The sequence below is a fragment of the Bifidobacterium callitrichos genome (genome assembly GCF_008698085.1).
Lineage (GTDB): Bacteria > Actinomycetota > Actinomycetes > Actinomycetales > Bifidobacteriaceae > Bifidobacterium > Bifidobacterium callitrichos.
This window is the reverse complement of the sequence record NZ_RZJP01000001.1, coordinates 115,343-171,837: the sequence shown is the minus strand read 5'-3', so window position 1 is coordinate 171,837 and position 56,495 is coordinate 115,343. Positions and strand designations below refer to the sequence as shown.

The window sequence follows — 56,495 nt, the reverse complement described above, 5'->3', positions numbered from 1 at the left end:
GCTACGATGACGTTCTTACGACGGTGGGTCTTGCGCCGCTTGCGCATCTCCTTGCGCGACTTCGGCGGACGTGGAGGCTCCGCTGCGGGAACCGCCGTATTGCCCGACACCCACTGTGTGTTCTCCTCGAAGAAATCGTTGAAGCTCTCGGCCATTACCTCTCCCCTAGTGCTCACTGCGATCCAACGCGGACTGCAATATCACGACCGCGGACTGCTGGTCGACTACAGGCCTGTGCTTCCTGCCTGCGATATTCGCGTCATGCAACTGACGATGCGCGCTGACCGTGGTCAGCCGTTCGTCCACCAATTCTATCTCAGGTACGGTTTCCAGTTCGATCTGTCCGTCCTCCATCAGCCGTTCGATGCGATTGACGAGGTTCGAAGCCCACCTGCGCGCCTTTTTTGCGCTCTTTCCTTCGGTGCCGTCCAGCAGCAACGGCAGCCCGACGATGACACGGTCGATGTGCTCGTCTTCGATGGTATCGATAACATCATCAAGCGCACGGAATGAGTCGCCGTACACCTGGATGTTGCCGATGGGATGTGCCAAGGTGAGCTCCGGGTCGGACAATGCCAGTCCGACCCGGGCGTCACCCAAATCAATGCCAAGCCAGGTCAAACGGCTCAGCCCTTCAGTGCCTCGCGTTCGAGGGCGGAGACCGCCTCGTCGAGCTTCGACGCGTCAGCGCCGCCGCCCTGGGCGAAGTCCGGCTTGCCGCCGCCACCGCCGCCGAGGACCTTGGATGCGCCGCGAACGAGGTCGCCGGCCTTGATGCCGAGCTTGCGCGCCGCCTCATTGGTGGCGACGGCGACCATCGGCTTGTCGTCGGCGCTGACGCCGGCCAGAGCCACGACCACCGGGGACTCCTCGCCGAGACGGGAGCGCACGTCGAGCACGGTCTTGCGAAGCGCGTCGAACGAGCCGAAGTGGCCGACGTTCTTCGCGGCGACCTTCACCGCAGCCGTGGAGGCCTCGGCGTTCTTGACGAGCTCCGGGATGGCGGCGGCTAGCTGACCCTCGTACATGGCGGCGAGCCTGCGGTCCGATTCCTTGAGCTTGGCGAGCAGCGCGTTGACACGCTCGGCCAACTCGTCCGGGCGGGCGTTGAGCTTGTCGCTCAGCTGGGAGACCAGCGCGTGCTCGCGGGCGTTGAACTCGTAGGCGCCGGCGCCCACCACGGCGTCGACGCGGCGCACGCCGGAGCCGATGGAGGATTCGGACATGATGTTGATCGCGCCGATCTTGCCGACGTGGTCGACGTGGGTGCCGCCGCACAGCTCGCGGCTCCAGCCGTCCTCGCCGATGGACACGACGCGCACGATGTCGCCGTACTTCTCGCCGAACAGGTGCATGGCGCCGAGCGCGATGGCGTCGTCGAACTTCATCTCCTTGGTGGTGACCGCGAGGTTGTCGCGCAGACGGTCGTTGACGCGCTCCTCGACGGCGCTCATGACCTGCTTGGTCGGGGCGCTGGACCACTGGAAGTCGAAGCGCAGACGGTTCGGGGCGTCCTCGGAGCCGCGCTGCGTGGCCTGCGGGCCGAGCTCCTCGCGCAGCGCCTTGTGCACCATGTGCGTGGCGGTGTGCGAGCGGGCGATGGCGCCGCGGCGGGCCAGATCGATGCTGGCGTTGACCTGCGTGCCGACGACCAGCGTGCCCTCGGTCAGACGGCACTGGTGGACGATGAGGTCCTTGATGGGCTTCTGCACGTCGTCGACCTCAAGCACGGCGCCGTCGTCGGACAGGATCTCGCCCTGATCGGCGAGCTGGCCGCCGGCCTCCGCGTAGAACGGGGTACGGTCGAGGATGACCTCGATGTTGGCCGGACCGGTGACGGCCGGCACGGAGCCCTTGCCCTCCTGCATGATGCCGAGCACGGTGGCGCGCGCGGACATGTCGGTGTAGCCGAGGAAGTCGATCGGCTTGGCGAGGGTCTTCTTGAAGTCGTCGTAGACGGACAGGTCCACGTTATGACGCTTCTTGAGCGCATCGGCGCGGGCGCGGTTCTTCTGCTCGGCCATCAGCTCGCGGAACTTGGCCTCGTCGACCTTCACGCCCTGATCGGCGGCCATCTCGAGGGTCAGCTCGATCGGGAAACCGTAGGTGTCGTGCAGCTTGAACGCGTCGTCGCCGGAGACGACGGCGTTCGCGCCGGACTCCTGCTTGGCCTTGTTCACGGCCACGTCGAGGATGTCGATGCCGGCGGACAGGGTGCGGCGGAACGCGTCCTCCTCGCCGTACGCGGACTCGGACACCTCGTGGAAGGTGTCGTTGAGCTCCGGGTAGCTGGGCTCCATCGCGGCCTTGGAGGTCGGGAAGAGGGTCGGCAGGACCGCATCCTCGACGCCGAGCACGCGCATGGCCTCGATGGTGCGGCGCAGCAGACGGCGCAGCACGTAGCCGCGGCCGTTGTTGGACGGACGCACGCCGTCGGACATGATCATCAGGGCGGAGCGCACGTGGTCGGCCACGACGCGGAACTTGACGTCCATCGCCTCGTCCTCGCCGTACTTGCGGCCCGAGAGCTTCTCCGCGGCCTCGATGACCGGGTAGACCTCGTCGGTCTCGTAGATGTTGCCCTTGCCCTGCATCAGGTAGGCGAGGCGCTCGAGGCCCGCACCGGTATCGATGTTCTTGTGCTCGAGCTCGCCGACGATGTGCAGGTCCGTCTTGGACTTGACGTTGTCGACCTCGTAGTTCTCGAAGACCAGATCCCAGATCTCGATGTAGCGGTTCTCGTCGGCGATCGGGCCGCCCTCCTTGCCGAAGGCCGGGCCGCGGTCGACGTAGATCTCGGAGCACGGGCCGCCGGGGCCGGGGCCGCCGGTGGTCCAGAAGTTGTCCTCCATGCCCATGATCTGGATGTGCTCGGGGTCGACACCCTCGTTCTTCCACATCGAGCGAGCTTCCTCGTCATCGGTGAAGGTGGTCATCCACAGCTTCTCCGGGTCGAAGCCGTAGCCGCCCTTATCCTGCGGGGTGGTCAGCAGCTCGTAGGCGTAGTGGATGGCCTCCTCCTTGAAGTAGTCGCCGAAGGAGAAGTTGCCGAGCATCTGGAAGAAGGTGCCGTGACGGGTGGTCTTGCCGACCTCGTCGATGTCGAGCGTGCGCACGCACTTCTGGTTGGAGGCCATACGGTGCTTCGGCGGGGTCTGCTCGCCCATCAGGTACGGGATGAACGGCACCATGCCGGCGATGGTGAACAGCGTGGTCGGGTTCGGCGAAATCAGCGACGCCGACGGGACGACCAGATGGTCGTGCGCGGCGAAGTAGTCGAGATAGCGCTTCGCGATTTCTGAGGTGCGCATAAGCGGTTGGAACTCCTTGTGTGTGTTTGCGGGCATGGTGAAGCCCTGGAAAGACTGTGATATGCGATTATCGATGGACGTCGGCGACCGGACGATCATTTCCCGGCCGATCCGTCACCGCGGTACATGGGGTCGGATCGGCCGGCTCCGTGCTCGTGCGTCCGACCCGCCCCCGTTTAGTGGACGGTCTTCGAATACCGCTCGTTGAGCTCATGCTCACGGGCCTTGCGCGCGGTATTAAATTCATCGAACAGGCCGGCCAGCGTCCTGACGGCGACATTGTCCTGATCGGGGCCGAGCAGGAACTGGCGTGCGGCGTCGGGGGTGTTGGCCTTGACGTATGCCTGGGCCTTGGAGACGGCGATCACGCCGAGACCGAAGCCGAGACCGACCCAGAAGATGCGCTTGAACATCACTTCTCCTCCTGCTTCGCCGCGGACTTGCCCTCGGCGAGGAAGGAAGCGGCGGTGGACTTCACGGCGTACACGGCCGATGCGATCTTGATCACCGGCTTGCCGAGGAACGAACCGTACAGGTCGGTCAGTGCGCCGACGTTGTTGGCGGTGGTCGACGCGGCCGCCGAGATCTTGTTGACGTCCTCGAGCGACTTGTTGACCTGCTTGACGGTGGTGACTCCCTCATCGAGCGCGGGGATGGCGTGGTCACCGGATTCCTTGACGGTTGCGGCGATCTGGTCGAACAGCTTGCCCAGACGGATCAGCGGATAGATCATGAACCCGGCGAGCACGGCGAACGCGATGGCGGCCACCAGTCCGGCGATCTCTCCAACTCCCATAAAGCCTCCTATGTCACAGTTACTCGCAATAGGGTATCACTTGCCGTACGACACGATGGTGATCGCCTCGGCAAACGGCTTGGACGTATCGAAGTCGATGTCGGTGACGGAGCCGTTCTTCGGTCTCTCGCTCAGATCGAGATCGCTGCCGCCGAAGCGGTGTCCGAGACTCAGGAGCGTGTTGCCGTGCGAGATCTGGAGGACGTCGTCGCCGTCCCTGAGATCCGGATTGGATGCGATGAGCGCGAACGCGCCCTCGACGCGGGTCCAGTATTCCTCGTCCGATTCCGCATCGTGGAACGGGTCGGCCTCCTTGAGGAAGTCTCGGGTGGCGGCGAGACCGAACTTCTCGACGATCTCGTTGTAGTTCCTCGCGCCGTGGGGGCCGCCGGCGGCGGTCCACGCCAGGGACATGTCCTGCCCCTCGAAGTAGCCGTAGCACTGCTCGCGGAAGTGCATGTCGGAGACGAGCTCGGGGCGGGCGTGGCCTGCGGCCTCGTTGATGTCGAGGATGCGGGCGGCGGTGATCTGGGCGCGAGAGGTGTCCGAGCAGTACGCGGCGGCGAAGTCGTAGCCGGACAGGCGGTGTCCGGCCTTGTCGGCGTCGGCGAGACCGGATTCGGTCAGCGGGGCGTTGCACCATCCCTGAAGACGGTTGTAGCGGTTGAACGTGGTCTGCCCGTGGCGGACCAGATGCAGGTGGAGAATCATGGGTCCACTCTACCGCCGTGGCAGCGGCCGCGCGAGTCCGCACTCACTTCCCTATAACGCGGGAACCCCGCGTCCCAGACGGGAGCGCGGGGTTCGGGCGGTATGTCCTTGACTGTAAATGGATACAGAAGTGGGCCCGGATCAGCGGGCGTAGAACTCGACCACGTACTGGATGTTGACCTGCACCGGGATCTGATCGACCTCCGGCTTGCGGGTCAGGGTGGCCTTGAGGGACGGCAGGTTCACATCGAGGTAGCCGGGGACCGCGGGCAGCACGTCACGGTGCACGCCCTCGGCGGCGATCTGGAACGGAACCATGGTCTGGCTCTTCGGCTTGACCTGGATGGTCTGGCCGGGCTTGACGCGGTAGGACGGACGGTTGACGATGTTGCCGTCCACGAGGATGTGGCGGTGGGTCACGAACTGACGGGCCTGGGCGGTGGTGCGGGCGAAGCCGGAACGCAGGACCAGGTTGTCGAGACGGACCTCGAGATCGGCCAGCATGGCGTTACCGGTCTGACCCGGAACGTGGGTGGCCTGCTCGTAGGCGCGGCGCAGCTGCTTCTCGGACACACCGTACTGGGCGCGCAGACGCTGCTTCTCGCGCAGACGCACGGCGTAATCGGACTCGGTGCGACGGCGGGTGCGGCCGTGCTCACCCGGGGCGTACGGGCGCTTCTCGAAGATGCGCTGGGCCTTCGGGGTCAGGGCAATGCCGAGGGCGCGGGAAAGGCGCACCTGACGGCGGGAACGCTGAACGTTCGTCATGATTATTCCTTTATCTTTCTGTCGTTATCTGAACGGAACGTGGCATGGCCTTGTTGGCCTTCCACGCTGAGTCGGGCCTCTCCAACGCTTCGTCGTGATCGCTCACGAGCGGCCTGTTTCCCTTGGGGAATTCCCAAGCGGCAAGCCGCCGACCCGTTGATGGGCTAAGACTCCAGATGTATCCGCCTTGCGGCAGACACAAACGACAAATATACACCTATGCCCGGGACAGCACCCCGGCATCCATTCGATATACCGTGTCGGCGTAGCTGACCGCGTCCGGATCGTGCGTGACCATGAGCACTCCCGCGCCGGTATCCGCCCGTTGGCGCAGCAATCGCATGACCATGGTGGTGCTGTCCATGTCGAGATCACCGGTCGGTTCGTCCGCGATGATGAGTCTCGGCGAGCCGATGAGCGCGCGGGCGATCGACACCCGCCGCATCTCCCCTCCGGACAGCTCTCGCGGATAGCATCCGGCGAGGTCCTCGACGCCGAGCTCGCGCAGCAGGCCGAGCGCCCGGTCCATGAGGTCCTCCCCCGGACCGTCCGGGAAGAACGTGGCGGGCAGGATCACGTTGTCGAGCACGGGCAGGTTGCCAAGCAGCGTCTGCTCCTGCGTGACGAATCCGATCGTGCGGTTGCGCATCCGGGACAGCTCGCGGTCCGTCATATCGGCTACGCGGCGCCCCTCCACCTCGACGAAGCCGCCGGAGGGGCGCACGAGACCGGCGATCATGTTGATCAGGGTGCTTTTGCCGTTGCCGGAGCGTCCGACGATGGCGATGAAGTCGCCGGACGCGAGGTCGAGATCCACATGACTCACCGCGTCGAACGGCTCTCCGCGCCGCACGAAGCTGCGCGTCAGATCCTCGATGTGCAGCAGGTGCGTGGCACCCGCATCGGGAACATGCCGGACCGTCATGTCGTCACTCACGTCAGCGCCCCTCCTTCAGGATGATGTCGGCATCGGCACGGGACACCCGCCCCATGACGACGAGTGAGGAGCACATGCCGACCGCCGTGGAGCAGACCAGGGCAAGTGCCGCCATAGCAAGCACCGCCAATGGGCCAGACTGCAGATACGGCAGCTGCAGCTGCCGTCCGATGAGCGAACTGAACGGCAGTATGCCGAGTGCGCTGGCGCCGACGCCGACCAGGCCGCCGAACAAACCTATGATCGCCGATTCCTTGAGAATGACCCTGTTGACCATGCCGCGGGTGGCGCCCATGATGCGCAGCGACGCGAACTCGCGTTTGCGTTCGTTCGCGCTGGAGGCGAACACGGCGATCAGCACGATGACGCCCATTACCCACAACGCCGCGACGAATATGGTCACATATCCGACCAGCGAGCCCAGCGCGGTCTTCGTGGCGGTCGTCACACCGCCCGGATAGACGTAGCCGAGACTCGCAAACCTCGAGTCGAGCTTGGCGATGTTACGCGCGACGGCCTTGGGCTCATAGCCGTCCCTCACCTTGATCAGCACCGAGGAGACGGCCTTGCCCGCGTAGTCGGCCGGCATGACGCGCCTGGAGACCGCGGCCGACGCCTCGACCATGTCAGGCACGGTCTCCTGCCGGATGAATACGGAGTTGTCGAGGCTGGTGCCGGTGTTCGCCAGCTGCGCGACGACCGGCCACCTGCGCCCGTACAGTTCGATGGTGCCGTCCGCAGAGACGTTGACGTTCCCTCCCGCGATCATCTCCCCCTCGCCGAGTTCGCCGTGGAACTGGGAGGACACCCACGGTCCGATGACGAAGTCGGTGGACGGGTCGTAGCCGATGATCTGGAGCTTCTCCTCGCAGCATGCGGCGGCGAGCGAGGCGATGTAGGTCTGCTCGGTGGCCTGTTCGATGCCGTCGGCCTGTTCGATGCCGTCCGCGATATCCTTCGTGAAGTAGAAGGTGCCGGGATCGCCATCGGTGAGCAGCGCCTCGGCCTGCGTCGAGGTGTTCTGAGGCACAACCATGAGATCAGCTCCGAGTCGGCGTTCCATGCTATCCATGCCGTTGCCGAGGTTCATGCCGAGCATGGATCCTCCGAAGAAGGCGGCCGCGAGCACGCCGACCACGGTGAGCAGGGCCGCCGTGCGCAACGGCCTGCGTCTGAGATTGGCAAGCGGAAGGTCGGTGAGCCTCACGTATTTCGCACCCGTGTCCTCAGGCACGCACGCGACACCGTCCGCGCTTTTGCTGCCCATTCGGTCAGTCGTCCCCGACATCAGCGCCTCGGAGCGCGCGAGTCGAACCAGACCGCGATGGAGGCGAAGACGATCTCGAGCACGCCGAGCACGATGAGCGTCGGCAGCATCACCATGCGGCAGTGCATCATCTGCCCCGGGCAGATGCCGATGAGAATCGTGGGAACGGCGAGCATCAGCAGCGCATCGATGATCACGGCGATGTTGAGACCGACGCGGATCCTCCTCTCGACGAACAGCGAAACGATACCGAGGGCAAGGATCGCAACACCGATGCCGGTGGCGGCCTGCTGCGAGTAGTGGCAGGCTCCGAACGTGTCATGCCCCTGGCATGCGTGGGCGAAGGTCTGCGGCGCGATGGCGGTCAGAGCTCCGAGGACGATGGGCGGCACGGACGCGATGAGCTTGTTCTTCATACTTCTCTTTCTGGGTTCTCTCGTACATGTGATGTATGCGACAAAACGCAATGTCCCGCATTATGTGGGGAAGCGAAAGAAAAAGCAAGCCTTGATTTTCGAGACGATATCTGCTAAAGGTGCTCGCTCAAGAGCCTGAACGCATTGGGCCACTCGCGACCTTGGGCAATGGAGTGGCCCAAGGTTGTCAGAGCTTCTCGATCGGCGCGTTCTTGAGCGACAGGCGCTTGACGCCATCGGAGCCGAAGTCGACGGTGATGACCGGCCTCGGGCCCGCGGCTTGGATGTCGATGATCTTGCCCATGCCGAAGCGGTCGTGGGTGATGCGGTCGCCGATCGAGAAATCGGCGACGTCAAGACCGTTGTCCCGCACGCCCTGCGAGGCCGTCGAGGCGGCTGACGCCTTCGGGGTGACGCGGCGGGTTGAGATCTTGCCGGAGCGTCCACTCGAGGAGGACGAGCCGGAGCGGGAGGACGATCCATACGACGAGGAACCATAGGCGGAGGATCCGCGTCGGCCCGAGCCTCGCGAGCCGTAGGACGAGGAACCGGAGCCGCCATAGGACGAACCGTAGGAGGATCCCCCATACGTGGAGCCGTACGAGGAGCCTCCGTACGAGGAGCCGCGCGAACCATAGGACGATGAGCCGTACGATCCCGATCCCCCGAAGGTCGGGCCGGAGGAGAAATCGTCGTCCCAGCCGCCGAACTCGTCATCGTCCCAGTTGGCGCGCATGCGCTCGACGTCGGATTCGCGGCGCTTCCAGTCGATGAGCTCGTCGGGGATCTCATCGAGGAACTGGCTGGGGAGCATCTCGGCGGCCTTGCCCCACTGGCTGCGCACGGCGGCGCGCGTGACGTAGAGGCGGCGCTTGGCGCGGGTGATGCCCACGTAGGCGAGACGACGCTCCTCGGACAGTTCGCTCGTGTCCTCGAGGGAGCGCGAATGCGGGAACGTGCCCTGCTCCATGCCGGTGAGGAACACCACCGGGTATTCGAGGCCCTTGGCGGTGTGCAGGGTCATGAGCGTGACCTTGCCGGAGTCCTCGCCCTCGCCGGGAAGCTGGTCGGAGTCCGCCACGAGCGCCGTGGTCTCGAGGAAGCCGGCCAACGTGGCGTCGGGGGTCTTCTGTTCGAACTCGGCCGCGGTGGACTGCAGCTGGGAGAGGTTCTCGATGCGCGATTCGTCCTGCGGGTCGGCGGACTTGCGCAGCTCGTCGAGCAGCCCGGACTTGTCGAGTACCTCGGCGACGACGTCGCTGGGATGCGCGTCATTGGCGCGCGCGAACGCGGACAGGCCGGCCATGAGATCGCGGAAGGCGTGCAGCTGGTTCAGCGTACGGGTGGGCATGCCCTCGATCTCGTCCATGTGCATGAGACCGTAGAAGAAGCTGCCGCCGTTGGCGCGCGCATAGTCGAGGATGATGCCTTCGGCGCGGGCGCCGAGTCCTCGCTTGGGCACGTTGAGGATGCGGCGCAGGTTCACGTCGTCATCCGGGTTGACGATGGCCTGCAGGTAGGCCATCGCGTCCTTGATCTCGCGACGCTCGTAGAATCTGGTGCCGCCGACCAGCTGGTATGGCATTCCGGCGTTGATGAGCGCCTCCTCCAGCGAGCGGGACTGCGCGTTGGCACGATACATGACCGCCATGTCCGAGTAGGCGATGGACTCCTCGCTGTGGAGCCTGGCGATCTCGCCGGCGACCCACTGGGCCTCCTGCTGGGCGTTGTCGGCCGCATAGCCGACGATCGGCTCCCCCTTGCCGATGGCGGTCCACAGCTTCTTGGGCTTGCGTCCCTCATTGTTCGAGATCACCGCATTGGCGGCGTCGAGGATGGTCTGCGTGGAACGGTAGTTCTGCTCGAGCATGATGGTCTTCGCATCCGGGAAGTCCTTTTCGAAGTCCTGGATGTTGCGGATGTCGGCGCCGCGGAACGCGTAGATCGACTGGTCGGAATCACCCACCACGGTGATCCACGCCGGATCCTGACCGTCGTGCGAGTCGACGCCGGCGAGCTCGCGCACGAGCACGTACTGCGCGTGGTTGGTGTCCTGATACTCGTCGACGAGGATGTATCGGAACTTGTGGCGGTAGTATTCGGCGGCCTGAGGATGATCGCGCAGCAGTTCGACGGTGCGCACGATGAGATCGTCGAAGTCCACGGCGTTGGCGAGGGCGAGGCGGTGCTCGTACTCGGCGTAGACGATCGCGTACAGCTCCTCGACGTTGTCGAAGCTGCTGATCCGGTAGCCGCGCTGGCCGGGCTTGAAGTCGGGCGCGTAGGCGGCCAGCTGCGTCGAGACGGAGATGAGCTGGTTCTTGTAGTCGGAGATGCGTCCGAGGATCGAGCGTGGCGTATAGCGCTTGACGTCGATGTTGAACTCGGTGGCGATGATCTTGACGAGGCGCTCGGAGTCGGCGGAGTCGTAGATCGAGAAGCCGCTCTTGAGCCCGATCTCCTTGCCGTCGCGCCTGAGGATCCTTACGCACGCCGAGTGGAAGGTCGACACCCACATGCGCTGGGCCACCGGGCCGATCAGCGTCTGGAGGCGCTCACGCATCTCGGCGGCGGCCTTGTTGGTGAACGTGATGGCGAGGATCTGGCTGGGCCATGCGCCGAACTGGCTCAGGATCCACGCGATGCGACGGGTCAGCACGCGGGTCTTGCCGGAGCCGGCGCCCGCGCCGATCAGCAGCGCCGGCCCACGATACTGCACCGCCTGGGACTGCTGCGGGTTGAGATCCCCCACGAGCTCCTCGGCGCTTCTTGCGATGACATCCGGATCCTGTTGCACGCTGCTCCCCTGTCGTGTGAACTGAACTGTGAACGTATTGGCGAACCGTTCTGCCGTGTAAATTTTCGGCCATATATGTCTACCACACGGCCTCGTCGGCCGGACGATGCGGGATGATTGCGTGAGGACGACGTGAGACGGATCGCGCGGCTCCCCGTGGCGGTCACCGACGCGACGTACACTGACAGTTCAACCATTCGTTACCCGCCATTCGTCAAAAAGGGGTTGTTTTGAAGGAACTTGAGGAACGCATCCGCAAGGAGGGCACGGTCAAGCCTGGCAATGTGTTGAAGGTGGACGCCTTTCTGAACCACCAGTGCGATGTGACGCTGTTCGATCACATGGGCGCGGCCTGGGCCGAGCACTTCGCCGGCAGGACCATCACGAAGATCCTCACCATCGAGGCCTCCGGCATCGGCATCGCATGCATCGCGGCGCGCCACTTCGACGGCGTTCCGGTGGTGTTCGCGAAGAAGGCGCAGTCGATCAACCTCGACGGCGAGCAGTACACCACCACCGTCTACTCCTTCACCAAGCAGAAGGAGTTCCCGGTGATCGTCGCGAAGAAGTACCTCAGCGCCGGCGACCATGTCCTGCTCATCGACGACTTCCTCGCCAACGGCAAGGCGCTGCACGGTCTCATCGATCTGTGCAAGGAGGCCGGAGCCGTGGTCGAGGGCATCGGCATCGCCGTGGAGAAGGGCTTCCAGGGCGGCGGCGACACGCTGCGCGCCGAGGGCTTTGACGTCGATTCGCTCGCCATCGTCGAGTCGATGGACGCCGAGACCGGCGAGATCACGTTCCGCGACTGACGCCCGCGAGGACGCATCCGCATGCATTCCAAGGCTCCCCGTCGGGGAGCCGTTTTCATGATGTTGTCGTATCCAATCAACATGTTGTTCGATTTGAAGATCGGTACTTCGACAACAATGAACAACATGTTGATTTTATATTGAGAGGAACCAATGGAAGAACAGGAAGAGCAGAAGAACGCCGGCGCGAACGCCGCCGGTAAGGTCGACAAGGTAGGCAAGGCCGGCATCTCGATGGAGGCGCTGACCTCCCTCGACGCACCGGTGTCGTTCGTCAAGGGCATCCCCTTCGGCCTGCAGCACGTGATGGCGATGTTCGTCGCGAACCTCGCCCCGATCTTCATCGTCGCGTCGGCCGCGAAGATGAGCCCCGCCCAGTCGGCGGCGGTCATCCAGGCCGGTCTGCTGGTGGCGGGTCTCGGCACCTGCCTGCAGCTGTACGGTGCGTGGCGCATCGGCTCGAAGCTGCCGATGGTCACCGGCATCTCGTTCACGTACGTGGCGGCCGCGGTGGCGATCTGCGCGGACAAGGGCTACGGCGCGGTCGTCGGCGCGGTGATCGTCGGAGGCCTGCTGGAACTGGTGCTGGGTCTGACGGCGCAGTACTGGCGCCGGTTCGTGCCGCCGATCGTCTCCGCGATCGTCGTGACCTCGATCGGTTTCTCGCTGCTCAACGTGGGCGCCACCTCGTTCGGCGGCGGCTCCGGAGCCAAGGACTTCGGATCGTGGCAGAACCTCACGCTGGGTCTGATCTCGCTGGTCGCGTGTTTGGCGTTCCAGCTGCTCATGAAGGGCACGGCCAAGCAGCTGTCCGTGCTGTTCGGCCTCGTCGTCGGCTATGTGGCGGCAATCTGCATGGGCAAGGTCGACTTCTCCGGATTCCAGCATCTCGCGATCGTCTCCGTGCCGCAGTTCATGCCGTTCAAGCCCGAGTTCGACCCCGGCGCGATCATCTCGCTCGCCCTGCTCTACGTCGTCTCCTCGGTCGAGGTGCTCGGCGACACCGCCGCCCTGACGAAGGTGGGTCTCAACCGCCTGCCCACCGAGAGGGAGACCGCCGGTGCGATCGCGGGCGACGGCCTCATCTCCTCGGTGTCCGGCCTGTTCGGCTGCCTGCCGCTGACCTCATTCGCGCAGAACATCGGCCTTGTGGCGATGACCAAGGTCGTCAACCGCAAGGTCATCCTTTCCGGCGGTCTGATCCTCGTGGTGGCGAGCTTCGTGCCGGCCATCGCCGAGGTGTTCAACTCCCTGCCGCAGGCGGTGCTCGGCGGCTGCACGATCATGATGTTCGGCAACATCATCCTCTCCGGCTTCCAGATGATCGCCGAGGCCGGTTTCACGCAGCGCAACATCACGATCGCCGCGCTCTCCTTGACGATCGGCATCGGCTTCACCCAGGTGAGCGACATCTTCGCCCAGTTCCCCGCCCTGTTCCAGCAGATCTTCGCCTCGAACTGCATCGCCGTCGCATTCGTCGTCGCTGTGGTCCTGAACGCCGTCCTGCCGAGCGAGGACCACTTCCTCTCGGCGCCGAAGGAGCAGGAGGCGTAGGAAACACTTCCAACCTATTCGAATAAAGGGGACACACATGGTGTCCCCTTTTCATTACTTTGCCCCAGTCACATGGTCATCTTTCAGATCACATCATTCTATGAGCTTCACGTATTTGGTTCGCATGCGCATCGCATGAAGCAATGCAGGGCCTTTCGATGTGTCGACCACGATGACTTCCAGCGGTATCCCATCCGGCGATATGCCGAGATTGCGTGCGTACCATCATATATTCCGGATTCGTGAAGTATCATCGACGATACAATCCAAATTCGCAGCATTTGCGAGCGCCCAGCCGTCGGCGGCCGAATAGCTCGAAGGCCGAGATCGACAGGCGAATAAGAATCGACAAGAAGAGAGCGACACATGGCCACAACCACGAACAACACGGCAGCCAAGGAACGCATCTACCCCGAGGTGGGGGCGGCGCTGCTTCAGGCGCGCAAGGAGTGCGGGATGACCCAGCAGCAGCTGGCCGACGCGACCGGGGTCTCGCGCATCACGATCCAGCGCATCGAACAGGCCCACATCAACCCGTCGTTCCGTTCGCTTGAGGCCCTCGCCCATGGCATGGGCCGCAAGCTCACCATCAGCTTCGACCCTCTGGACGAGTAGAACCCCGAGCCCCTCAGGACGCTCAGGACACTCAGGACTGACGACGCATCGATCACGCTGACGGAGGCAGGTGCAACGCAGGAATCCGCAGCACGGAGTCAACGGAATCATTCGCATCACCTCCATCAGCCACCACTCGAGCGATGAGATCACGAAGATCCGTCAGATCATCATCCATCGATTTGCGCGAAGCGCGGATCATCCATGTCCCATCGATGTGCCTCCAGTCGAGAGGATGCCCGGCCTCCCGCGCAATCAGCGTCCAGAACAACCGTTGAGTACGGCCATTCCCTTCTCTGAATGGATGAATCCGGTTCACCACGGCAAAATGGATGGTCAACCTTTCGACAAACTCGTCGATCTCCAGCCCTTTAAGCATGTTGTCTTGCTCATGCAAGGTCTTCGACTCCAGTCGCATCTCATATTCGATTCTGGACGCATCAGCAAACGCATGAGTCGAATCAGCTTCCTTGCGTAGGTTGACTGTTCGAATACTGCCCGCCCACGGATAGATTCTGGAGAACAACTGACGATGGATCTCCTGCAACTGTGTTAAATCACCGGTATTCTCAGGCGGATCGGATTCCAGCACTGTTTCCATGATCGTCACCGCGCTCGCTTCCGCCTGATCCAGCTCATCCTGGGTTCGCGCATTGACCAGATTCTTCAGCAGACCCGTCTCTGGATCGAAATATGAGTTCCAAAGCAGGCGTTGTAATTCAAAGGCGACTATCGAAACCACGCTCCACAAGCTCGTCGGCTCCGATCACGCCGTCAGCGTATTCCCGAAGCAGTCCCAGCGTTCGGTCATCGGGCATGGGAAGCCCTTCCATCAGAGAATTGTGTATGGCGAAGGACACGGCACGCCGGCGCTCCGATAGCACACCACCACTAGGAATTGCCAATGACTGCGACATGGCGTTCTCCTATCCTCGACAGCAATTGAATACATCCACGATACCGCCAACGTTGTCCATCAATGCTATTGCAGGCACATTGGAAACACGGTGACGGGTTATCCGCTCACTATCTACCGCTCGATGAGCGGAATTCAAGTCGCCAGAGTTATTGACATATCGCCGGGGTTGTCCACAGGCGTCGACAGGTCTTTCCGGGGTTTGCGAAGCCTGCGGTATGTTGGGAGTCGTGGCGGGAAGAAGCCAGACACCCGCCAATCGCGCACCATCCGGCATCGCCGGATACGCGGGCACCGAACATCACCGGAGTCATCCGGGAGACATCCGGAAGTCATCCGGGCAAAGGAGCACATCGTGAGGATCTACAATTTCACCGACAACGACGATGTCGACATCGTCGCACGGCAGGGCGCATTCCAGGTCATCGAATGGAAGCGGGACCTGTCCGTCGACTACGGCGGCGCGGCGGCCGCCTACTTCGCGTCCGAGATGAACGTGCGACGCCGTCAGGTGGTGTGCACGCTCGACGGAAAGATCGGCATCACCGTGCAGGCCGGCGCCATGCAGTGGACCGCCGGGCGCATCCAGGCCACCACTGGACTGAAGGGCGTGGGTGACTTCCTCGGCAAGATGGCGCGCGGCGCGGTCACCAAGGAATCGGCGATCAAGCCCGAATACCAAGGTGTCGGCATGCTCGTGCTCGAACCGACGTACCGGCACATCCTGCTCATCGACCCGACGCAGATGGGCGGCTCGATGACCGTCAACGACGGCCTGTTCTACGCATGCGAATCGACCGTGCAACAGCGGGCCGTGATGGTCTCCCGCCCGAGCGCGATGGTCGCCGGCGGCGAGGGCCTGTTCAATCTCGCGTTGCAGGGGCAGGGCACGGTCGCGTTGGAATCACCAGTCCCGGCGTCGGAACTCGTCACCATCGATCTGGAGGACGACGAGCTGAAGGTCGACGGCAATTTCGCCATCGCGTGGACCACGGGACTCCAGTTCACGGTGGAACGCTCCGGCAAGACGCTGATCGGATCTGCCGCCAGCGGGGAGGGCCTCGTGAACGTGTACCGCGGCACCGGCCGCGTGCTGCTCGCACCGGTCGCCTCCCCCACCTTCAACCCGAACGCCGGCACCGGCACGGCATGAGACCTTGTCCCCGCACCACGGAGATGGGCGGCTCCGGTACGCTCCCCGTGGCCAACTGACGCAAGACCCCGTTCCCCGTACGCTGACGTCACCTCAGTGCACGAGGAACGGGGTCTTATCGATGCCATCCCCCGTGTTCGTACGCTACGCAGTCGCAGACGTACGAATACGGGTGGTGGGGGCCCAATAGCCACCGGCGACGTACGCTCACGGAACCTCAGCGTACGGGAATCGGGAGATGGACGCGCAAGGCCACGAAGAACGCACGCCGCCGTGGCCGATGAGCCGGAACCTTTCCTCCTACTTGTGATAGAGGCTCACGCGTTCGTACTTGGGCTCGCAGGAGACGTTGATGCCGAGCTTGCGGTAGAGTGCCTCGTCGGCCGCCGAGATGATGACCGAGAAGAACGCGTCGCAGCCGCGCAGGCGCTCAAGGCCTGCGATCACGCGGGCCGCGGTCTCGTCCGTCGAACTCGTGATGGACAGTGCGATCAGCGTCTCATCGGAATGCAGACGGCGGTTCACGCTGTTGAGGTGTTCGGTCTTCAGACGGCAGATCGGTTCGATCGCCTTGTCGTCGATCACCAGCAGATCGTCGTCCACGCCGGTGACAGCCTTGAGCGCGTTCATCAGCAGTGCGCTCGCCGCGCCGAGCAGCGTGCCGGTCCTGCCGGTGACGACCCGGCCGTCGGGCAGCACCATGGCGCCGGCCGGGGCGCCGGTCTCCTGCTCGCGGCGCAATGCCGCAGCCCGCGCCGGGGAGAGATCCTCGTCGACGCCGGCCTTCTTCATGATCGAACGCAGGCGCTCGACCTGATCCTCGCCCTCGCCGGTGCGCTTGAACTGCACGGCCGCGGTGAAGTAGCGGCGCACGATCTCGAGATTCGCGGCCTCGCGGCACGCCTCATCGTCGCTGATCGCATAGCCGACCATGTTGACGCCCATGTCGGTGGGGCTCTGGTAGGGGCTCTGGCCCATGATCCGCTCCATCATGGCCTTGAGCACCGGGAACGCCTCGACGTCGCGGTTGTAGTTGACGGTGGTCTCGCCGTGCGCCTCCAGCTGGAACGGGTCGATGATATTCGCGTCGTCCAGGTCGACCGTGGCCGCCTCGTAGGCGATGTTCACCGGATGGTTGAGCGGCAGGTTCCACACCGGGAACGTCTCGTACTTCGCGTACCCGGCCTTCACGCCGCGACGGTGCTCGTGGTAGAGCTGCGACAGACACGTGGCGAGCTTGCCGGAGCCCGGCCCCGGAGCGGTGACGACGACGAGCGGACGGCTCGTCTCGATGTAGTCGTTGCGTCCGTATCCCTCGTCCGAGACGATGCGTTCAATGTCATGCGGATATCCGGCGATCGGATAGTGCAGATAGCAGGTGACGCCCAGCTGGGCGAGACGACGGCGATACGCCTCGGCGGCCGGCTGACCCGCATACTGGGTGAGCACCACCGAGCCGACATGGAAGCCGCGCGAACGGAAGACGTCGATCAGACGCAGCACGTCCTCGTCGTAGGTGATGCCGAGATCGCCTCGCGTCTTGGCCTTCTCGATGTGGTTCGCGTTGACCGCGATGACGATCTCCACGTCGTCGACGAGGCTGGAGAGCATGCGGAACTTGACGTCCGGCTCGAATCCGGGCAGCACGCGCGCCGCGTGATGGTCATCGAACAGCTTGCCGCCGAACTCCAGATAGAGCTTGCCGCCGAAGCGGTCGATCCGCTCGCGGATCCTCGCGGCCTGCATCTCGATGTACTTGTCGTTGTCGAATCCCTGTCGCATGTGCTGTGGCAACCTTTCGAACGGCGCGAACTGAACGGAAGAATTATAGATGAATTCTCCATGAACCGGACGTTCGGGAGGGTCGGAACGGGGTGCGAGGGCGCAGGCGTGCGGCACAATGGTGGCAAGGAGGCCCCGCCATGGTCGATGACTACACCGCGAAGATGACCGAGCTGATCGAGCTGATGCGTGCGATCGGCAACGATACGCAGCAGTGCGAGGTCAAGGAGTGCAAGCGCAAGATCTCCTCGACCATCACGGACACCCTGTCCGCGTTCTCGAACGGTTCGGGCGGCTGGATCATCCTCGGCCTATCCGAGAAGGAGGGGTTCACACCGGTCGAGGGCTTCAACGCGCGCTCCATGCAGGAGGCGCTGAGTCAGGCATGCGAGAAGATGACCCCGGTGGTCCGTCCGGTGATCGTCACCTGCCCGTTCGAGGGGACGAATCTCGTGTTCGCGCGCGTCGACGAGATGCTGCCGCGCGACAAGCCATGCTTCATCACGGCGCTGGGGCCGCACACCGGCTCCTACATCCGCACCGGCGACGGCGACCGGCGCATGACCTCCTACGAGGTCGACAGGCTCATCGAGGAGCATCTGCAGCCCACCTACGATGTGGACATCGTGTCCGGCGCCACGCCGGACGATCTCGATCCGACGCTGGTCGACGGCCTGCTCACGCGGGTGCGCGAGCAGCATCCGCATGTGTTCGCCGGACGCTCCGACACGGACATGATGCTCGATCTGGAGATACTGCGCCACGACGATTCGGCAGCGGAGACCCTCGGGGTCGGCGGCGTCCTCAGGCCCACGCTGGCCGGTCTGCTCGCATTGGGCCGCTATCCTCAGAAGTTCTATCCGCGCCTGTCCATCTCGATCGCCGTGTTTCCCGGCACGGACCGTGACGACGTGTTCCGCGGCGACGAGCGTCTCGTCTATTCGGGCAGCGTGGTCGGATCGATCCCGGTGATGATCGACGACGCGGTCGAGTCGCTGATGCGCTGGATCGGCGCTAAGAAGCCCGACTATCCGCCGACCGTCCTGCGCGAAGCGATCGCGAACGCGCTGACGCACCGCGACTACTCCCCCGACGCGCGCGGCACGCAGGTAAGGATCAACGTGTTCACGGACCGCATCGAGATCACGAACCCGGGCGGCCTGTTCGGCACGGTCACGCATGACGTGCTCGCCAACCCGCATCCGGTCACGGGCGTGCCGTTCGTCTCCACGAGGAACCAGTTCCTGTTCACGCTGCTCGAGTCGACCCCGTATCCGAACGGCGGCTACGTGAACCCGGAGGGCGGCGACGGCTACCAGAGGATCGCGGCGACCCTGCGCGAGGCGGGGATCGAACCGGCGACCACGCGCAACACGATCAACACGTTCACGATGACGATCACACGGCATCGCACCGCCAAGCGGGGGTCGACAGGCGACGTGTCGAAGGCGATCCTCGACGTGCTGGAACGCCATTCGGCGATGAGTTTAAAGGAAATCCTGCGCGAACTGCAGCTGACGCCGCTGGCGGCGACCTCCGGCATGCGCGAACTGCTCAAGGAAGGTCGGGTCATCCAGGTGAGGTTCCGGGACGACCCGACCCAGCGCTACCGGCTCAAGACCGCGTGAGCGGCCATGTGACTTCACGCCTCGGTCAGCTGCGTGGTCGTCGAGGCGAACGACGCCGGGCGCAGGCGCCTGACGCGTCCGACGGCGAGTCCGATGCAGACGAACGCCACGGCGAACAGGGCGACGATGCCGATCGACAGTCCCCAGCCGATCGCATCCACGCCGGAGGCCGACGCCGAGCCGATGCCGAGCGCGTCGTCGATCGAGGCGCAGTACCACCAACCGGGCAACATCCGGCCGATCGCGATCATCGGCGCGGGCATCAGGTCCAGAGGGAAGGTGACGCCGGAGGTGAACAGGATGACCAGTCCGAACACGTTCGCAAAGCCGTTGGCCATGATGTCGTTGAACCCGCATTCGCCGAGCAGGAAACCGCAGGCGACGGTCATCAGCGCGTACACGCAGGTCGACGTGACAGTCATCGCCACGCCGGTCGGAGCGAGCGAGCTCGGGTCCACGCCGGCCGCGGCCATCATCGCAAGGACGATGGCGAAGTAGCCGGCCACGACGACCAGTGCGAACCCGCACAGGGTGGCCATGCGCTGCAGGCTCATCGTCGAGGAACGCTGTGGCGAGGCGTACAGGCGACGGCGCGTCTCGCCGGCATTGAACACGCCCAGCACGAGGGAGGTGCAGACGGTCATGGCGAGGAACAGCGGGTAGAGCACGACCTCCATCAGACCGCCGAATCCGTCCGCGGCCCGGTCGGGCGTACGTTCGGTGGTGGAAGTGGAAGCATCGGCGGCGCTGTGGTCGACGGCGATCGCGTGGTTCTCGGCCTTGTCGCGGGCGGTGTCGACGGCGCGTTTCGTCGCCGCCTTGAGATCGTCCATCGCGAGGTTCTTGAGAGTGCCTTCCGGCAGCTGATCGGGGGTGATGCCGCCCGATTCGGCAAACTCGTCAAGATCGGAACCGTCCAACGTGAAGCTTCGCGGCATGCCGTCGGGGATGGCATTGGGCTGAGCGGAGGCTCCCGCGCCCGTCCCGCCGAACCGCGCGGCCAGCTGCGCGGGGTCGACCGTGACGTTGCCGCCGATCAGCGCGGTGCGGGTCAGGGACAGGAAGCCGCTGACGTCCATCGAAGCCATCGCGCCCAGTCCGGACGTGTAGCTGGTGACGGTCTCGACCTCGGGCGTCTTGCCGCCTTCCGAGGAGACGGAGGCAACCAGCCCGTCCGCGTACCCGTCGGGGATGATGACGATCAGGTCCACCCAGTTCGAGGCGACCGCCTGCTGCAAGGTCTCGGGATCGTCGTCGAGGTCAGTCAGATCGTTGTCGACGGCGAGGTAGGCGCGCATCGCGTCGGCCACTCCCCCGCGGTTGGCGTCCCTGTCGATGACCGCCACGTCGGCTTTGCCGGGAGTGTAGGTGTCGCCGACCGGGCGGTTCCCGGACAGTTCGGAGCCGCCGAGCGCGAGCATCATGACGCCGATGCCGATCAGATAGACGAGGATGTAGATGCGGTGCGCGATGAGCACGCGCAGCGTGGCCTTACAGGTGTTCATAGCGTTGCTCCTTGAGCATCAGGGCCCCCACGGCGAGGAACAGCACGCTCATGGCGAGGAGCACGCCGCAGGTGACGAGGAACGGACGGTAGCTGTCGAAGTAGAGGATGTCGTAGAACAGGTTCACGACCTGTTGGGTGGGGTTGACGAGGGCGAGCACGGGCAGGTTGCGGGCGATCCAGTCGCTCAGGGACATCGCGAACGCCCCGTACAGGCCGGAGAACAGCGACAGGGTGCAGGCGATGGCGTTGGTCATACCGACCTTGACCCCATGGGAGAGTTTCGGTATCGCGCCGATCATCGTGCCGAACGCGCAGGCCATGAACGAGGCGACCGCCACGGCGAGGACGGCGGCGGGTTCGCGCCCGCCGAACGGCACGTCGAGGACGTAGCGGATGTAGGCGAACGCGACGAGCAGGCAGACCGAGGCGCACAGCCAGCTGGCGAGGAACCCGGCGATGAACTGCCGCGTACGGCTCAGCGGCGCGATCGAACGGCGTATGCCCAGCGCGGACAGGTTGGCCTGCGCGGTGACGACGGCCCTGATCGAATAGGACATCGCCATGATGCAGGCCATGGCGAGCAGCGCGTAGAAGTACCGGGTGGAGATGCCGGGGGCGGAGTTGGTGAGCGTGGTCTCGCGGGTCATGCCGGTGGTGGCGCCGAGGGACGTCCAGAAGGCTCGGCTGGTCGCGGCCCAGGGGTTGTCGGCGATGAGCTTGCGGGTGAGCGTGTCGGTGCGGTTGTACAGGCTGATGGCGCCGTCGAGAGCCGAAATGGTGATGGACTTGCCCGAGACCGCCGCGCTGGAGCCGTCCATGCCGACGACGGTGCCTGAGTCGAGGGTCAGGGTGATGCGCCCCTGCTTGTCGACGGTCAGGTAGCCGTCCGCGTCGCCCTTCGAGATAAGGTCGCGGGCCTTGTCGACCGAGTCGGCGGGGGTCGCGTCGAGCAGGGGCTGGCTGATGCCGGTGGTGTCCTTGGCTTCGCCCGACAGCGCGTCGATGAATGCGGCGGCTCCTTTGGCGTTGTCCCAGTTCGTGTCCTGGACCGTGGCGAGGGGCACCGCCTTGAGTTCGTATTGCTCGCCGAGATCGGCGAACATCATGTTGAACAGGGTGGCGAGCGCCAGGGGGAAGACGATGAGCCAGAACATCGACGCTTTGTCCTGCAGGTTCGTTCTGAGGGTCATGACGAAGGTGGACCACATGGTGCGTCTCCTTTCCGTGTTTCCGTGAGATGTGTGGGGTAGGTGCGTGAGGGTGGGAATCAGTCGCGCAGGGCCGTGCCGGTCAGTTCGAGGAACACGTCGTTCAAGGTGGGCGGCCGGCTGGTGAGGTGGCCGATGCTTGCGCCTCCCGCACGCAGCACGCCGATGAGGTCGACGAGGTTGTGTTCGCCCCGCCGGCAGGTGACGTCGAGTTCGCGGCCGTCCCATGCGGCGTCGGTGACGAAGCCGAGCGCGCGTACGGCGGTGAGGGTCTCGTCGCCCAAGTCGAGGGTCTCGATGGTGATGCGTTCGCCGGTGTCGATCATGTTCTTCAGTTCGTCGGCGGTGCCGAGGGCGAGGTGCCGGCCGTGGTCCATGATGAGGATGCGGTCGCAGATCTCCTCGACCTCCTCCATGTAGTGGCTGGTGTAGATGATGGTGGCGCCGTCCCGGTTGAGCCGCCGGATGCCTTCGAGGATCGCGTTGCGGCTTTGCGGGTCGACCGCGACGGTGGGTTCGTCGAAGAAGATGAGGTCGGGCCTGTGGGCGATGCCGCAGGCGATGTTGAGCCTGCGCAGGAGTCCGCCGGAGAGTTTGCCGGGGCGATACTTGCGGAATTCCCTCAATTCGGCGAAGTCGATGGCCTGTTCGACGAGCGGGGCGCGTTCGGCCTTCTTCGGCACGTACAGGGAGCAGAAGTAGTCGATGTTCTCCTCGACGGTGAGCTCGTTGAAGACGGCGACGTTCTGGGGTACGAGTCCGATGCGGCGTTTGAGCGCGTAGCTGGTGGGCGTCATGGGCTCGCCGAAGACGCGGATGGTGCCCGCCTCGTAGGCGAGCAGGGCGAGGATGCAATTGATCGCGGTGGTCTTGCCGGAGCCGTTGGGGCCGAGCAGGCCGAAGATCTCTCCCTGGCGCACGTCGAGGTCGAAGTAGTCGAGCGCCGTCATGTCGCCGTAGTGTTTGACGAGCTTGGAGACGCTGACCGCCGGGGTCGTGGTGTTGGTCGTCATGTCCGCTCCTTTCCTGTCTGGGTTGGTTTCATCATGCCGTCCGGCGGGGTGTCGGGGCCACCGGCAAACGTCACGATCGGCCCAAGGCGCGATGACATTTGTCACGGGTTGCGATCTTCGCGAGTCTGCCCCGATCGGGCGGCTTGATGCGGGTAGGCTGGTGGTGATGGATGCGTCCCCCTCCGACGCGGGAACCGAGGCGTGACCGGAGAGGAACGGGACGCCGGGCGAGCCGAAGCGGGGTGAGGGCGTATGCGTGCGATGGCCGAGAAGGCGCTGCTGGCCGTGCTGGGCGTGGTGCTGGCCGTGGTCGCGCGCATGCCGGTGGATGCGACGCTGGTCGTGGCGCTGCTGACCGCGATGTCGGTGACGAGCGTCGTCGTGTGGATGCCGTCCACCCGGCTCGCATGGCTGTCGACCGCCATGTTCGTGATCGTTGCCGCATTCGTGCCGGTCTGGCGACTGTTCCTGCCGTTGGCCGCGTATGACGAGGCGCATATGACGCTGCCGGATGTGCGACCGGCACGTTCCGGTGCGTGGCGGGACGCCGTCGTGTTTCGTGCGATTCCGCTGCTGCGGTGTCTGTGGCTGCTGCCGATGATCCCCTTGGTCGCGCCCCTCGTCACGGCCGGCGGGCCGGGGCGGGCCGGCGCGGAATCGTCCGGTCTTGTCGATTCGGCCGGTCTGGCAGGCATGTCCGCCCCGGCCTTCGTCGGGCTGCTCGTCATCGTCTCATGCGTGGGATGCGCGCTGGGGTTCGAGTCGCGCGCCGTCTCTTCGCTGCACGGCGAGACGCGGCGGTTGCGGGACGACGCGCGCGAACGCTCCCGCGCGACCCGCATCCGGCTGGCCGACGTGATCGAGGAGCGCGCGCAGTCGGTGCGCATGGCCACACTCGGCGAACGCACGCGCATCGCCCGCGAGATCCATGACAACGTCGGCCATCTGCTCACCCGCGCGATCATGCAGGCGCAGGCGTCGCGTGCGGTGGCCGAGGCGACCGGCGACGACATGGCGGCGCAGGGGTTCGGCGCACTGTCCTCCACGTTGGACGACGCGATGACGATGGTGCGCCGGTCCGTGCACGATCTGGAGGACGACGGCACCGATTTCGCCGCGCAGATCGACGCTGCGGTCCGATCGTTCGACGGCGTCTCCCCCGGTTTCCGCGTCTCGTTGACGAACGACATCACCGATGCGCCGGCGCCGGTGGCCCGCTGCTTCGCGACGGCGATCCGCGAGGCGCTGTCCAACGTGGTGCATCACAGCGACGCGCACGAGGCGCAGGTCACGCTGCGTGACCTGCCGGCCCTGTGGCAGCTGGTCGTTCAGGATCCGGGGCCGGCGTCGGCAACGAAGCCGTCCGAGGATTCCGCCCCCGCCGTTCTTCGGGACCGTCGGGGGCTCGGTGACGGCGAGCAGGGCCGTGGCATGGGGGTCGCGGACATCGAATCGCGGGCGCGGGCCCTGGGAGGCACGGCCCTGTGCGGACCGTACGGCGGCGGGTGGCGCGTGTTCGTGTCCCTGCCGAAGGCGCGGTGGGACGCGCACGCCGGCGATCGCATCGAAAAGCACGCGAACAGGGACACCAAGGACAAGCAGGAAGGGAGCGCATCGTGAGCGTCGCGATCGTGGATGATGATCCGATCGTCTGCCAGTCGCTGCAGACCATTCTCACCGCCACCGGCGCGGCGGAGGTGCTGTGGACGGCGAACGACGGGCAGGCTGCCGTATCCCGGTATTTCGATTCCCCTTCGGACAGGCCGGACGTGCTGCTCATCGACATCCAGATGCCCGGCATGGACGGGCTGGATGCGGCGCGTGCGATCCTTGCGCGCGATCCGGCGGCGCGCATCCTGTTCCTGACGACGTTCGCCGACCGCACGTACATCGCCCAGGCCATGGCGCTCGGCGCCAGGGGGTATCTCATCAAGCAGGACGTGGCCGCGGTGGCGCCGGCGATCCAGTCGGTGATGGCCGGACAGGTGGTGATGGGATCGGACGTGCTCGGCAAGCTCACCGATGCGGTCGCCTCATCCGGCAATTCGAATGGCGCCACGGCGAGGGCGGAACAGGCCTCCGGCGCATCAGTCGGGAACTCCCCCGCGCTGGACGGACCGGTCAACGATCTTACCGATCGCGAGCGCGAGATCGCCTCTCTGGTGGCCGAAGGACTCGACAACCGGGACATCGCGCATCGGCTGTATCTGAGCGAGGGCACCGTGCGCAACCGGGTGAGCGCCCTGCTCGACAAGCTGGGCCTGTCCAACCGCACCCAGCTGGCGATCCTGTGGATCAACGCGCACCGGTAGGAGGGAATCCAGAAGGGAATCGGCCTTCGGCCGAGCCGCTCACATGAAGAGGAACCAGGAGGCGACGTCCCAGCGGATGCGCACGGGCATGTTCATGCCGTCTGCGAACTGCTTGAGGAACAGGAACAGGAACGCGAGCGCCACCGCAATCGCGAACCCGCCGAACATGAGCCGCCGCAGCGTGTCATGCGCGTCGAAGACGCTCGCCTGCGCATCCGGATCCGGCACGACGTCCGCGGCGGCGTAGGCATCACCGACGGCGTTGAGCTCGGTGTCGAGCGCGTAGAGCACCGCGAGCACCGCGATCATGATCATCCATGCGAAGTCGATCTCGTACCGGTAGTCGACGCCGGTGATGCGCGCGTTGATGAGGAAGGCGAGCAGAGCGCTCGTCAGGGCCCCGGCGACGAGCCCCGTGGCCCTGACCCGTCGTGCGAGCGGTCTCCACAGGACGATGGCGAACAGGATCAGGGCGAACGGCGCGTCGGTCATGAACCATCCGCCGAAATGCGGATGTTCGGAACGCCACGTGGTCAGCGGGATCGCATCCCATCCGACGAACGGGAAGTGTGCCGTCAGGTTCGGCGGCTGGAACAGGTAGTGGAAGACGAACGCCGGATACTGGGTGAGCGGCGCGTGGAAGTGCGTCATGTCGTATCCGGTGAGATTGTGGGTGGCGCCGAAGTTCGTCGGCGAGCCGAACCGGACCATGTTGTACGCGAACTGCGGCGCGAACACGAGCAGGTACGGCACGATGGCGCACGCCCATACCGCAGCCTCCCGTACGAGGCCGCGGCGGTCGGCGAGTCCGCCCCGCCACAGTCGCACGATGTCGTCGGCGAACAGGGGTATGGCGAATAGGGACGCGAGGATCACCTGCGGACGGCAGGCGATGGTCAGGGCCATGAGCAGCGATCCTCCGACGAGGAACCGCAGGTCGAGGCCGCGCAGTCTCGCCTCGATCCACAGGCAGATGCCCCCGGCCGCGCAGGCCACCGCCATCTCCTGCGGGATCTGGTAGAACAGACCCAGCTGGATGAGCATGGCGATGCCGTTGCCGAGCATGATCATGACCATGCCGAGCATCACGGCGCCGAGCGAGACGGGGCGCCGGCGCGCGATCAGACGGGCGATCTGAATGACGAGCAGCGCGCATGCGACGGATGCGAGCAGGGCGCTGATGGCGACACCCGCGTTGGTGGGCAGGCGCATGCCGGTGACGGCCTTGAACGGGGCGAACAGGAGCAGCGCCGGCAGGACGCCGAAGTAGCTGTAGTATTTGCCGTCGTGGAAGGCCACGTCGAAGTAGATGGGCGTCTCGGGGTGGTTCAGCGCGAGCAGCGTGCGCGAGCGCGTGTCGTACGGGTTGGCCATGTCGGCGAACGCGCTGTTGACTGGATAGTCGAGCCATGGGCGACCGTGGAGGATCGCGTCGGCGAGCCGCTGGTACTGGTCGGTGGCCTGATACGTGGCGTAGAAGTCCCAGTAGACGGGGTCAGGGCTCTCCTGCGGCGCGGCCATCGCGAACAGGGCGAGCGGCGTCAGACAGGTGAGCGCCGCGCATGCGGCGAGCGGCACGATGCAGGCGCGGCCGCGGCCGAAGGGCGTGCGGTAGAGGCGCGACGAGGGACGGAACAGCACGATGAGCGCGGCGATGATGATCTCGACCGCCAGTCGCAGCGGCTCGAATCGCAGCGGCACCCGGGGGTTGACGGTGATGGGGTTGTACGGGATGACCGTCCCCTTGTCCATCTGGTAGCGGATGCGCACGCGGGTGGCCCGTCCGCCGACCCTCGAATAGCGTGACGCCTCGGACGAGGGCGAGTATCCGACGTCGGCGTTGGCGTCGTACCAGCCTCCGTCGGTGTTCTTCGCGGTGGAGATCCGCCAGCGTACGGGATCGCCCTGATGGGGGTGTTCGGAGTTCGTATGCCCCATGTACAGGTATTCGATCCACTGGTCGGAGGAGATGTCGCGCCACGCCTGATCGGGGTCGGTGACGACGGCGATGCCTCCCTCCTCGACCACGAGTCCGGTGCCGACGCCGTCATCATGCGCCTCGACGGGATGGGCTCCAAGCGTCTGCCAGAACGGCAGGTTGAAGACGAACAGTTCGAGGATGACGACGACGATGGCCGCGATGACGGCCGCGGCGTGTCTCCTGAAGGCGCTCGTCATGGCGGCGCGAGGATCGCCCTGCGGGTTCATCGGGCGGCTCCATCGATGCCGGCGGCACCCGACGCGGCGCCATTCGTGGCGGACGACGCGACGGTCGGCATCCGCCGCACGCCGTCCTCGCCGCGCGAATGGCCAAGGCCCGAGGCGAATTGCCTGATCTGCGTGAGGTCGAGGATGCCCATGGCGACGAGCAGCGTCAGATATGCGGCGTATTCGAGCGCGTATACGAGGACGAGCACGATGAAGTTGCGGGTGGGCAGCACAGCGCCGAGCGCCGCCATGACGATCCACAGGACGACGTTGACGCCGACGGCGCGCCACGCGGTCTTCGACATGACGTCGCCGAACCTGCGACGCACCTGGACGTAGGAGACGGTCATCGTGGCGAACGTGGAGGCCATGCTCACGCCGGCCACGGCGGTGATGCCGCCGAAGCGCGCGGCGAGAACGAAAGCGACGACCACGACCGGCAGGGAGATGCCGGAGAGCACGTCGGAGAACCGCGTGTCCCTCTCGGCGTTGAGCACCATGTTGAGCATCACGGTGGCGCCCATGAAGAAGCTGGAGAGCGACAGGCACGACAGGGCGGGGGCCGCCACGGCGAACTGCTGCGAGTAGAAGGACGACAGGAGGTTCGTGCTCGTCGCCGAGATCGACACGGCCATCGGCAGGATGAACACCACCGCCAGCAGGACCAGTTCGCGTGCCTTGCCGAGCGCCTCGTCGCGAAGTCCCTGGCCGATCAGGCCGGAGACGACGGGCAGGATGATCACGGCGAACGCCTGCAGCAGATAGTAGGTGGTCTTGCCGAAGTTCATCGCGCCCGTGTAGAAGCCGGCCATCCCGTCGGGCAGGTTCGCCTTGACGACGAGCGTGTCGGCGCTGAGCACCAGGGACGCCATGATGAAGAACAGGGAGAACGACAGCGTGCCGTGCGCGGCCTGACGCCAGCCGATGCGCGGCGCGCGCGATCCGTTCCCATCCTCTCGCTTCAGACCGATCAGATGGGGGGCGAGCATGAGCATGCCGAGCACGATGACGAGGACCATCGATGCGCAGTAGCCGACCTCGACGCCGATGACCGGGCGGTCGGGGAACACGAACATGATCAGCGGGATCGTGCCGAGCTTGATCAGCGGATACAGCGTGGACAGGAGCGCGCTGTGGCCGAAGCGCCTGAGGCCGTCGTTGATGCCGAGCATCACCACGTACAATCCGTTGGCCGGCACGAGGAAGGCGGCCAGACGCATGTACAGGTCGAGGGAGCGGTCGCCCAGCACCCGGCCGAACACGGGGGCGCCGGCCACGTCGATGAGCACGAACACGGCCACGATGCCCATCTGCACGGCCAGGGTCTTGACGATCAGGTCGCGCGGGTCGTAGCGTCCCGCCGACAGGGTGCGTGACAGTGACTGGCGTGCGCCGTTGGACACGAACAGGTATTCGATGTCGAGCACGGTGATCACCGTGCCGACCACTCCATAGGCTGCGGGCGAAGCGAATCCGCCGAGGAAGAAGTGGATCGCGTAGCCGCTGATGAAGAACGCGAGGTTGCTGATGAGGTTCAGGATGAGTCCGCGATTCATCGGGCGTTTCCTTCTTTCTCTTGCTTTGGATTCGATGCGTTCGACGTGTTCGGTGCGCATGCGCACAGGGCGAGCGTGAACGGGATGACGACGAGCGCCCACAGCATGTATCGGCTCGCCGTGGGCTTGAGCGGGACGGAGATGGCGTTGGGCAGCAGGGAGAGCAGCGACCAGACCAGTGGCGCCGCGTAGACGGCCGGCAGCGCGGTGCGCATTCCCGGCGCCTTCGATCCGGTGCGCGCCCGTGGCCGCGCCAGACGGAACAGCAGGAACATGGGCGCGACGAACGTCCACAGTGCGGTGAGCGTGAGCACGTCGAGCACCGGCATCGACTGCCAGAACCCCCACAGCGCGTAGGCGCGCGCCTGTCCGTCCGGATTCGACCGGTACGGGGGCATGCGGGAGAACGGCGGGCTGATCGCGTTGGCGATCTGGAACCAGATGCGGTTGGCCGTCGCCCGCGTCGCGGCCTGCGCAAGCTCGTCGAGGCCGATCCCCCGGTCGGTGACGTTCAGCGGCGTGCGCTTCAACGCGAACCATCCCGATTCCAGAGCGGCGAACGCCTGTATGTAGGAGTCCGGATGCCGCAGACCCATCGAGGCCCATGCCCTGAGATAGTCGCCGACGCCCGTGGGGTCGCGTAGCGAGTATTGGATGATCGGATCGGCGAGATACGGGTTGTAGCGTGCGGCCATGTCCTCGAACGGCACGTGGTTGACCCGGTCGATGGCGGCGCGTTCGGCGTCGGTCACGTCGTCCGGGTGATCGAGCGCGTACCGTGCGGTCATCTGCATCGGCACGACCAGCAGCTGGTTGCGGTCCTCGGGCACCACGTGCAATGGTCCGCGCACGGCGGCGGGGAACACGATCATGGCGATGACGGCCGTCACGGCCGCGCAGGAGATGGCGCGCAGCCGGTCCGCGCGCGTCGGACCGTCATGCCGTCGCGCAGTGAGTCCGACCCGAGTCAGCGGCAGGCAGCACAGGGTCAGCACCGTCACGTACAGGCCGGTCATCGTGGTCAGGGCCGCGAGGATGGACAGGATCGTCAGGCCCATTGCGAAACGGGGCGAGCGCAACGACTTCAGACGGGTGCGCGCGGTCTCGGCGACCATCACGAGCCACGGCACGAACGCCAGCAGATGCAGGGAGTCCTTGACGATCGACATCATGAAGATCGGGAACGCGGGGAACAGCGAGAAGAACGCGAAGAGCGCGATCCCCGCGGCACGCCCCGCCCCCGGCCGGCCGACGCGCGCCACGTATCGGCATACGCCCGTCAGCTCCAGCGCCATGATCACGCATTGCGCGAGGATGTATGCGCTGATGCCGGTCTGATAGTCGCCGGCGAGCGCGTCGCCCAGCCGGGCGAGGGATCCGAAGACGATGGTGTCGAGGACGGGGTGGTGCGAGGAGATCGCACCCGCGGGCTGCCCGTATGCCTCGATGCCGTACCATTGGGCGATCTGGTCGCCGGTGTCGTACCAGATGGTGCCCGGGTACATCATGACGATGATCGGGCTCCAGCACAGGAGCATGAGGAGGGCGGGAACGACGAGACGACCCACGGGCGGCAGCGCGTGATAGCGGTCGGTGACGGCGGATGCGGCGCGGCGGAACGCGGCGGCGAGGTTCGCGAGACGGCCGACGTGGCGCTCGTCGCCGCGCCGCATGGCACGGGGGACGCCGGGTTCGGCGGGCGTCATCAGCGCCTCGCCGAGCAGGAACGCGACGAGCAGGACGACGGCGACGAGGATGGTGCTGCCGACGAAGCTAAGGTCGAACGGGCCGATGGACGCCACGGTGGCTGCCTCGTCCGCGGCCGTCACGATCGCGCCGGATACGAGGCAGATCGCCGCCTGCACCGCCGACGGCGATCTGAACCTGCCCACAATCATGATTACGACGATAGGGGACGTCTCTATCCTCAGGCGTCCAATTGGCCCATTGTTCACCGAGCGGTGTCATTGCGGTAACGCTCGGCGGGCATGTCCGCCGGCGTTTCCCTCCCGGGCGTTGGACGAGCCGTCGGACGGGCGGCCGATGCGCCGGCCTCGCATGGCGATCCGCCCGATATGAGAAAATAGACATGGTGTCAATATTCAGTGTTCGTGATGTTCCTGAAACGGGATTCTTGAATGGAGGTACCCCATGACCCATGACGGCAGGATCGATACGATGCGCATTGACGGCGCGACGGACGCTCGGACGGGATCCGAACGGACCGGATCGCTGCCCGACTGGGTGCGTCACGGAATCTTCTGGCACGTCTATCCGCTGGGATTCTGCGGATGCGACATCCGGCCCCAGGGACCGCGCGAATTCCACGGACGCGGACTCGACGCGCTGATCCCCTGGCTCGGCTACGCGCGTGACATGGGCGTCTCCGGTCTGTTGCTGGGGCCGATCTTCGAATCCGACACGCACGGCTACGACACGCTCGACCATATGCACGTCGACGTGCGTCTCGGCGGCGACCGCGCGTTCGACGCCCTGGCCGATGCCTGCCGCGACATGGGCCTGTCCATCGTCCTCGACGGCGTGTTCAACCACGTCTCGCGCAATCATCCTGCCGTCCGCGCGGCGATCGACGAGGCGTCCGGCAGCCTCTCCCCCGATGACGAGCCGTGGCGCGGACTGGTCCGGGCGAGGCTCGACGCCGCAGGAGCCCCCGTTCTGGACGTGTTCGAGGGCCACGACAGGCTGGTCGACCTCGATCACGACAGTCCCGCGACCGTCGACTACGTCACCCGCGTGATGAACCACTGGCTTGATCGGGGCGCCTCGGGATGGCGCCTTGACGCCGCGTACGCGGTGCCGACCGGCTTCTGGGAGAAGGTGCTGCCGCGCGTCAGGCAGGCGCACCCGTACACGTGGATCTTCGGCGAGGTCATCCACGGCGACTATCCGGCGATCGTGGAGCGCTCGACGATGGACGCGGTCACGCAGTACGAGCTGTGGAAGTCGATCCAGCATGCGCTCGAGACCGACAACTTCTTCGAACTTGACTGGAACCTCACACGCCACAACGCGTTCCTCGACGCGTTCGTGCCGCAGACGTTCATCGGCAACCACGACGTGACGCGCATCGCCTCGCAGATCGGCGCCGACAAGGCGGCGCTCGCCCTCGCGGTGCTGATGACGGTCGGCGGCGTGCCGAGCATCTACTACGGCGACGAACAGGGCTATGTGGGCGTCAAGCGCGAGGTGCTCGGCGGCGATGACGACATCAGGCCGAAGTTCCCCGACTCCCCCGACGAGCTGTCGAGGCTCGGCGAGCCCGTCTACCGTCTGCATCAGGCGCTGATCGCCCTGCGCAGGCGCAACCCATGGCTGCTGGACGCGCGTACCGAGAAGGTGCTGTTGGAGAACAGGCGGTTCGTCTACCGTTCGATCGCCGCGGACGGCTCCGACCGGCTCACCGTCGAGTTGGACATCGAGTCGAAGCCGTCCTTCGAGATCCAGGACGCATCCGGCATCGTTCTCTACCGGTACTGACGGCCGCGGCGACGCCCTGCAGAACCCCTGCCGGCCGTCTCGCGCTTCGCGCCGTAGCGCGCCTCCATGCGTCGTTCGTGGCGCTTGACCGCCTCGGAACGCTCATCGGTGATGATGCGGTTCTCGTCGTGGCGGTGGATGCGCTTGCCGCCGTTGGCGTTGGAGGCGGATCCGGAACGCGGCTTCGAACCGTGCGACCGACGACCTGAGACCGTATCGGCCCCCCGACGGGAATCACCGCGACGTGCCTCGGCCCGGCCGCGGTCGCGACGCCGGCGTTCCGGCCGCGTCTCCCCCGGCTCCTTCGCATCCGCTCGACCGCTATCCGCGCCGTCCGTCGACGACGTCCTGGGCATGTGCGCGAGCGCCTTGGCCCGATCGGCGCGTGCCGGTCCGGCCGACCTGACGGTCTTCGCCGCGCCGGATCTGCCGGATCTGCCGTTTCCGGCGTTTCCGCCGCCACGCGGGTCGACGGCCGGTTGCGTCTCGTCGAGGCTCCAGTCCTTGACGATCGGGGCCTTGACCCCCATGAGCTCCTTGACCTCGTCCGAGGAATGCGTGACCTTCACCGGCCTGACCGTGATTCCCGCGGCCTTGAGCAGTCGGGAGACCTCGCGGCGCTCGTAGGGCAGCACGAGCGTGACCACGTCGCCGGCGCGGCCCGCTCGCGCGGTGCGGCCGGAACGATGCGTGAACGACTTCGGGTCGGCGGGCGGGTCGACCTGGACGACGAGTTCGACGCCGGAGACGTCGATGCCGCGCGCCGCCACGTCGGTGGCGACCATCACGTTGACATCGCCCTGTTCGAACGCGGCGAGGTTGCGGTCGCGCTGGTTCTGGCTCAGGTTGCCGTGCAGCTGGGCCGCGGGCACGCCGCTGTTGGTCAGGCTCTTGGCGAGCTTCTTGGCCTGGAACTTGGTGCGGGTGAACAGGATGCGTCGGCCCGTGCCTGAGGCGAGCTGGCGGACCACCTCGAACTTGTCGGCCTTCTCCACCTCGAACACGTGCTGGGTCATGAGGTCCGGCTCGGCGTTCACGTCGTCGACGCTGTGGGTCTTGGGGTCATGCAGGAACTCGCGCACCAGCTCGTCGACGCCGTGGTCGAGCGTGGCGGAGAACAGCATGTGCTGGGCGTCGTCCGGAATGCGCTTCAGGATGCGACGCACCTGGGGCAGGAAGCCCATGTCGGCCATCTCGTCGGCCTCGTCGAGCACGACGATCCTCACGTCGGACAGGGTGAGCAGACGCTGATTGAGCAGGTCCTCGAGACGCCCCGGGCAGGCGACGACGATGTCGGCGCCCGCCATGAGGTCGCGCACCTGACGGTTCTGCTTGACGCCGCCGTACACGGTGGTGGTGGTCATGCCCGCCATCTGCGCGAGCGGCTGGATGACCTCGTTGATCTGGTTGGCGAGTTCGCGCGTCGGCGCGAGGATGAGACCGCGCGGATGCGGGTGGAAGCCGCCGGCCTCGCGTTCGGCGAGATGCTCCCGGCGGATGGCCTTGACGTTGCGGCGGTATTCGGCCATCGGCATGCCCGGCTCCCACGCGGCCTCCATGAGACGCGCGGCGAGCGGGATCGAGAATGCGAGGGTCTTGCCGGAGCCGGTGCGGCCGCGGCCGAGGATGTCACGGCCGGCCAGCGAATCGGGCAGGGTGTCGGCCTGGATGGGGAACGCCTCGCTCTTGCCGTCGGCGGCGAGCACGCGCAGCAGCGGGCCGGGTACGCCGAGATCGGCGAAGGTGGGACGGTCGTCGCCCGCTGTCTGCGCGGCGGACGGTACAGAAGAATCGGTAATGGGCACAGTGGCCTTTCATATGTAGGGAAAAATGCGCGTTCGGCGCAAACTCCCCTACATTACCCCATGCTCAATACTTTTGCCGTCACCGGTAGTTGCGTTCGATGAGGATGTCGGAGACGGTCAGGTTGGCGTCGTTGACGAGGTTGAACAGGATCACGTCGGCGAGCTCGCCGGGGTCCATGAACGTGTGCTGCTTCTCCTCGGACACGTAGTCGTGGCTGTCGCGGTAGAAGTCGGTGTCGATGCCGCCGGGGTACACGCCGACGATCTTGACGCTCGTGCCCTTGTAGGCGGCCTTGAGGCTCTGCGTGTAGCCCTTCTCGCCCCACTTGGCGGCGCAGTAGACCGATTCGTTGGCGTTGCCGCGTGTGGCGGCGGTGCTCATCACGTTCGCGATCTTGAGGTCCGTCTCGCCGTCGGCCTTCAGCGTCTCGACGCTCCACAGGATCATGCCCTTGAGGCCCTTGAGACAGCGGTCGACGTCGGCGCCCTCGTAGGCGGTGGGCGTCTTGAACGAGGGCTGTCCGGCGTTGTTGATCAGCAGGTCGATGTGGCCGAGGCCCGCGATCTCGGCGATGGACGTCTTCACGAACGTCTCGTCGGACACGTCGCCGACGCAGGCGCGGTACGAGTCGGCGGTCAGCTCGTCGGCGAGCGTGGCCTGCCGTTCGGCGTCGAAGTCGATGCCGGCCACGAACCAGCCGCGTTCCGTAAGGCGTACGGCCAGTTCGCGGCCGAGTCCCGAGGCGCTTCCCGTGACGATCGCGATGCGCTTGCCGTTCGTTGCGTGAGCCATGATGATTCCTGCCTTCCGACGTATCCGTCCGATGGTGTGATTGTCATGGTCAGCGTATCGAAGCGTTGAGACGCGCGTCTCAGACGATCTGCGAGGCGGATGCGGGGATCCACATCGCGAACCAGTTCTCCTCGTCGGGGCGGGCGATGTGGTCGGCGGTCCAGCGTCGGCATGCGGCGAAGAACCCCTGCATGAGTTCCGCGTATGCCGTCGCGAGACGGGTGAGCGGGGTTACGTTCGTGTGGATGTGTGCTGCGGTCATGGCGGTCGATGCTCCTTTGGACATTGGTGCGGATACGGCACGGCCCGTATACGGATATATGGATATGACAATCCTCCATATGAGCCGTCCGTACCGGTTGGTCTATGCACTTCTTCGCTGCAGCTGAAGCTGTTTACAGGATATGTTCCGGAAAGGCGCGCCACGGTGCGGGAAATGTCGCTTGCGGACGTCGTAATAGTAAAATCGTGCGCATCCGAGAACATATGATCAAACATATGATCATATGTGCATGGTGTGAAGGAGCGGGGCATGGGTGTGGTCGAGCCGCAGGAGACGCGACGGCTGTCGCTGCTGTCGGATCTGTCGGAGCGAGTGCCGTATGCGGTGCGGGGACTGCCGGTGTACGCCCGGTGCGATTCGCTGTCGATCTACGACTACCGGTGCGCGTGCCACTGGCACCGGGATCTGGAGTTCGTGCGCGTGGTCAGCGGCACGATGCGCTATTTCGTCAACGGCGCGGTCACGAGGCTTGCGGCTGGCGAGGGGCTGGTGGTCAATTCGAGCCGGCTGCACTACGGCTTCTCCCCCGACCGGCAGGAGGCCCGGTTCTCCTGCGCGGTGATCGGCCCGCAACTCGTCGAGGGGTTTTCGCAGGGCGTGGCCGCACGCTGCGAGCGCGCGTTCGCGCAGGACATGGATGACGCGCTGTTCCTCTCCCCCGATGTGGATTGGCAGCGTAACGTGCTCATGGATATCGACAGAATCGTCGAACAGCTGCACGGCGACCGGCGTCTGCGCCCGTCGGAGGTGGGCCGGCCGATGGACGACGCGGCCGATCTCGATCCGCTGCCGGCGGCGATGACCGCGATCGGCCTGATCGATCAGGTGCTGGACCGGTTCCGGCCGGCCGCCGCATCCGACTCCGTCATATCCGACGCCACCGTCCCCGATCCCGTCGCACCGGCGTCGGACGACCAGCGCGACCGCCTCACCGTGCTGCACATGACCGGACTGATCCAGCGCCGCTTCGCCGAACCGCTGTCGCTGGACGACATCGCGGCGGCCGGCAGCGTGGGGCGCAGCCGATGCTGCGCGCTGTTCCGGCGTTATGTGGGACGCACGCCGAACGAGTATCTCGCCGACCGGCGTCTGGAGGAGGCGAAGCGCCTGCTTGACGGCACGAACGGGTCGGTCGCGGAGATCGCGCGCGCCTGCGGCTTCGCGTCGTCGAGCTACTTCATCAGCGTCTTTCGCAGGCGCACCGGCCTGACCCCCAAGGCCTACCGGGCGAGATAACGCCGTCCGGCGCATGCGTATATTTCCCCGAAGATCCAGACATAGAGCAAAAAGACGGCCCCCTTAAAGAGGGGGCCGGATTGCGTAAGTCAGCGCATGAGGCTGACATTCATCACTGGATGTCGGGGTCGTCCTTCTCGATGGTGCCGGTGGCCTTGCCGATGGCCTTGAGGCCGTGGTAGGCGACGAGGATCGCGATCGTGCCGATGGCGATGCCGTTGAACTGGATGCCGTTGAACGCGAACTCGAACTGGCCGATGGCGATGATCATCACGATCGCGGCGACCATGATGTTGAGCGGCTTGTCGAAGTTGACCTTGTTCTCCACCCAGATGCGGATGCCCATCATGCCGATCATGCCGTAGAGCAGCGTGGTGACGCCGCCGAGCACGCCGGCGGGGATCGTGTTGATGATCGCGCCGAACTTCGGGCACAGGCTCAGCAGGAGCGCGAATCCGGCCGCGCACCAGTAGGCGGCGGTCGAATACACCTTGGTGGCGGCCATCACGCCGATGTTCTCGCCGTACGTGGTGGTGCCGGAGCCGCCGCCGAAGCCGGCGATCGCGGTGCCGAGACCATCGGCGAACAGGGCGGTGCCCATCTGGCTGTCATAATCGCGGCCGGTCATCTGCGCCACGGACTTGACGTGGCCGACGTTCTCTGCGACGAGCACGAGCACGACGGGCAGGAACATCGGCAGGATCGAGAAGTCGACCTGCGGGGTGTGGAACTGCGGCAGGCCCACCCATGCGGCCTTGCCGATGGCGGAGAAGTCGACCTGTCCGCGCACGCACGCGTACACGTAGCCGACGATCACGCCGAGCAGGATGTTGAGACGTCCCGCCAGGCCGCGGAACAGGACGGCCACGAGCAGCACGGCCACGAGCGTGACGAGCGCGGTGTCGGGGGCGACCTTGAAGTTGTTCCACACGCTGGGCGCGAGGTTGAAGCCGATGATCGCGACGATGGCGCCGTTGACGACCGGCGGCATGATGATGTCGATCCACTTCGAGCCGGCGTAGTGCACGGCCACGCCGATCAGGGCGAGCAGCAGACCGGTGACCATGATGCCGAAGCTCGCCACCGGAATGCCCTTGCCGGAGGTCGTGACCGCGACGATCGGCGCGATGAAGCCGAAGCTGGAACCCAGATAGCTCGGCAGCACGTTCCTGTTGATGAGCAGGAACAGCGCGGTCGACAGGGCGGTGAAGAACAGGGTGGTGGACGGGTCGAACTTGGTCAGGATCGGCACGAGGAACGTGGCGCCGAACATGGCGACGACGTGCTGCGCGCCGATGCCGGCGGTGCGTCCCCACGTCAGACGCTCGTCGGGTTCGACGACCTCGCCGGGGTGCAGCGTCCTGCCGTCCCCGTGCAGTTTCCATTGGAAGATGTTGCCTTTGGGCGCGGTTGTGCTCATATGAGGCTCTCCTTACCTTCTTCTCGCGCGGGCATGACCTTCAGCCCGCGGATCCGAAGCCATTGTAGCCGCCTCACGGCACGTTCCGGTTCACCTTCCGTTCACTTGCCGTAATATTCGCGCAGATGCGGGTCGACGGCCTGCACCACGTCGACCAGATCGCCGTTGGACAGGTAGGGGCGTTTGAACTCGCGCCACTCGTTGACCTTCACCTCCCACTTGCCGGTCTCCTCGTTGAGCACCGGGCGGGCGGTCTGCTCCCAGCGCACGCGCTTGGAGGTGCGTCCGGTCTCCGGATCTCGGCGCGTGTAGTGCAGGCACGTGCAGTTGGTGATCGCCCAGTCCGGCGAGTCGGCGCGGTGGAGGAACTCCTCGTCGGAGAGGTCCTCGATGGTGAGCATCATGGCGAGCATGAAGTCGCCGTGCGTGACCATGACGACGCTGCCCGCATCCGACTTGCGCGACAGGGAGGTGAGCACGTTGTGCACGCGGTCCTCGGCCACGTCGGCGATGGATTCGCCTGCCGGCGGACGCCAGTAGAGCGGGTCCGTGTTCTTGAACATCCAGTTGCGCGCGTAGTTGGTGCGGAATTCGTCCTTGGTGATCGTGTTGATCTCACCCCAGGAGCGTTCGCGGATGACGCGGTTCTCCTCCCATTTGGCCTTGGGCAGGGCCATGGTGGCGGCGGTCTCGCGCGTGCGCACGTATGGGGAGACCATGTAGCGGTCGAACAGCTGCTGCTGGCCGACGAGCCAGCGTCCGATGCAGTCGGCCTGCTTGCGGCCTACGGCGGTGAGCCTCCACGAACGGTCCGGCACGGTGACGTTGTCCTGCGTGTACAGGGAGTTGTCTCCCCTGTTGCCGGCGTTGACGATGACGTTCGCCTCGGATTCTCCATGCCGAATCACATACAAATCAAGCGGCATGCTCATACGGTCTTCCTCGTTTCGGGTTCCTTGAAGAGTTCCTTGAAATACCCGCACCAGCGTAGTCGATGCGCGACGTCGGGGTCCATGCGAGTGCGCCGGAGGCGGAAAAGTTCATCGAACGTTCAGACGCGCCGACCCCGCGGACCCGATCGCGGTCAGGCGATCAGGGTATGCGACGTATGCGACCGTCAGGCGATGGTGACCGGCGTGCCGGACGGGATCTGATCGTAGAACCACTTCGCGTCCGCGATGCTGAGCCTCACGCAGCCGTGCGAGGCGGGGCGACCCAGCTTGTCTCCCTCATCCGGAAGGTACTGCCCGGCGTTCTCGTTCGTCGGCACCGAGTGGAACAGGTACGGCCCCGTGATGCGCACCCAGTAGTCGGCGCCCATCCTCTCCTCGGGATTGTAGAAGTGGTCGCCACGCACGCCGATGGTGAACGAGCCGTGCGGCGTGGTGTCGTTCATGCCGGTGCTCACGATCATGGAGTAGATGGTCTCGCCGTTCGATTTGATGTAGACGCGCTGCCTGGCAAGGCTCACGTCGATGCTGAGGTTCCGGTAGCGCGACAGGTCCGGCTGGGCGCCGCCGGTGGGGTTCGTCCAGCGGGCGCGGGCGAGCTCCTGATTGACCGCAGGCACCTTCCCGCGGGCCAGCGCCGTCGATTTCGCTGACTTCCTCGCGGTATCGGCGGTATCGGCGTCGACCGTCCTGTCGGCCGCGGTCTCGACCTCGGCGACCGGCGCGCCTGCCACGACGCTCGCCCGATCCGCCTCGACGGTGCGCGCATGCCACATGAGGCCCGTCATGCACAGGATGACGGCAAGTACCGCGCAGATGACGATCTGTGCGATGAGAAGGAGATCCGTATGGCTACGGTGACGACCGATGTATTCCGACTCGCGATCCATCTTCCGCCCCCTTGATGTTCCGGATGGAATGGCCCCGGCGATATCCGGAGAATCCGACACCTCATGGTACCGGATTCTCCGGACCCGCAACAGGCGATCGGGCGTAGAATCACCCGTAAGAATAATCACAAATAATCACAGCCAATCACGGCAGCGATCATGGGAAAAACATGGAGTTGCATGCAACGCAAGGGAGGCGGACATGGCGTACGCGGTGGTCACCGGAGCATCGAACGGCATCGGACGGGAGCTGGCGGCCCTGCTGGCGCGCGACGGGCATGACCTGGTCATCGTGGCCCGCGGCAGGGCGGGGCTCGACCGGGTGAAGGCGGTGCTGGAGCGCGACTTCGGCGTCCATGTGGAGACGCTCGCCGCGGACCTGTCCGAGGACGGCGCGCCGGAGCGTCTGCACGAGTTCACCCGCTCGCGCGGGCTCCAAGTCGACACGCTGGTCAACAACGCCGGATTCAGCGAATGGGCGACGTACCTCGACGGCGACTGGGACCGTCAACGGCGGATGATGCGCCTGAACATGGAGGCCCTCGCCACGCTCACCCGCCTGTACGGGCGGGACATGCGCGACGCCGGATACGGCAGGATCCTCAACATCTCATCGGTCGCCTCGATGATGGCCGGCCCCTGGATGGCGATGTACTTCGCGTCGAAGGCGTTCGTACGCTCGTTGTCCGAGGCTGTCGCCTACGAGCTCAAGGGCACCGGGGTGACGGTCACGTGCGTGTGCCCCGGCCCCACGTCCACCGGGTTCGCGAAGGCCGCGCACATGTCGGGACGGAACTTCTTCACGATGACCAGGCCCGCCACGGCCCGCGGGCTCGCCCTGTACGCGTATCGCAGGATGAACGCGGGCGCCGTGCTCGCCTACCCCGGGACGTTCACGAAGGCCGGGGCGTTCGCCGAACGCGCGCTGCCGCGTGCGCTGACGCGCCGGATCGCCGCGTTCATGAACGGCGGACGTCCCAAGGACTAGAACACGAGGAACGAGACGGCGGTGAGCGTGAACAGGCTCGCCACGGTGGTGGCGAGCACCATGCCGATCGCGTATTCGGGCTGGTTGCGCTCGCGTTCGGCGAACATGACCATCGTGCTCATCGTGGGCAGGCCGGAGATGAGCGTCATCATGTGCACCATGTCCGGGTTCGCGGGTGCGAGGCCGAGCATCGGCGGCACGAACGTGAGCAGCGCGTAGAATCCGATCGGGAATACGAGCATCTTGGCCAGGATGCCGACGTACAGTTCGTATTTCCTCAAAACCCCGGTCCAGTCGCGGATCGCGAACAGTCCGCCCAGATACACCATCGACAGGGGCGAGGCGACGCCGCCGAGCTTCTGCAGCGGGGAGAGCAGCACCCCGGGCACGCGCACGTCGGCGAGGATGAGCACGACGGCGAGCACGACCGCGATCAGGGCGGGGCTCACGAGCGGGGAGAGACGGTCCAGCCAGCCATGCGCCGGACGCTCGTCGGCGACCGACTGACGGTCGTCGACCTTCTTGCACGTCCACACGCCGTACGTCCACAGCAGGAACTGGTCGACGATGCTCATGAGCGCGAAGTAGAGCGCGCCCTTGGTGGGGAACAGTGCGATGACGAGCGGCAGCCCGATGAATCCGGCGTTGCCGAACACGAAGCATCCGCGGAACATGCGGCCGCGTTCCCGCCTCAATCGCAGCACGTATGACAGTGCGGTGAACACGGCGATGAGCAGGCCGTACATGACGAGGGTCATCACGATGATCGCGTCGGATCCGATGAGATCGGCGCGCGTGGTGCCGGCCACGGCGTTGGAGAACACCAGCAGCGGGATGCCGACCTTGAGGATCAGCGAGCAGATGCCGTTCAGCGCGGCCTCGCCCAGCACTCTGGTCTTCACGCAGATGTAGCCGACCGCCATCATCACGGCCATGCCGATCATCTGTCCGAGCACGATATCGAACTGTTGCACGCGACTCCCCCCTTTTTCCTTTTTCAGAACACGAGTTTCTCAGAACACGAGCTGGACGAGCAGCATGTAGACGATCGTTCCGCCGGCGATGGAGACGAGCATGTTGCGCCGCCACAGGTGCAGGACGACGATCGCCATGCATGCGATCAGCTCGGGCAGACCGTGGTCGCCGGTGGTGATCGGCGTGTTGCGCAGGGCGTAGACGACCAGCAGACCGGTCATCGCGTAGGGCAGCACCCTGCCGAAGTATTCGATGATGCGCGGCGGCCGCTTCGACTCGGGGAACACGAGGAACGGCACGAACCTGGTGAGCATCGTGCCCGCCACCACGGCGAGGACCGTGAGGATCCCCTGCATTACGGTCATGGTCATCGCACCCGCTCCTTTCCCTCGGCGCCATTCCCATCGGTGTCATCGATGCCATCGGCGCCATCGGCCGCCGCACCCGTCGCGAGGTCGTCGAGCCATGGGCGCAGCAGGACGAACAGGACGATCATCGCCGCCATCGCCGGGATCATGAACCCGTCAGAGCCGAACAGGGCGAGGCAGGCGATCGAGACGCCGACGCCGATCAGCGCGCTGATCCTGCCGCGGCGTCCGGTGTCCGAACCCATCCACTGCTCGAGGAAGATGACCAGAAACATGGCGGTCAGCACGAACTCGAGGCCGGACGTGTCGAACGGCAGGTTCGCGCCGAGGATCCCGCCGAGCGTCGCGCCCGTCACCCAGTACGACTGGTTGAGCAGCGTGACCCACAGGTACAGCCATCCCCGGTCCACGCCCTCGGGAACATGGACGGACGAGTTGACGGCGAACGTCTCGTCGCACATGCCGAAGATCAGCAGCGGACGCTTCCAGCCGAGACCGCGGAACCGTCCCAGCATCGACAGTCCGTAGAACAGATGCCGCGCGTTGACCATCAGGGCGAGCAGGAACGCGGCCAGCGGGTTGAACGCGGACAGGAGCAGGTTCACGGTGACGAACTCCATGGATCCGGCGAAGATGAACGCGCTCATGCACATGGGCCATACGAACGAGAAGCCCTTGGTGCCCATGAGCATGCCGTACGAGCAGCCGAGGAACAGGAAGCCCAGCGCGATCGGCACGGTCAGCGGGAACGCCGCCTTCAATGCCCTGATCCGTACGCCGCGCCCCGCCATGGCTCCGCCCCTTTCGTCCTGTGTTCGACCCTTCGTGTGGTCACCCGGGGCAATATAGCACCGTTCCCGCCTGGGCGGGAACGCGATGCTCACATGGTCGGGCGTTCACGCCTGATGCCGCGCGGCGTCGTTCCAGCGCTCCCGGAGCAGGAACGCGGCGGCCTTGGGCTGACGGTCGCGGGTGAACGCGCCCTTCCTGTTGCCGTCGACGCGCATGATGCCCTCGCCGGTCTGGAAGTCGCACAGGTTCCACATCTGCTCGCCGACGACCGCCGGGTAGGCGTCGAACACCTCATGCTGCATCTTCAGGTATTCGCACTGGTATTCCTCGCTCCACTGCACGCTGGGCAGCTTGTGCACGCCGGCGGCGGTGTCCGCGCCGTATTCGGTGAACACGAACGGCTTGTCGGGTTCGATCTGCATCCACCGGTCCATCTCGGCCATGAACGCGGCCTTCGCACCGGACAGCTGGTAGCCGCCCTGCACGTACCAGCCGTAGTAGCGGTTGAGGCAGATCACGTCGGCGAATCCGTGGCACCGGTCTCGTCCGGCGGCCGCCATCATGAGGTTCGTGTAGGTCAGGGGCCTGTGCTGCGGGTCGAGCGTGCGCGCATGGTCGAAGATCGCCCGGAAGTACGGCACGGCCGCCTCGGACGCGGAGTCGGGCTCGTTCATGAGGCTCCACATGATCACGCTCGGATGGTTGCGGTCGCGCGTGAACAGTTCGTCGAGCGCGGCCTTGTGCACGTGGAGCGTGCGGGTCATGACGTCCGGATCGTCGAAGAACCCCCTGCCGCGATGCTCGTCATCGTCGTTGGCGGCGTCGAGGAAGTTCATGAGACTCTTCATGAAGCCGACCGCCGCGACCTCGTCGATGACGAGGAAGCCCTCGCGGTCCGCCAGTCGCAGCTCCTCCTCGGAGTACGGGTAGTGGGAGGTGCGGAAGGAGTTCGCGCCGCACCATTTCATGAGTTCGAAGTCGCGGGTGACGACGGCGAGGTTCTCGCCGCGCCCGTTGATCGCGCTGTCCTCGTGGCGGCCGAAGCCCCTGAGATACACGGGCCGCCCGTTGAGCAGGATCTCCCGGCCCCTGACCTCCACGGTGCGGATGCCGATCTCGTCGTGGTACTCGTCGATGACGCCGCCGTCCGCCGCGGCCACGTCACCCGTGCCGTCGAGAATCGTGAACTCGATGCGGTACAGGTGGGCGTCGCGCACGTCCCACAGCCGCGCGTACGCGACGGCGAGTTCGCCTTCGGTGCCCTGTGCGTCCGCCACGACGCTTCCCACCTCGTCGATCAGGCGCACGCGGAGCGAGTCCTCGGGGCGCAGTCCTCTGGTCTCGACCGTGTAGTGGACGACGGCGGAACCGTCCTTGTGGAGCTCGTACTCGGTGGTGTATCCGGTGACCGCCTCGGCCGGCACGGCGATGAGGCGCACCGGACGCTGCAGCCCCGCGTAGTTGAAGAAGTCGAAGTACGGTCCGGATACCTTCGTGCCGTCCGGCAGCCTGCCGGTGGTGCCCGCCGGCAGGCTCGCGTGGCTGAGCTCGTTGTTGAGGCGGACGACGAGGCGATTGGTCTCGTTCCAGCGCACCGCGTCGTTGACGCGTACGGCGAACGGCGTGAATCCGCCCTCGTGCGAGCCGACGGAGATGCCGTTGACGAACACGTCGGCGCGATGCGTGGCGGCGTCGAACCGGAGGAACAGGTCCTTGCACCGCCATTCGCCGGGGGCGACGAATTCGGTCTCGTACCAGAAGTCGCCGGTGTATTCGCGTGACGCCTTGTCGGTGAACAGGTCGTTGAAGCTTGCGGGCACGGGCACCTGCGCCGCATCGGGCAGACCCGTCTCGGGCCAGCCGTCCCGCTCCCCCTCGCTCTCGGGGTCGAAGCGGAACCGCCACATGCCGTCAAGGCTCTGCATGCGTCTGGTCGCCGTCACCTGCGGGTACAGCAACGCGCCGTCATTCGTCATCGTCATCATGATCCACGTCCCTTCTGCCGTGTCCGATTCCGCTGCACCACCTTACGCCCGTTGGCCGATGGTCGGGTTCCCTCCCCCGCTTAGGGCGACGCGACGGATGCCCTCGCGGATCGTCGCCACGTCCTGCGGGGTGCCGCCGAGCGCGCGGTGGAGGGTGATGCCCTCGATCATCGCGTCGATGAGCTGTGCGGTGGGTTCGTCGAAGAACCGTTCGAGCTGCGTGAGCGAGGCGGCCATCCACCGGTCGGTCAGGTCCCGGTAGGAGGGGTCACGGGCGGCGAGTGTATAGAACTCGAGGTTGATGGCGAGATCGCGCTGCGTGGCGAGCAGGTCGCCTTCGATATGCAGGGCGATGACCTCGCACGCCTCGTCCACGGTGCGCGCGTCGCGCATGCGTTCGGCGAACACGTCGATGCTGTGCTGCACGAACCGTTCGAACGCCTGATGCAGCAGATCGGACATGCCATCGAAATGGTAGGTCATCGATCCAAGCGGCACGTCCGCCGCGGCCGCGACCGCGCGATGGGACGTGCCGGAGACGCCGCGTGCGGCGATCACGTCGAGGCAGGCGTCGATGATGCGCTGACGGCGTTCCGGATCGAAACGCCGCTGCGTGCGAGGCTCCATCAGATCCAGTTGTCGGGTTCGACGCCCTGCGGGCCGACATACTCGCCGTTCGGCACGTAGCACGACTCCCCCTCGTCCTGAAGCACCGCGTCCGAGAACATGCGCACGTCGCGGCCGAACGTCCAGTCGCCGTTGATCGTCACCGACTTGGCGGCGGCGAGCGACGGCACACCGTACGGGAAGCGCTCGTCGAAGTCGTGGATGTTCTTGTAGTACTTCGGATCGAGGGTCACGTTCGGGAAGATGTAGTTGCCGTCCTCCATCTCGTACGTGTCGGTCAGGTGGAAACGGTCCGAGCGCATGATGAACAGGTCGTCGGTGGTCTTGACCGGCAGGAAGCGCATGCGGTCAACCTGCACGCAGATCGCGCCGTCGAACAGGCCGATGGCGGCTCCCATCGCGGTCTCCAGCTGGATGACCGGCGTGGAGTCGGGATCCGTGGGGTCGACGGTCTTGTGGTTGCGGATGACCGGCAGGGGCAGCACGCCGTCGTATTCGGCGAGCTTGGCCTTGAGCGCGTCGACGCGCACCCAAATGGAGTTCGTGTTGAAGTACGGGTGCTTCTCGATGTTCTGCGCGTCGGCCTTGTCGTCGGCGTGGACCTGGCTCATCTCGCGCAGCATGAGACGGCCGGTGTTCCTGTCGCGCACGATGTGGCCGCCCTTGCGGTCGGCGTAGGTGCGGCGGGCGACCTCGACCATGAACGGCGCCCCCGTGTTCTCGAAGTACTGGGCCAGCGTGCGCGAGGGGCGTGCGCCGAGGTTGTCCGAGTTGGAGATGAACAGGTATTCGAACCCGTTCTCCTCGAGCTTGTCAAGCAGGCCGGACTCCCAGATGGTGGAGAACAGGTCGCCGTGTCCCGGCGGGCACCATTCGAGATCCGTGTCCTCGGGGAAGGAGACCGGCGCGCCGGTGGTGGGGTCGATCTTCGGTTCGACGTGCTGGACGATCTCCATCGGGATGTTCTCCTGATGGAACTTGCGGTTGTGGTGCAGCACCTTCATCGTGTCCTTGGAGGTGCGGAACGAGTTCATCAGCGTCAGCGGCAGATCCACGCCGAGACGGGTGCGGGCCGTGAGCACCTGGCCGAGGATGATGTCGATGAATCGCATCTGCTTGGCCTTGTGGCGGCGCACCGGCAGCAGCGACTTGGCGCAGTCGAGGCCCATCGACGTGCCGAGGCCGCCGTTGAGCTTGAGGAACGCGGTCTTGGCGAACGCGTTCACAGCCTTGTCATGGTCGATGGTCTTGTAGACGTCGTGGAAGCTGGGAACGTCGACGAGCGGCTCCACGTCGGTCTCGCGGATCCAGCTGGACGCCTGCTCGTTGCGCCACACGTCGTACAGACGCCTGAACTGGTTGATGGCCATCTCGCTCATGCCATGCTCGCGCATCTTCGCTGCTGACTGGTCGAACACGTCGGACACTCTTTGCTCCTTTGATGTACTGCGTTTGTTCGCTCGTTCCAGCCGCGGGGGACGCGACTGTCGCTTTTGAAAACTGGTGTCCAGTCTAGTGGCAAAACGGGCGTTTGTGCGCAACGGGGGTAACAACGGGGGTAAAAAATTCGTGAACTACGCCGTTGGGAGCGCTCCCAGCCCTCCCCTTGCCGCTCGTGTCGGCCTGCGGACCGCCTCTCGCACGCCGGTCCACCAGACCTATGCTGTGAAACATGGAGCATACGAGGTTTCAGGGCAAGGCCCGGGCATACGCGGCGGGACGCCCCGGATATCCCGCGGCGGCGCTGCGGTATATCGACGAGATGATTCGCCGGAGTACGAATCGGGATGCGGGCGCAACGGACGATCACGAAACGACAATCGCGGACATCGGCGCCGGCACGGGCAAGCTCACGGTCGCGCTGGCGGGATTCGGGCTGCCGCTGTACGCGGTCGAACCGGATACGGACATGCGCGCGGAGCTGACGATGCACACGCGAGGACTCGGCAACGTGACGGTCGTGGACGGCACCGCCGACAACACCGGCCTGCCGGCGCACGGCGTGGACGTGGTGACCGTCGCACAGGCGCTCCACTGGTTCGAACCCGAATCCTTCGCCGCCGAATGCGGCCGCATCGCGCACGGGGGACGCTACCTGCTGGTATCGCTGTACAACGTCACGTCCTTCGATTCGGCGATGCGCCCGGACCGGCTGGATGGCCACGGCGACGTCGTCACCGGCAGCATGAGGCACTTCGAGGATACGACCGACGAGTTCTTCCGCAACCCCGCGATCCGTTCGTTCCCCAATCCGATGCACTACACACGTCAATCATGGCGCGCCTATATGGACTCGCATTCGCACAGCCCGCTGCCGGACGACGCGGATTACGCGGAGTACCGCTCATGGGTGGACGCGCTGTTCGACCGACGCGCGGTCGACGGCATACTGACCGACGACACCGTGTGCATGGTGACCAGCGAACTGCGATCCGTCTGATGACGACAATCCCGAGCGCTTCGCCGGCCATGGGATGCCATGCGCGAGCCGACCTTCAGGCGATTCGTGAGGACAGCACCGTTCGACGTGGGATAATCCCCTCTAGACATGTAGTGGACATCGGCCGTTCGAAGACGGAATGAAGGAAAGGAAACCCATACGATGCAACCGAATGTCTCCGAGATCGACGACGCCGCGAACACGACAGGCCTCCAAACGCCGCATGAAAGCCGGGAACGGCCGGCCGAGCAGGTCAGACGCATCAACGTCGTGGGGGCGGCGATCGTGCGTGATGGCAGGGTGCTGTGCGCACAGCGCGGCGAAGGCAAGTCATTGGCCGGATACTGGGAGTTTCCGGGAGGCAAGATCGAGCCCCATGAGACGCCGCGTCAGGCGTTGCATCGCGAGATCGAAGAGGAGCTGCTGTGCGAGGTCGAGGTCGCGGACGAGGTGTGCACCAGCGAATACGCCTATGACTTCGGCATCGTTCGACTCACCACGTTCATCTGCCATCTGACCGGTGGCACGCCACGTCTGACCGAGCACACGGACATCCGCTGGCAGACGCCGGCCGACATGCCGGCATTCGACTGGGCGCCGGTGGATCGCGAAGCCGTCGGCATCATCTCGGCCATGCGATTCGACACGATCACGAAGGGACGATCATGAGCGACCAAGACACCCCTGCGTTCGGTCTGGACAGCGCCGGCGAGCGCACCGTGCTCGAGGACGTCGTATACGGTCTGATCGATCCGAATACGCAGTCCTCCGGCGCCTATGCGCCTATGCTCATCACGAATGGCCCCGACGGTCGCACCATGAGTGACGCGCTTCACGAGGAGATCGCCGACAGTGATTGCTTCGACATCTCCGTGGCCTTCGTGAAGACCGAGGCGATGCGTGGTCTGTTGCAGGATTTCATGGATCATCATGACGCCTCCGATGAGACAAGTCGACTGATCACCTCCACGAAGAACTATTTCAACAGTCCGCAGGACTTCCGTGCGCTGCTGCATCTGGGGAGCCTGTCCGGCATCGACGTGCGCGTATGGGAGGGGTCGGATCGCGATGGCGATGCATCTGAATCGTCGATAGCACAGGGACAGCCTTTCCATCCCAAGGGATACGTGTTCCGTCGTCGAATGCCCGACGGCCGCCCGTATTACAACCTGTACGTCGGCAGTTCGAATCTCACCACCGCGGCATTGGGCAAGCAGCGCGAATGGAATCTGCGCCTCTCCTCTCTGGCGGATGGTGGCCTGGTGAACCAGTTCCGGCAGGAGATCGATACGCAGATCAGTGAGTCGGTGCCGCTCACCGAGGAGTGGATCAAACGGTATGAGGAGGACTTCCGGAGATACGCGCCACCACGACGTGAGCTTCTCAGTGAGTATGACAAGAGAACGATCACGCCAAATGCGATGCAGCGTGAGGCGTTGCGCAATCTCAAGGAGTTGCGTGAGCAGGGCGAGCATCGCGCGATCATCGTGTCCGCAACCGGTACCGGCAAGACGTATCTGTCGGCGTTCGATGTGCGTGAGTATCAGCCGAGACGCATGCTGTACATCGCACAACAGCAGCAGATTCTCACCAAGGCGATGCAGTCCTATCGCAAGGTGCTCGGCTGCGACGAATCGGAGCTGGGACTGTATTCCGGCACCAGCAAACAGCAGGATCGCAGATACGTGTTCGCGACCATACAGACGATGAGCCAGTCGGATGTGCTGGCGCAGTTCGCGTCGGACGAGTTCGACTACATCCTGGTCGACGAAGTGCATCATGCCGGCGCCAAAAGCTACCGTCAGCTGATCGACCATTTCAAGGATGCCGGTTTCATGCTGGGTATGACCGCAACGCCCGAACGTACCGATGGCATCAACATCTTCGAACTGTTCGGGCACAACATCGCCTATGAGATTCGCCTGCAGCGGGCGTTGGATGAGGGCATGCTCTGCCTGTTCCACTACTACGGCATCGCCGAGTATCTGGGATCGCAGGAGGATCCGGATCATGGGGACGAGCATCCTCGCATCGAGGTGTCCGATGAGACCAGCGCTGAGGACGACGCCCAGCTGCAATACGAGATCAGCCAGTTGGCGACCGAAGGGCGCGTCCGATACATCATCGACAAGCTTGAGCAGTACGGCCAGCCCGGCCTGCCGGTGACGGGTCTCATCTTCTGCAGCCGGCAGGAGGAGGCACACGAGCTGTCTCGCCTGTTCAACCGGCATATGAATCAGCAGGCCGAGCGCCCGTACCGCACCGTCGCTGTGACCAGCAAGGACGAGAATGGACGGTCGATGTCTCCGCAGGAACTCGGACGATATGTCGAACGATTGGAAAAGGGCGAGCTCGACTATCTGTTCACCGTTGACATGTTCAATGAGGGCATCGATATTCCCGCGCTCAATCAGGTCGTCATGCTGCGCAACACCAAGTCGAGCATCGTCTTCACGCAGCAGCTGGGACGTGGTCTGCGCAAGTTCCCGCACAAGGACAGCGTCACCGTCATCGACTTCATCGGCAACTACCGCAACAACTATCTGATCCCGGTCGCCCTGTACGGCAACACCGGAGACCGAGACATCGCACGCAGGAACCTGCAGCGGCGATCGATCGGACTGTCGTCGATCAGCTTCGACCCGATCGCCAAGGAGCGGATTCTCGGATCGCTGGACACCGCCGACTGGTCCGATATGAAGCAGCTCACCGAACAGTACCGGCAGATCCGATTCGAGCTCGGACGCATCCCCATGCTGGCGGACGTGTACTGCTACGATCCGTCCCTGCCGTCCACGCTGGCGTCGAAACGCGGCAACTATCTTGATTTCGTGCGGTCGCGCGAGCAGAGCCTCAGCCGCGGAGGACAGCATGACACGTCATACCTCGACCAGCTGGAACCGGTTGGCGAAACCGAAAACGCCGTGCTGAAGATGGCAACGGAACTGCTGCTGCCGGGATTGCGCCCGCATGAGCTGGTGATTCTGTCGCGGTTGTGTGGATTCGCATATGACCTCGAGCGGGAATCCTCGAGCGATGCACTACAGAAGGATGCATTACAAAAGACGGATCAGAGCGCATGGCATGCCCCTAAGCCGATGGAACGGGATGATCTGCTGGCTGCGATACGTCATGACTTCCCACAGGCCGATACGTCCGATTCGCAGTTCGACTCCGCGATCAGCGTGCTCGACTACTCGTACTTCCGCGAAGGGAACCGGAAACGATTCGGCGATCTGCCGTTGATCACGTCCGAACGTCACGCCGTCAGCGGCACGACGTATCGGCTCAGCGATCGGTTCGCGACCATGCTCACCTCGAACCGTACGTTCCACACCTTCCTCAGGGACACGCTGCAGGTCGGATTGAGCAACTGCCGAGACCTGTTCCGGGACGCCCGCGAGCATCATCGCACGTTCGATCATGCGTTCCTGTATGAACGCAAGTACTCGCTTGACGACGTGATGCGGTTGTGCGGCTGGAAGAAGGAGAACACACCGCAGAACGTTGGCGGATATTATCTGGACAAGGAGAGCGGCACCATGCCGATCTTCGTGAAATACGCCACCAGCCAATACGAAGACGAGTTCCTGAGCGCACAGGAGATGCGGTACTTCAGCAAGAACGGACGCACCCCGCAATCCCCCGAGTTCCGATGGCTGCGTGAGAACACCGGTCCCGCTTGGGACGACACGCATTTCGTACCGCTGTTCGTCATGCGCAAGGCCGAAGCCGAGACCGCGGACGGCAAGAAGCTCAAGGGCAGCAAATACTACTACGTAGGCCATGTGTCCGCCGTCGAGCATCCAGAGCTCACCACCAAACCGGACGCCTCCGGGGCCGGCACGGTGAAGGTGACGCTGTCCACGCTGCGGCTCGCCAAGCCGATCGACCCGGAACTCTACCGGCACCTGATCGGGTGAGCACATGTCGGAGCATCATATGCATATGGACGACAGCACGATCGAAAACGTCTACCGCCTGTTCGGGGCACATACGAGCATCGCGGCGCTCTGCGACGCCATCGAACTCGGTTCGGGGATGCGCGACGCCGTCATGATGCGCATCATCGACCCGTCGATCACCCTCGAGGAGTTCAGCGGCATCGCGCACTCGAACCGAATTGATCCCTCTCCTCAGTCCACGGCCCTTATCAACCGTATCCTTCTCGAAGGGCCGAGACATCCTTCGGACAACGATGGCATGCGCATCATGTCGGCCGCCGAGGGTATCTCGCACGAGGCGTGGGAACGGAACGATCCTGAGCTTCACGCCGTCGCCGCGTACCTCATGTGGCTATGCGGCGACAGAGGCACCTGCGGGCTCGAGGCCAGGGCCGCGCTCATACTTGACAGGAACACGACCATGGCGAAGCTCGTATTGGATCTGCTTGAGAGAGAACGCAGACAAATCGCCCAAGCCGAGCAGTTCTGACAGCAGACCGACCACAAGCCAAATACAAACCGACAGACATTGCGCTTCACGTGCATCATAGGCATCTTTCGAAAGGAACCACATGCGTCACACGATCGCCATCGAGGTCGCAGGCATCCGACTCATCATCCCCGACATGTTCACGCCGGTCGGCTCCCCCACGGACGGCCCGTTGCGGCTTTCGACCTACTCCGCCCAGACAGGTCAGGGATTCGCCAATCTTGAGGTCCATCCGATCGACGAGTCGGATGCGATGCCGTTCGGGAATGGTCGGAAGGTCGTCGACGACGCGCATGCGGGACTGACCGACATGCAGGGACTCATCGAGGTCGGGCTGGGTTCCACGCATGACGGGCACGATGCGATCTGGAGGATCGTCAAGACGATGGAGCCCGGCCGGCCGCTTGGCTATCGTCTGGTCATGGATGTGCGATTCGACGACACCATCCTGGAGTTCACGGTGGCCGCCGAGGAGGCGGGCATGACCGGCGTACGCGAGAAGTACGTGCGCGATCACGCGAAACGGCATCATCACATCGACAAGGACGGCAACGGCTGGGCCGCCGACCCGTACGATCCGACGATCACAAACGGCGCGCTACGCGACCTGTCCGATGACATCGCATGGGACGCACGCTTCCCCGACCACCCGCTGAGCATGATCCGCCGCACCGTGCTGACCATCATGAACCACGACTGAGCGCTATCGCACAGCTCACCGCGTACGCTCCCTGAGACGATGCAGATGATCGCGTATCTCGGCTTCGGCTCGGCATTCCACCGCGTCGTTCGGGATCAATCCGAGTTCCTTGGCTTCCGACTCCGCCATCGCCTTACGCGTTTCCTCGGTGGGAGCCAGCCGGACACCCTCGTAACGACGTGGTCTGAACGGTACGCCGTCTTCCACCAACGACTGGCGCAGGAACATGTTCACAAGCAGACGCCGCATCGTCCTCATCCTGTGGACTTCCGGATTTCAGACCCGTTTCAGTTCGACCATGGCCGCATAGTGCAGTACGTCGAACCGTTCCGGGGCGATGCGCTCGAGCATGGCCATGTGCTCGCGCTCCCATGCGGCGACGTGCTCCGGATCGAGCGACGCGCCGATGCCACGGCACGCCTTCATCCTGCCGTTCCAACTCTCCCTGGTGAACGGCACCTTCAGCTTGCGCTCCTCATGATGGACCAGCTCGAAACCGGAGGCGGCGTAACAGGCCGGAACGTCGATCGGGTGCATTCGCTCCCCTGCTCCGCTCCAATGCGGACTGTACTTGAGGACGAGTCGTTCGCTCGCACCGGCGATCTCATCCTCGAACGGCAGCCACTCCATGACGAGAATCAGGAACCGGCCACCCGGCTTGAGCAGGCGATGCAGCCTGTCGCACACGACCTCATGGTCGAAATACCAGAAGCACTGGCACGCGGTGACCACGTCGAACGAGGCGTCCGGGAAATCGAGGTCCTCAGCCGAGGATACCCGGTATTCGATGCTCCGTGTTCCCCCGTCCTCCCCGACGCCAGCCGTAAGCCGACGCGCCTGTTCGATCTGTTCTGCCGAGACGTCGGCTCCGACCCATGTGGCACCGTACCGGGCCATGTTCCTCGGCAGCACCCCGGTGCCGGTACCCAGATCGAGCACATGCTGACCGTCCCGGCACAGGCCGCGGTCGAGGATCATCCGGTAGAACTCCGGCGGGTAGATGTCACGGTACTTCGCGTAATCGGCCGACGCCCTCCCCCAGTCGAACGGCGTGCCATCGTCTATGCGCTCGTCAACGATCATCGCGAATCACCCTTTCCGAAAAAGCCTTGCCTGCCGCCCGCCTTGCGATACCTTCTGCGGTCTACGTCGTACCAGCACATAGCGTACGACGATCGACTGCCGGCGATCCTCGCGCATGTCACTCGATGAGCTTCAACCCTATGACACAAGCGACCAGTCCACCGATGAGGAGGATACGCACCAGCGACACGGTCTCCTCCCCGCTGATCATGCCGTATGCCGCGGTGATCGCCGCCCCGATGCCGACCCAGATCGCATACGAGGTGCCGATCGGTATGTGCTTCATCGCGTATGCAAGCCCACCCATGCTGACGGCAAGACCGACCGCGAATACTACCGTGGGAATGATCCGGGAGAATCCCGCGGAACGATCAAGTGCGATCGCCCATACCGATTCGCATATGCCGGAAAGAATGAGAACGAGCCAAGACACAGCCATCACGCTCCTCATGGTCATGGCAAGTCTTGTCAAACCGGGTACTTGTCCATCGTCCGGGAGCCACGTACGGCTCTGGCGTCAGAGTAGCACACGGCTCAGCCCATCTTGTCAGCGGGCGGCTGTGTGGCTGCCCCACTGCAGCACGATGATGCCGACGATCATGATCGCCATGCCCAGCCACATACGCCAGTTCAACGGATCCCGGAAGGCGAAATGCGCGATGATCGCGGTGGCGATGATGCCGACGCACGACCACACGCCATACGCCAACGCGGTCGGCATCCCGCGGTCCAGCACCTTCGCCAGCAGGAAGAAGCAGACACCGTACCCCAGCACCACGGGAATCACCCACGCGAGTTTGCTGAATCCCTCCGAGGCACGCAGCGACAGCGTGGCCGTCACCTCGCAGAAAATAGCCCCGAACAGCATCAGCCACGTCAACGCCACAGCCATTCCCTCCTTGCGATCACGCTCCGATTCGCCGAATCGGTTGAAATCAGTCGAATCGGCCACAACTTAGCATCCCGCGCTGGACATGTACGCTCCTCGCGATGCCAGCATGACGTCAGCATAACGCTGACATGATGCGAAAACTAACGTTTGCCGATACTATCGCAATGCGATAGTATCGTGGTATGAGAACCAGAACGGAGGAGCTCACGGATTTCCTGTATGGAGGCCCATATCCCAAAACCTACCCCACCGGGCTCGAACGCATCCTCATGCGCAAACTCCAGATGATCAAGGCAGCGCACGAGCTACGCGATCTGAAAATACCGCCAGGCAACCGACTCGAACCGCCCAAAGGCAACCTGAAAGGATACTGGAGCATTCGAATCAATCAGCAGTGGCGACTCGCATTCCAATGGGACGACAACAACAAGGAGGCAATCGATGTCCACTTCGACGACTACCACAACTAGCCACTATTACAGCACCCCCGGCCAGATCCTCGATGAGGAGTTCCTTCAGCCGCTCGGCATCAGCCGATACCGACTCGCCAAGGCGATCGGCGTCAGCGAAACGGCCATAGGAGAGATCGTCAACGGGAAACGCCGCATCACCACCGCGATGGCATGGCGACTCGCCAAGGCACTCGGCACCACGCCAGACTTCTGGTCGAACCTCCAGACCGACTATGATCTGCTGACCTTCGACCCAAGCGATCTGGGCGACATCCGCCCCCTCGTCACCGCCTGAAAGCCGGACACTTTACAGTCATCAGGAATCGACCGTCGACTTGCCGCCAGTCGAGATCGTATCCGGCAGAGTGACGCATGCGTGATCCCAGACACCTCGGCGAAACGCCGACCGAACGTTGCGGTCTCCCCCTTGTTAGAACATGTGTTCGACATTGTTATTCGAATATTTGTTCGACTATAGCGGTCGGGATTCGGGGCGCATCATGTTCTGGCGGATCATCACCCATACCTGCGGACACCGCGAGCGCATCAGCGCCGACGGCTCCTACGTGGTCGTCGAACAGCGCATCCGTCGGGCCGAACGCTCCATGTGCGACTCC

Annotated in this window: 54 protein-coding genes and 1 riboswitch (2 of these 55 running past the window's edge); of the genes, 18 read left to right on the top strand and 36 right to left on the bottom strand. The window is 64.7% G+C overall.

Annotated features, from left to right (window positions below):
- The 11 genes from mltG to EMB92_RS00725 form a co-directional block, all read right to left on the bottom strand.
- Positions 1–155, bottom strand: the start of a protein-coding gene (mltG, locus tag EMB92_RS00775) for an endolytic transglycosylase MltG (protein ID WP_150393451.1). It extends 1,024 nt beyond the left edge of the window; only the first 155 of its 1,179 coding nucleotides appear in the window; its start codon is at positions 153–155; its stop codon lies off the left edge, out of view.
- Positions 156–165: 10 nt separating this feature from the next.
- On the bottom strand, positions 166–621 hold the full coding sequence (gene ruvX, locus EMB92_RS00770; protein WP_150393450.1) for a Holliday junction resolvase RuvX: 456 nt from the start codon (positions 619–621) through the stop codon (positions 166–168).
- A gap of 5 nt (positions 622–626) precedes the next feature.
- Entirely contained in the window at positions 627–3,311 is a 2,685-nt protein-coding gene (alaS, locus tag EMB92_RS00765; RefSeq protein WP_150393449.1) for an alanine--tRNA ligase, read from the bottom strand.
- Between the two features lie 176 nt (positions 3,312–3,487).
- The gene (locus tag EMB92_RS00760) at positions 3,488–3,724 is read right to left on the bottom strand and encodes a hypothetical protein (protein WP_107044007.1); all 237 of its coding nucleotides are present in this window, start codon (positions 3,722–3,724) and stop codon (positions 3,488–3,490) included.
- Positions 3,724–4,107, bottom strand: a complete 384-nt coding sequence (locus tag EMB92_RS00755) for a DUF948 domain-containing protein (RefSeq protein ID WP_150393448.1) — start codon at positions 4,105–4,107, stop codon at positions 3,724–3,726. Before EMB92_RS00755 ends, EMB92_RS00760 begins: the two co-directional genes overlap by 1 nt.
- 36 nt (positions 4,108–4,143) lie before the next feature.
- Complete coding sequence (locus EMB92_RS00750) at positions 4,144–4,818, bottom strand: histidine phosphatase family protein (protein WP_107044005.1); 675 nt, start codon at positions 4,816–4,818, stop codon at positions 4,144–4,146.
- A gap of 141 nt (positions 4,819–4,959) precedes the next feature.
- Positions 4,960–5,586: a 30S ribosomal protein S4 gene (gene rpsD / locus EMB92_RS00745; protein ID WP_043164149.1), complete on the bottom strand. Its 627-nt coding sequence runs from the start codon at positions 5,584–5,586 to the stop codon at positions 4,960–4,962.
- A 217-nt stretch (positions 5,587–5,803) separates the two neighbouring features.
- Complete coding sequence (locus EMB92_RS00740; RefSeq protein ID WP_150393893.1) at positions 5,804–6,511, bottom strand: ABC transporter ATP-binding protein; 708 nt, start codon at positions 6,509–6,511, stop codon at positions 5,804–5,806.
- 13 nt (positions 6,512–6,524) lie between these two features.
- Positions 6,525–7,790 (bottom strand): ABC transporter permease, encoded by a 1,266-nt coding sequence (locus EMB92_RS00735; RefSeq protein ID WP_150393447.1) that lies wholly within the window; start codon positions 7,788–7,790, stop codon positions 6,525–6,527.
- A 20-nt stretch (positions 7,791–7,810) separates the two neighbouring features.
- Complete coding sequence (locus EMB92_RS00730; protein WP_150393446.1) at positions 7,811–8,206, bottom strand: DUF4418 family protein; 396 nt, start codon at positions 8,204–8,206, stop codon at positions 7,811–7,813.
- Between the two features lie 187 nt (positions 8,207–8,393).
- Positions 8,394–11,003: an ATP-dependent helicase gene (locus EMB92_RS00725; RefSeq protein ID WP_150393445.1), complete on the bottom strand. Its 2,610-nt coding sequence runs from the start codon at positions 11,001–11,003 to the stop codon at positions 8,394–8,396.
- A gap of 230 nt (positions 11,004–11,233) precedes the next feature.
- Here EMB92_RS00725 and EMB92_RS00720 point away from each other — a divergent pair, with 230 nt between their 5' ends.
- The 3 genes from EMB92_RS00720 to EMB92_RS00705 all read left to right on the top strand — a co-directional run bounded on the left by EMB92_RS00720 (position 11,234) and on the right by EMB92_RS00705 (position 13,984).
- Positions 11,234–11,815 carry a xanthine phosphoribosyltransferase gene (locus EMB92_RS00720; RefSeq protein WP_150393444.1) on the top strand — a complete coding sequence of 194 codons (582 nt, stop codon included), beginning with the start codon at positions 11,234–11,236 and terminating at the stop codon, positions 11,813–11,815.
- 234 nt (positions 11,816–12,049) lie between these two features.
- Positions 12,050–13,369, top strand: coding sequence for a nucleobase:cation symporter-2 family protein (locus EMB92_RS00715; protein WP_150393892.1), 1,320 nt, complete (start codon positions 12,050–12,052; stop codon positions 13,367–13,369).
- A gap of 366 nt (positions 13,370–13,735) precedes the next feature.
- On the top strand, positions 13,736–13,984 hold the full coding sequence (locus tag EMB92_RS00705; RefSeq protein ID WP_150393443.1) for a helix-turn-helix domain-containing protein: 249 nt from the start codon (positions 13,736–13,738) through the stop codon (positions 13,982–13,984).
- A gap of 52 nt (positions 13,985–14,036) precedes the next feature.
- Here the strand turns inward: EMB92_RS00705 and EMB92_RS00700 are convergent, their stop codons facing one another.
- Both EMB92_RS00700 and EMB92_RS11870 read right to left on the bottom strand, forming a co-directional pair.
- The gene (locus EMB92_RS00700; RefSeq protein WP_150393442.1) at positions 14,037–14,726 is read right to left on the bottom strand and encodes a Fic/DOC family protein; all 690 of its coding nucleotides are present in this window, start codon (positions 14,724–14,726) and stop codon (positions 14,037–14,039) included.
- Positions 14,704–14,802 (bottom strand): hypothetical protein, encoded by a 99-nt coding sequence (locus tag EMB92_RS11870; RefSeq protein WP_395951506.1) that lies wholly within the window; start codon positions 14,800–14,802, stop codon positions 14,704–14,706. The genes EMB92_RS00700 and EMB92_RS11870 overlap by 23 nt, the downstream gene beginning before the upstream one ends.
- 453 nt (positions 14,803–15,255) lie before the next feature.
- Between EMB92_RS11870 and EMB92_RS00695 the strand changes: the two genes are divergently transcribed.
- The gene (locus EMB92_RS00695) at positions 15,256–16,053 is read left to right on the top strand and encodes an AIM24 family protein (protein WP_223847488.1); all 798 of its coding nucleotides are present in this window, start codon (positions 15,256–15,258) and stop codon (positions 16,051–16,053) included.
- A gap of 300 nt (positions 16,054–16,353) precedes the next feature.
- Here EMB92_RS00695 and EMB92_RS00690 read toward each other — a convergent pair whose 3' ends face one another.
- Positions 16,354–17,835, bottom strand: coding sequence for a DUF1846 domain-containing protein (locus tag EMB92_RS00690; RefSeq protein ID WP_150393441.1), 1,482 nt, complete (start codon positions 17,833–17,835; stop codon positions 16,354–16,356).
- Between the two features lie 140 nt (positions 17,836–17,975).
- On the opposite strand from EMB92_RS00690, the gene EMB92_RS00685 reads away from it, so the two are divergent.
- On the top strand, positions 17,976–19,463 hold the full coding sequence (locus tag EMB92_RS00685; RefSeq protein WP_107043998.1) for an ATP-binding protein: 1,488 nt from the start codon (positions 17,976–17,978) through the stop codon (positions 19,461–19,463).
- A 14-nt stretch (positions 19,464–19,477) separates the two neighbouring features.
- Here the strand turns inward: EMB92_RS00685 and EMB92_RS00680 are convergent, their stop codons facing one another.
- Genes EMB92_RS00680 through EMB92_RS00670 form a run of 3 tightly spaced genes read right to left on the bottom strand, consistent with a single transcriptional unit; the run spans position 19,478 to position 23,191 of the window.
- Positions 19,478–20,968, bottom strand: coding sequence for an ABC transporter permease (locus EMB92_RS00680; protein ID WP_150393440.1), 1,491 nt, complete (start codon positions 20,966–20,968; stop codon positions 19,478–19,480).
- On the bottom strand, positions 20,955–22,178 hold the full coding sequence (locus EMB92_RS00675; RefSeq protein ID WP_150393439.1) for an ABC transporter permease: 1,224 nt from the start codon (positions 22,176–22,178) through the stop codon (positions 20,955–20,957). The genes EMB92_RS00680 and EMB92_RS00675 overlap by 14 nt, the downstream gene beginning before the upstream one ends.
- 59 nt (positions 22,179–22,237) lie before the next feature.
- Positions 22,238–23,191: an ABC transporter ATP-binding protein gene (locus EMB92_RS00670; protein ID WP_150393438.1), complete on the bottom strand. Its 954-nt coding sequence runs from the start codon at positions 23,189–23,191 to the stop codon at positions 22,238–22,240.
- Between the two features lie 252 nt (positions 23,192–23,443).
- Here EMB92_RS00670 and EMB92_RS00665 point away from each other — a divergent pair, with 252 nt between their 5' ends.
- On the top strand, positions 23,444–24,811 hold the full coding sequence (locus EMB92_RS00665) for a sensor histidine kinase (protein WP_150393437.1): 1,368 nt from the start codon (positions 23,444–23,446) through the stop codon (positions 24,809–24,811).
- Positions 24,808–25,503: a response regulator transcription factor gene (locus EMB92_RS00660; RefSeq protein WP_150393436.1), complete on the top strand. Its 696-nt coding sequence runs from the start codon at positions 24,808–24,810 to the stop codon at positions 25,501–25,503. Before EMB92_RS00665 ends, EMB92_RS00660 begins: the two co-directional genes overlap by 4 nt.
- Positions 25,504–25,542: 39 nt before the next feature.
- On the opposite strand, the gene EMB92_RS00655 is transcribed toward EMB92_RS00660, so the two are convergent.
- From EMB92_RS00655 to EMB92_RS00645, 3 genes are read right to left on the bottom strand one after another with little or no spacing between them, the layout of a single operon-like run.
- A complete protein-coding gene (locus EMB92_RS00655; RefSeq protein ID WP_150393435.1) occupies positions 25,543–27,711 on the bottom strand; it encodes a hypothetical protein in 2,169 nt (722 codons plus the stop codon).
- Positions 27,708–29,267, bottom strand: a complete 1,560-nt coding sequence (locus EMB92_RS00650) for an MATE family efflux transporter (protein WP_150393434.1) — start codon at positions 29,265–29,267, stop codon at positions 27,708–27,710. Before EMB92_RS00650 ends, EMB92_RS00655 begins: the two co-directional genes overlap by 4 nt.
- Positions 29,264–31,165, bottom strand: coding sequence for a DUF6020 family protein (locus EMB92_RS00645; RefSeq protein ID WP_150393433.1), 1,902 nt, complete (start codon positions 31,163–31,165; stop codon positions 29,264–29,266). The genes EMB92_RS00650 and EMB92_RS00645 overlap by 4 nt, the downstream gene beginning before the upstream one ends.
- A 280-nt stretch (positions 31,166–31,445) precedes the next feature.
- On the opposite strand from EMB92_RS00645, the gene EMB92_RS00640 reads away from it, so the two are divergent.
- Positions 31,446–32,765 (top strand): alpha-amylase family protein, encoded by a 1,320-nt coding sequence (locus tag EMB92_RS00640; RefSeq protein WP_190973550.1) that lies wholly within the window; start codon positions 31,446–31,448, stop codon positions 32,763–32,765.
- On the opposite strand, the gene EMB92_RS00635 is transcribed toward EMB92_RS00640, so the two are convergent.
- The 3 genes from EMB92_RS00635 to EMB92_RS00625 all read right to left on the bottom strand — a co-directional run bounded on the left by EMB92_RS00635 (position 32,753) and on the right by EMB92_RS00625 (position 35,625).
- A complete protein-coding gene (locus EMB92_RS00635) occupies positions 32,753–34,570 on the bottom strand; it encodes a DEAD/DEAH box helicase (RefSeq protein ID WP_150393431.1) in 1,818 nt (605 codons plus the stop codon). The genes EMB92_RS00640 and EMB92_RS00635 overlap by 13 nt on opposite strands.
- Before the next feature lie 79 nt (positions 34,571–34,649).
- The gene (locus tag EMB92_RS00630) at positions 34,650–35,363 is read right to left on the bottom strand and encodes an SDR family oxidoreductase (RefSeq protein WP_150393430.1); all 714 of its coding nucleotides are present in this window, start codon (positions 35,361–35,363) and stop codon (positions 34,650–34,652) included.
- A 79-nt stretch (positions 35,364–35,442) separates the two neighbouring features.
- Positions 35,443–35,625: a hypothetical protein gene (locus EMB92_RS00625; RefSeq protein WP_150393429.1), complete on the bottom strand. Its 183-nt coding sequence runs from the start codon at positions 35,623–35,625 to the stop codon at positions 35,443–35,445.
- 270 nt (positions 35,626–35,895) lie between these two features.
- Between EMB92_RS00625 and EMB92_RS00620 the strand changes: the two genes are divergently transcribed.
- Positions 35,896–36,882 (top strand): AraC family transcriptional regulator, encoded by a 987-nt coding sequence (locus EMB92_RS00620; RefSeq protein WP_150393428.1) that lies wholly within the window; start codon positions 35,896–35,898, stop codon positions 36,880–36,882.
- Between the two features lie 112 nt (positions 36,883–36,994).
- On the opposite strand, the gene EMB92_RS00615 is transcribed toward EMB92_RS00620, so the two are convergent.
- The 3 genes from EMB92_RS00615 to EMB92_RS00605 form a co-directional block, all read right to left on the bottom strand.
- Positions 36,995–38,302 carry a uracil-xanthine permease family protein gene (locus EMB92_RS00615; protein ID WP_150393427.1) on the bottom strand — a complete coding sequence of 436 codons (1,308 nt, stop codon included), beginning with the start codon at positions 38,300–38,302 and terminating at the stop codon, positions 36,995–36,997.
- A 101-nt stretch (positions 38,303–38,403) separates the two neighbouring features.
- Positions 38,404–39,234 carry a histidine phosphatase family protein gene (locus EMB92_RS00610; RefSeq protein WP_150393426.1) on the bottom strand — a complete coding sequence of 277 codons (831 nt, stop codon included), beginning with the start codon at positions 39,232–39,234 and terminating at the stop codon, positions 38,404–38,406.
- A 185-nt stretch (positions 39,235–39,419) separates the two neighbouring features.
- A complete protein-coding gene (locus tag EMB92_RS00605) occupies positions 39,420–40,040 on the bottom strand; it encodes a L,D-transpeptidase (RefSeq protein ID WP_150393890.1) in 621 nt (206 codons plus the stop codon).
- Between the two features lie 304 nt (positions 40,041–40,344).
- Here EMB92_RS00605 and EMB92_RS00600 point away from each other — a divergent pair, with 304 nt between their 5' ends.
- Positions 40,345–41,130 (top strand): SDR family NAD(P)-dependent oxidoreductase, encoded by a 786-nt coding sequence (locus EMB92_RS00600; protein ID WP_150393425.1) that lies wholly within the window; start codon positions 40,345–40,347, stop codon positions 41,128–41,130.
- Here EMB92_RS00600 and EMB92_RS00595 read toward each other — a convergent pair.
- The 6 genes from EMB92_RS00595 to EMB92_RS00570 form a co-directional block, all read right to left on the bottom strand.
- Positions 41,127–42,104, bottom strand: coding sequence for an AEC family transporter (locus EMB92_RS00595; protein WP_150393424.1), 978 nt, complete (start codon positions 42,102–42,104; stop codon positions 41,127–41,129). The genes EMB92_RS00600 and EMB92_RS00595 overlap by 4 nt on opposite strands.
- A gap of 39 nt (positions 42,105–42,143) precedes the next feature.
- Entirely contained in the window at positions 42,144–42,476 is a 333-nt protein-coding gene (locus tag EMB92_RS00590; protein ID WP_150393423.1) for a branched-chain amino acid transporter permease, read from the bottom strand.
- The gene (locus tag EMB92_RS00585) at positions 42,473–43,264 is read right to left on the bottom strand and encodes an AzlC family ABC transporter permease (RefSeq protein WP_150393422.1); all 792 of its coding nucleotides are present in this window, start codon (positions 43,262–43,264) and stop codon (positions 42,473–42,475) included. Before EMB92_RS00585 ends, EMB92_RS00590 begins: the two co-directional genes overlap by 4 nt.
- Positions 43,265–43,369: 105 nt before the next feature.
- Positions 43,370–45,250: a beta-glucuronidase gene (gene uidA / locus EMB92_RS00580; RefSeq protein WP_223847487.1), complete on the bottom strand. Its 1,881-nt coding sequence runs from the start codon at positions 45,248–45,250 to the stop codon at positions 43,370–43,372.
- A gap of 42 nt (positions 45,251–45,292) precedes the next feature.
- Positions 45,293–45,877 carry a TetR/AcrR family transcriptional regulator gene (locus tag EMB92_RS00575; RefSeq protein ID WP_150393421.1) on the bottom strand — a complete coding sequence of 195 codons (585 nt, stop codon included), beginning with the start codon at positions 45,875–45,877 and terminating at the stop codon, positions 45,293–45,295.
- Positions 45,877–47,271: a UTP--glucose-1-phosphate uridylyltransferase gene (locus tag EMB92_RS00570; protein WP_150393888.1), complete on the bottom strand. Its 1,395-nt coding sequence runs from the start codon at positions 47,269–47,271 to the stop codon at positions 45,877–45,879. Before EMB92_RS00570 ends, EMB92_RS00575 begins: the two co-directional genes overlap by 1 nt.
- A gap of 278 nt (positions 47,272–47,549) precedes the next feature.
- Between EMB92_RS00570 and EMB92_RS00565 the strand changes: the two genes are divergently transcribed.
- From EMB92_RS00565 to EMB92_RS00545, 5 genes are all read left to right on the top strand, one after another.
- Positions 47,550–48,317, top strand: coding sequence for a class I SAM-dependent methyltransferase (locus EMB92_RS00565; RefSeq protein WP_150393420.1), 768 nt, complete (start codon positions 47,550–47,552; stop codon positions 48,315–48,317).
- A 162-nt stretch (positions 48,318–48,479) separates the two neighbouring features.
- Positions 48,480–48,986, top strand: coding sequence for a (deoxy)nucleoside triphosphate pyrophosphohydrolase (locus tag EMB92_RS00560; protein ID WP_150393419.1), 507 nt, complete (start codon positions 48,480–48,482; stop codon positions 48,984–48,986).
- Entirely contained in the window at positions 48,983–52,240 is a 3,258-nt protein-coding gene (locus EMB92_RS00555) for a DUF3427 domain-containing protein (protein ID WP_150393418.1), read from the top strand. The genes EMB92_RS00560 and EMB92_RS00555 overlap by 4 nt, the downstream gene beginning before the upstream one ends.
- 25 nt (positions 52,241–52,265) lie before the next feature.
- A complete protein-coding gene (locus EMB92_RS00550) occupies positions 52,266–52,751 on the top strand; it encodes a hypothetical protein (protein WP_150393417.1) in 486 nt (161 codons plus the stop codon).
- Between the two features lie 82 nt (positions 52,752–52,833).
- A complete protein-coding gene (locus tag EMB92_RS00545; protein ID WP_150393416.1) occupies positions 52,834–53,451 on the top strand; it encodes a hypothetical protein in 618 nt (205 codons plus the stop codon).
- Positions 53,452–53,466: 15 nt separating this feature from the next.
- Here the strand turns inward: EMB92_RS00545 and EMB92_RS00540 are convergent, their stop codons facing one another.
- The 4 genes from EMB92_RS00540 to EMB92_RS00525 all read right to left on the bottom strand — a co-directional run bounded on the left by EMB92_RS00540 (position 53,467) and on the right by EMB92_RS00525 (position 55,426).
- The gene (locus EMB92_RS00540) at positions 53,467–53,700 is read right to left on the bottom strand and encodes a hypothetical protein (protein WP_150393415.1); all 234 of its coding nucleotides are present in this window, start codon (positions 53,698–53,700) and stop codon (positions 53,467–53,469) included.
- A gap of 27 nt (positions 53,701–53,727) precedes the next feature.
- The gene (locus tag EMB92_RS00535; protein ID WP_150393414.1) at positions 53,728–54,534 is read right to left on the bottom strand and encodes a class I SAM-dependent methyltransferase; all 807 of its coding nucleotides are present in this window, start codon (positions 54,532–54,534) and stop codon (positions 53,728–53,730) included.
- A 118-nt stretch (positions 54,535–54,652) separates the two neighbouring features.
- Positions 54,653–54,973: a DMT family transporter gene (locus EMB92_RS00530; RefSeq protein ID WP_150393413.1), complete on the bottom strand. Its 321-nt coding sequence runs from the start codon at positions 54,971–54,973 to the stop codon at positions 54,653–54,655.
- A gap of 15 nt (positions 54,974–54,988) precedes the next feature.
- A riboswitch (guanidine-III (ykkC-III) riboswitch) is annotated at positions 54,989–55,049 on the bottom strand.
- Between the two features lie 32 nt (positions 55,050–55,081).
- Positions 55,082–55,426, bottom strand: coding sequence for a DMT family transporter (locus EMB92_RS00525; RefSeq protein WP_150393412.1), 345 nt, complete (start codon positions 55,424–55,426; stop codon positions 55,082–55,084).
- A gap of 182 nt (positions 55,427–55,608) precedes the next feature.
- On the opposite strand from EMB92_RS00525, the gene EMB92_RS00520 reads away from it, so the two are divergent.
- The 3 genes from EMB92_RS00520 to EMB92_RS00510 form a co-directional block, all read left to right on the top strand.
- Positions 55,609–55,896, top strand: coding sequence for a type II toxin-antitoxin system RelE/ParE family toxin (locus EMB92_RS00520; protein WP_150393411.1), 288 nt, complete (start codon positions 55,609–55,611; stop codon positions 55,894–55,896).
- Positions 55,868–56,173, top strand: coding sequence for a HigA family addiction module antitoxin (locus EMB92_RS00515; RefSeq protein ID WP_150393410.1), 306 nt, complete (start codon positions 55,868–55,870; stop codon positions 56,171–56,173). The genes EMB92_RS00520 and EMB92_RS00515 overlap by 29 nt, the downstream gene beginning before the upstream one ends.
- Positions 56,174–56,342: 169 nt before the next feature.
- Positions 56,343–56,495: the start of a hypothetical protein gene (locus EMB92_RS00510; protein WP_223847486.1), read on the top strand. It continues 264 nt past the right edge of the window; 153 of the gene's 417 nt are visible here — the first part of the coding sequence; it begins with the start codon at positions 56,343–56,345; the stop codon falls past the right edge of the window.

What these genes read in the sequence shown, in the direction of transcription:
- alaS (WP_150393449.1), bottom strand. Translation starts at nt 3,311, where the DNA reads ATGCGCACCTCAGAAATCGCGAAGCGCTATCTCGACTACTTCGCCGCG.
- EMB92_RS00760 (WP_107044007.1), bottom strand. Translation starts at nt 3,724, where the DNA reads ATGTTCAAGCGCATCTTCTGGGTCGGTCTCGGCTTCGGTCTCGGCGTG.
- EMB92_RS00755 (WP_150393448.1), bottom strand. Translation starts at nt 4,107, where the DNA reads ATGGGAGTTGGAGAGATCGCCGGACTGGTGGCCGCCATCGCGTTCGCC.
- EMB92_RS00750 (WP_107044005.1), bottom strand. Translation starts at nt 4,818, where the DNA reads ATGATTCTCCACCTGCATCTGGTCCGCCACGGGCAGACCACGTTCAAC.
- rpsD (WP_043164149.1), bottom strand. Translation starts at nt 5,586, where the DNA reads ATGACGAACGTTCAGCGTTCCCGCCGTCAGGTGCGCCTTTCCCGCGCC.
- EMB92_RS00740 (WP_150393893.1), bottom strand. Translation starts at nt 6,511, where the DNA reads ATGACGGTCCGGCATGTTCCCGATGCGGGTGCCACGCACCTGCTGCAC.
- EMB92_RS00735 (WP_150393447.1), bottom strand. Translation starts at nt 7,790, where the DNA reads ATGGGCAGCAAAAGCGCGGACGGTGTCGCGTGCGTGCCTGAGGACACG.
- EMB92_RS00730 (WP_150393446.1), bottom strand. Translation starts at nt 8,206, where the DNA reads ATGAAGAACAAGCTCATCGCGTCCGTGCCGCCCATCGTCCTCGGAGCT.
- EMB92_RS00715 (WP_150393892.1), top strand. Translation starts at nt 12,050, where the DNA reads ATGGAGGCGCTGACCTCCCTCGACGCACCGGTGTCGTTCGTCAAGGGC.
- EMB92_RS00705 (WP_150393443.1), top strand. Translation starts at nt 13,736, where the DNA reads ATGGCCACAACCACGAACAACACGGCAGCCAAGGAACGCATCTACCCC.
- EMB92_RS11870 (WP_395951506.1), bottom strand. Translation starts at nt 14,802, where the DNA reads ATGCCCGATGACCGAACGCTGGGACTGCTTCGGGAATACGCTGACGGC.
- EMB92_RS00690 (WP_150393441.1), bottom strand. Translation starts at nt 17,835, where the DNA reads ATGCGACAGGGATTCGACAACGACAAGTACATCGAGATGCAGGCCGCG.
- EMB92_RS00685 (WP_107043998.1), top strand. Translation starts at nt 17,976, where the DNA reads ATGGTCGATGACTACACCGCGAAGATGACCGAGCTGATCGAGCTGATG.
- EMB92_RS00680 (WP_150393440.1), bottom strand. Translation starts at nt 20,968, where the DNA reads ATGAACACCTGTAAGGCCACGCTGCGCGTGCTCATCGCGCACCGCATC.
- EMB92_RS00675 (WP_150393439.1), bottom strand. Translation starts at nt 22,178, where the DNA reads ATGTGGTCCACCTTCGTCATGACCCTCAGAACGAACCTGCAGGACAAA.
- EMB92_RS00670 (WP_150393438.1), bottom strand. Translation starts at nt 23,191, where the DNA reads ATGACGACCAACACCACGACCCCGGCGGTCAGCGTCTCCAAGCTCGTC.
- EMB92_RS00665 (WP_150393437.1), top strand. Translation starts at nt 23,444, where the DNA reads ATGCGTGCGATGGCCGAGAAGGCGCTGCTGGCCGTGCTGGGCGTGGTG.
- EMB92_RS00655 (WP_150393435.1), bottom strand. Translation starts at nt 27,711, where the DNA reads ATGAACCCGCAGGGCGATCCTCGCGCCGCCATGACGAGCGCCTTCAGG.
- EMB92_RS00650 (WP_150393434.1), bottom strand. Translation starts at nt 29,267, where the DNA reads ATGAATCGCGGACTCATCCTGAACCTCATCAGCAACCTCGCGTTCTTC.
- EMB92_RS00645 (WP_150393433.1), bottom strand. Translation starts at nt 31,165, where the DNA reads ATGATTGTGGGCAGGTTCAGATCGCCGTCGGCGGTGCAGGCGGCGATC.
- EMB92_RS00640 (WP_190973550.1), top strand. Translation starts at nt 31,446, where the DNA reads ATGCGCATTGACGGCGCGACGGACGCTCGGACGGGATCCGAACGGACC.
- EMB92_RS00630 (WP_150393430.1), bottom strand. Translation starts at nt 35,363, where the DNA reads ATGGCTCACGCAACGAACGGCAAGCGCATCGCGATCGTCACGGGAAGC.
- EMB92_RS00625 (WP_150393429.1), bottom strand. Translation starts at nt 35,625, where the DNA reads ATGACCGCAGCACACATCCACACGAACGTAACCCCGCTCACCCGTCTC.
- EMB92_RS00620 (WP_150393428.1), top strand. Translation starts at nt 35,896, where the DNA reads ATGGGTGTGGTCGAGCCGCAGGAGACGCGACGGCTGTCGCTGCTGTCG.
- EMB92_RS00615 (WP_150393427.1), bottom strand. Translation starts at nt 38,302, where the DNA reads ATGAGCACAACCGCGCCCAAAGGCAACATCTTCCAATGGAAACTGCAC.
- EMB92_RS00610 (WP_150393426.1), bottom strand. Translation starts at nt 39,234, where the DNA reads ATGAGCATGCCGCTTGATTTGTATGTGATTCGGCATGGAGAATCCGAG.
- EMB92_RS00605 (WP_150393890.1), bottom strand. Translation starts at nt 40,040, where the DNA reads ATGACGGGCCTCATGTGGCATGCGCGCACCGTCGAGGCGGATCGGGCG.
- EMB92_RS00600 (WP_150393425.1), top strand. Translation starts at nt 40,345, where the DNA reads ATGGCGTACGCGGTGGTCACCGGAGCATCGAACGGCATCGGACGGGAG.
- EMB92_RS00590 (WP_150393423.1), bottom strand. Translation starts at nt 42,476, where the DNA reads ATGACCATGACCGTAATGCAGGGGATCCTCACGGTCCTCGCCGTGGTG.
- EMB92_RS00585 (WP_150393422.1), bottom strand. Translation starts at nt 43,264, where the DNA reads ATGGCGGGGCGCGGCGTACGGATCAGGGCATTGAAGGCGGCGTTCCCG.
- uidA (WP_223847487.1), bottom strand. Translation starts at nt 45,250, where the DNA reads ATGATGACGATGACGAATGACGGCGCGTTGCTGTACCCGCAGGTGACG.
- EMB92_RS00575 (WP_150393421.1), bottom strand. Translation starts at nt 45,877, where the DNA reads ATGGAGCCTCGCACGCAGCGGCGTTTCGATCCGGAACGCCGTCAGCGC.
- EMB92_RS00570 (WP_150393888.1), bottom strand. Translation starts at nt 47,271, where the DNA reads ATGCGCGAGCATGGCATGAGCGAGATGGCCATCAACCAGTTCAGGCGT.
- EMB92_RS00565 (WP_150393420.1), top strand. Translation starts at nt 47,550, where the DNA reads ATGGAGCATACGAGGTTTCAGGGCAAGGCCCGGGCATACGCGGCGGGA.
- EMB92_RS00560 (WP_150393419.1), top strand. Translation starts at nt 48,480, where the DNA reads ATGCAACCGAATGTCTCCGAGATCGACGACGCCGCGAACACGACAGGC.
- EMB92_RS00555 (WP_150393418.1), top strand. Translation starts at nt 48,983, where the DNA reads ATGAGCGACCAAGACACCCCTGCGTTCGGTCTGGACAGCGCCGGCGAG.
- EMB92_RS00550 (WP_150393417.1), top strand. Translation starts at nt 52,266, where the DNA reads ATGGACGACAGCACGATCGAAAACGTCTACCGCCTGTTCGGGGCACAT.
- EMB92_RS00545 (WP_150393416.1), top strand. Translation starts at nt 52,834, where the DNA reads ATGCGTCACACGATCGCCATCGAGGTCGCAGGCATCCGACTCATCATC.
- EMB92_RS00540 (WP_150393415.1), bottom strand. Translation starts at nt 53,700, where the DNA reads ATGCGGCGTCTGCTTGTGAACATGTTCCTGCGCCAGTCGTTGGTGGAA.
- EMB92_RS00535 (WP_150393414.1), bottom strand. Translation starts at nt 54,534, where the DNA reads ATGATCGTTGACGAGCGCATAGACGATGGCACGCCGTTCGACTGGGGG.
- EMB92_RS00530 (WP_150393413.1), bottom strand. Translation starts at nt 54,973, where the DNA reads ATGGCTGTGTCTTGGCTCGTTCTCATTCTTTCCGGCATATGCGAATCG.
- EMB92_RS00525 (WP_150393412.1), bottom strand. Translation starts at nt 55,426, where the DNA reads ATGGCTGTGGCGTTGACGTGGCTGATGCTGTTCGGGGCTATTTTCTGC.
- EMB92_RS00520 (WP_150393411.1), top strand. Translation starts at nt 55,609, where the DNA reads ATGAGAACCAGAACGGAGGAGCTCACGGATTTCCTGTATGGAGGCCCA.
- EMB92_RS00515 (WP_150393410.1), top strand. Translation starts at nt 55,868, where the DNA reads ATGTCCACTTCGACGACTACCACAACTAGCCACTATTACAGCACCCCC.